57 protein-coding genes (2 of these 57 running past the window's edge) are annotated in these 55,252 nt (G+C 64.9%); 47 read left to right on the top strand and 10 right to left on the bottom strand.

Annotated features, from left to right (window positions below; translation table 11 throughout):
* The 33 genes from IVA79_RS19760 to IVA79_RS19600 form a co-directional block, all read left to right on the top strand.
* Positions 1 to 886 carry the 3' portion of a flagellar motor switch protein FliG gene (locus tag IVA79_RS19760; protein WP_247555711.1) on the top strand. It extends 155 nt beyond the left edge of the window, so the window shows 886 of its 1,041 coding nt (coding positions 156-1,041); the start codon falls outside the window, past its left edge; the stop codon is at positions 884 to 886.
* A 13-nt stretch (positions 887 to 899) separates the two neighbouring features.
* On the top strand, positions 900 to 1,985 hold the full coding sequence (flhB, locus tag IVA79_RS19755; RefSeq protein WP_247555709.1) for a flagellar biosynthesis protein FlhB: 1,086 nt from the start codon (positions 900 to 902) through the stop codon (positions 1,983 to 1,985).
* Positions 1,986 to 2,049: 64 nt separating this feature from the next.
* Positions 2,050 to 2,451: a flagellar basal body rod protein FlgB gene (gene flgB, locus IVA79_RS19750; protein ID WP_247555708.1), complete on the top strand. Its 402-nt coding sequence runs from the start codon at positions 2,050 to 2,052 to the stop codon at positions 2,449 to 2,451.
* A gap of 11 nt (positions 2,452 to 2,462) precedes the next feature.
* Positions 2,463 to 2,879 (top strand): flagellar basal body rod protein FlgC, encoded by a 417-nt coding sequence (flgC, locus tag IVA79_RS19745; protein ID WP_100174722.1) that lies wholly within the window; start codon positions 2,463 to 2,465, stop codon positions 2,877 to 2,879.
* 2 nt (positions 2,880 to 2,881) lie between these two features.
* Positions 2,882 to 3,211, top strand: coding sequence for a flagellar hook-basal body complex protein FliE (locus IVA79_RS19740; RefSeq protein ID WP_247555706.1), 330 nt, complete (start codon positions 2,882 to 2,884; stop codon positions 3,209 to 3,211).
* An 18-nt stretch (positions 3,212 to 3,229) separates the two neighbouring features.
* Positions 3,230 to 4,018 carry a flagellar basal-body rod protein FlgG gene (gene flgG, locus IVA79_RS19735; RefSeq protein ID WP_212088468.1) on the top strand — a complete coding sequence of 263 codons (789 nt, stop codon included), beginning with the start codon at positions 3,230 to 3,232 and terminating at the stop codon, positions 4,016 to 4,018.
* A gap of 37 nt (positions 4,019 to 4,055) precedes the next feature.
* Positions 4,056 to 4,508 carry a flagellar basal body P-ring formation chaperone FlgA gene (gene flgA, locus IVA79_RS19730; RefSeq protein WP_247555762.1) on the top strand — a complete coding sequence of 151 codons (453 nt, stop codon included), beginning with the start codon at positions 4,056 to 4,058 and terminating at the stop codon, positions 4,506 to 4,508.
* On the top strand, positions 4,505 to 5,635 hold the full coding sequence (gene flgI / locus IVA79_RS19725; protein WP_247555705.1) for a flagellar basal body P-ring protein FlgI: 1,131 nt from the start codon (positions 4,505 to 4,507) through the stop codon (positions 5,633 to 5,635). Before flgA ends, flgI begins: the two co-directional genes overlap by 4 nt.
* Before the next feature lie 67 nt (positions 5,636 to 5,702).
* On the top strand, positions 5,703 to 6,470 hold the full coding sequence (locus IVA79_RS19720; RefSeq protein ID WP_247555701.1) for a MotE family protein: 768 nt from the start codon (positions 5,703 to 5,705) through the stop codon (positions 6,468 to 6,470).
* Positions 6,471 to 7,172, top strand: a complete 702-nt coding sequence (flgH, locus tag IVA79_RS19715; protein ID WP_247555699.1) for a flagellar basal body L-ring protein FlgH — start codon at positions 6,471 to 6,473, stop codon at positions 7,170 to 7,172.
* Between the two features lie 39 nt (positions 7,173 to 7,211).
* Positions 7,212 to 7,655, top strand: coding sequence for a flagellar basal body-associated FliL family protein (locus IVA79_RS19710; RefSeq protein ID WP_247555696.1), 444 nt, complete (start codon positions 7,212 to 7,214; stop codon positions 7,653 to 7,655).
* Entirely contained in the window at positions 7,652 to 8,392 is a 741-nt protein-coding gene (fliP, locus tag IVA79_RS19705) for a flagellar type III secretion system pore protein FliP (RefSeq protein ID WP_247555694.1), read from the top strand. Before IVA79_RS19710 ends, fliP begins: the two co-directional genes overlap by 4 nt.
* A 232-nt stretch (positions 8,393 to 8,624) precedes the next feature.
* Complete coding sequence (locus IVA79_RS19700; RefSeq protein WP_247555693.1) at positions 8,625 to 9,530, top strand: flagellin; 906 nt, start codon at positions 8,625 to 8,627, stop codon at positions 9,528 to 9,530.
* 268 nt (positions 9,531 to 9,798) lie between these two features.
* The gene (locus IVA79_RS19695; RefSeq protein WP_247555692.1) at positions 9,799 to 10,710 is read left to right on the top strand and encodes a flagellin; all 912 of its coding nucleotides are present in this window, start codon (positions 9,799 to 9,801) and stop codon (positions 10,708 to 10,710) included.
* A 303-nt stretch (positions 10,711 to 11,013) separates the two neighbouring features.
* Complete coding sequence (fliF, locus tag IVA79_RS19690) at positions 11,014 to 12,639, top strand: flagellar basal-body MS-ring/collar protein FliF (RefSeq protein ID WP_247555690.1); 1,626 nt, start codon at positions 11,014 to 11,016, stop codon at positions 12,637 to 12,639.
* Positions 12,636 to 13,328 (top strand): hypothetical protein, encoded by a 693-nt coding sequence (locus tag IVA79_RS19685; protein ID WP_247555688.1) that lies wholly within the window; start codon positions 12,636 to 12,638, stop codon positions 13,326 to 13,328. Before fliF ends, IVA79_RS19685 begins: the two co-directional genes overlap by 4 nt.
* A 6-nt stretch (positions 13,329 to 13,334) precedes the next feature.
* Entirely contained in the window at positions 13,335 to 14,648 is a 1,314-nt protein-coding gene (locus tag IVA79_RS19680) for a MotB family protein (protein ID WP_247555686.1), read from the top strand.
* Positions 14,645 to 15,817, top strand: coding sequence for a chemotaxis protein (locus IVA79_RS19675; protein ID WP_247555684.1), 1,173 nt, complete (start codon positions 14,645 to 14,647; stop codon positions 15,815 to 15,817). The genes IVA79_RS19680 and IVA79_RS19675 overlap by 4 nt, the downstream gene beginning before the upstream one ends.
* A complete protein-coding gene (locus IVA79_RS19670; RefSeq protein ID WP_247555682.1) occupies positions 15,814 to 17,142 on the top strand; it encodes a flagellar hook-length control protein FliK in 1,329 nt (442 codons plus the stop codon). Before IVA79_RS19675 ends, IVA79_RS19670 begins: the two co-directional genes overlap by 4 nt.
* On the top strand, positions 17,093 to 17,674 hold the full coding sequence (locus IVA79_RS19665) for a transglycosylase SLT domain-containing protein (RefSeq protein ID WP_247555679.1): 582 nt from the start codon (positions 17,093 to 17,095) through the stop codon (positions 17,672 to 17,674). The genes IVA79_RS19670 and IVA79_RS19665 overlap by 50 nt, the downstream gene beginning before the upstream one ends.
* Before the next feature lie 106 nt (positions 17,675 to 17,780).
* On the top strand, positions 17,781 to 19,013 hold the full coding sequence (locus IVA79_RS19660) for a flagellar hook protein FlgE (protein WP_247555676.1): 1,233 nt from the start codon (positions 17,781 to 17,783) through the stop codon (positions 19,011 to 19,013).
* Between the two features lie 34 nt (positions 19,014 to 19,047).
* A complete protein-coding gene (gene flgK / locus IVA79_RS19655; RefSeq protein WP_247555674.1) occupies positions 19,048 to 20,526 on the top strand; it encodes a flagellar hook-associated protein FlgK in 1,479 nt (492 codons plus the stop codon).
* A 3-nt stretch (positions 20,527 to 20,529) separates the two neighbouring features.
* Positions 20,530 to 21,576, top strand: coding sequence for a flagellar hook-associated family protein (locus tag IVA79_RS19650; protein WP_247555672.1), 1,047 nt, complete (start codon positions 20,530 to 20,532; stop codon positions 21,574 to 21,576).
* A 56-nt stretch (positions 21,577 to 21,632) separates the two neighbouring features.
* Positions 21,633 to 21,977, top strand: coding sequence for a flagellar biosynthesis regulator FlaF (gene flaF / locus IVA79_RS19645; RefSeq protein ID WP_247555670.1), 345 nt, complete (start codon positions 21,633 to 21,635; stop codon positions 21,975 to 21,977).
* Positions 21,977 to 22,387 (top strand): flagellar biosynthesis repressor FlbT, encoded by a 411-nt coding sequence (gene flbT / locus IVA79_RS19640; protein ID WP_247555668.1) that lies wholly within the window; start codon positions 21,977 to 21,979, stop codon positions 22,385 to 22,387. Before flaF ends, flbT begins: the two co-directional genes overlap by 1 nt.
* A gap of 16 nt (positions 22,388 to 22,403) precedes the next feature.
* Positions 22,404 to 22,814 (top strand): flagellar hook assembly protein FlgD, encoded by a 411-nt coding sequence (gene flgD, locus IVA79_RS19635; protein ID WP_247555666.1) that lies wholly within the window; start codon positions 22,404 to 22,406, stop codon positions 22,812 to 22,814.
* The gene (gene fliQ, locus IVA79_RS19630; protein WP_027572776.1) at positions 22,811 to 23,077 is read left to right on the top strand and encodes a flagellar biosynthesis protein FliQ; all 267 of its coding nucleotides are present in this window, start codon (positions 22,811 to 22,813) and stop codon (positions 23,075 to 23,077) included. Before flgD ends, fliQ begins: the two co-directional genes overlap by 4 nt.
* A 78-nt stretch (positions 23,078 to 23,155) precedes the next feature.
* Positions 23,156 to 25,237, top strand: a complete 2,082-nt coding sequence (gene flhA, locus IVA79_RS19625; RefSeq protein ID WP_247555665.1) for a flagellar biosynthesis protein FlhA — start codon at positions 23,156 to 23,158, stop codon at positions 25,235 to 25,237.
* The gene (gene fliR, locus IVA79_RS19620) at positions 25,234 to 25,986 is read left to right on the top strand and encodes a flagellar biosynthesis protein FliR (RefSeq protein ID WP_247555662.1); all 753 of its coding nucleotides are present in this window, start codon (positions 25,234 to 25,236) and stop codon (positions 25,984 to 25,986) included. The genes flhA and fliR overlap by 4 nt, the downstream gene beginning before the upstream one ends.
* Positions 25,987 to 25,992: 6 nt before the next feature.
* Positions 25,993 to 26,412 carry a hypothetical protein gene (locus IVA79_RS19615; RefSeq protein ID WP_247555659.1) on the top strand — a complete coding sequence of 140 codons (420 nt, stop codon included), beginning with the start codon at positions 25,993 to 25,995 and terminating at the stop codon, positions 26,410 to 26,412.
* Positions 26,409 to 26,882, top strand: coding sequence for a rod-binding protein (locus tag IVA79_RS19610; RefSeq protein WP_247555656.1), 474 nt, complete (start codon positions 26,409 to 26,411; stop codon positions 26,880 to 26,882). The genes IVA79_RS19615 and IVA79_RS19610 overlap by 4 nt, the downstream gene beginning before the upstream one ends.
* A gap of 44 nt (positions 26,883 to 26,926) precedes the next feature.
* The gene (locus tag IVA79_RS19605) at positions 26,927 to 27,439 is read left to right on the top strand and encodes a flagellar biosynthesis protein FlgN (protein WP_247555654.1); all 513 of its coding nucleotides are present in this window, start codon (positions 26,927 to 26,929) and stop codon (positions 27,437 to 27,439) included.
* The gene (locus tag IVA79_RS19600) at positions 27,436 to 27,894 is read left to right on the top strand and encodes a hypothetical protein (RefSeq protein WP_247555653.1); all 459 of its coding nucleotides are present in this window, start codon (positions 27,436 to 27,438) and stop codon (positions 27,892 to 27,894) included. Before IVA79_RS19605 ends, IVA79_RS19600 begins: the two co-directional genes overlap by 4 nt.
* A 285-nt stretch (positions 27,895 to 28,179) precedes the next feature.
* Here the strand turns inward: IVA79_RS19600 and IVA79_RS19595 are convergent, their stop codons facing one another.
* A complete protein-coding gene (locus IVA79_RS19595) occupies positions 28,180 to 28,950 on the bottom strand; it encodes a response regulator transcription factor (protein ID WP_247555759.1) in 771 nt (256 codons plus the stop codon).
* A gap of 821 nt (positions 28,951 to 29,771) precedes the next feature.
* On the opposite strand from IVA79_RS19595, the gene IVA79_RS19590 reads away from it, so the two are divergent.
* Positions 29,772 to 30,728, top strand: a complete 957-nt coding sequence (locus IVA79_RS19590) for a hypothetical protein (protein WP_247555651.1) — start codon at positions 29,772 to 29,774, stop codon at positions 30,726 to 30,728.
* A 10-nt stretch (positions 30,729 to 30,738) separates the two neighbouring features.
* Here IVA79_RS19590 and IVA79_RS19585 read toward each other — a convergent pair whose 3' ends face one another.
* A complete protein-coding gene (locus IVA79_RS19585; protein WP_247555650.1) occupies positions 30,739 to 31,317 on the bottom strand; it encodes a MarR family transcriptional regulator in 579 nt (192 codons plus the stop codon).
* Positions 31,318 to 31,907: 590 nt separating this feature from the next.
* Here IVA79_RS19585 and IVA79_RS19580 point away from each other — a divergent pair.
* Positions 31,908 to 32,795 carry a dienelactone hydrolase family protein gene (locus IVA79_RS19580; protein ID WP_247555648.1) on the top strand — a complete coding sequence of 296 codons (888 nt, stop codon included), beginning with the start codon at positions 31,908 to 31,910 and terminating at the stop codon, positions 32,793 to 32,795.
* A gap of 64 nt (positions 32,796 to 32,859) precedes the next feature.
* Here the strand turns inward: IVA79_RS19580 and IVA79_RS19575 are convergent, their stop codons facing one another.
* Both IVA79_RS19575 and IVA79_RS19570 read right to left on the bottom strand, forming a co-directional pair.
* Positions 32,860 to 34,128 carry a serine hydrolase domain-containing protein gene (locus IVA79_RS19575; RefSeq protein WP_247555646.1) on the bottom strand — a complete coding sequence of 423 codons (1,269 nt, stop codon included), beginning with the start codon at positions 34,126 to 34,128 and terminating at the stop codon, positions 32,860 to 32,862.
* Positions 34,129 to 34,255: 127 nt separating this feature from the next.
* Positions 34,256 to 35,104, bottom strand: a complete 849-nt coding sequence (locus IVA79_RS19570) for an SDR family oxidoreductase (RefSeq protein ID WP_247555644.1) — start codon at positions 35,102 to 35,104, stop codon at positions 34,256 to 34,258.
* Positions 35,105 to 35,248: 144 nt separating this feature from the next.
* Between IVA79_RS19570 and IVA79_RS19565 the strand changes: the two genes are divergently transcribed.
* A complete protein-coding gene (locus IVA79_RS19565; protein ID WP_247555641.1) occupies positions 35,249 to 36,049 on the top strand; it encodes an HAD family hydrolase in 801 nt (266 codons plus the stop codon).
* An 82-nt stretch (positions 36,050 to 36,131) separates the two neighbouring features.
* Positions 36,132 to 37,160 carry a transglycosylase gene (locus IVA79_RS19560; protein ID WP_247555639.1) on the top strand — a complete coding sequence of 343 codons (1,029 nt, stop codon included), beginning with the start codon at positions 36,132 to 36,134 and terminating at the stop codon, positions 37,158 to 37,160.
* A 659-nt stretch (positions 37,161 to 37,819) separates the two neighbouring features.
* Here the strand turns inward: IVA79_RS19560 and IVA79_RS19555 are convergent.
* Entirely contained in the window at positions 37,820 to 38,227 is a 408-nt protein-coding gene (locus tag IVA79_RS19555) for a nuclear transport factor 2 family protein (protein ID WP_247555757.1), read from the bottom strand.
* Between the two features lie 78 nt (positions 38,228 to 38,305).
* Positions 38,306 to 39,790, bottom strand: a complete 1,485-nt coding sequence (locus tag IVA79_RS19550; RefSeq protein WP_247555636.1) for a mannitol dehydrogenase family protein — start codon at positions 39,788 to 39,790, stop codon at positions 38,306 to 38,308.
* Between the two features lie 140 nt (positions 39,791 to 39,930).
* On the opposite strand from IVA79_RS19550, the gene IVA79_RS19545 reads away from it, so the two are divergent.
* From IVA79_RS19545 to uxuA, 6 genes are all read left to right on the top strand, one after another.
* Positions 39,931 to 40,737, top strand: a complete 807-nt coding sequence (locus tag IVA79_RS19545) for a FadR/GntR family transcriptional regulator (RefSeq protein ID WP_247555634.1) — start codon at positions 39,931 to 39,933, stop codon at positions 40,735 to 40,737.
* A gap of 70 nt (positions 40,738 to 40,807) precedes the next feature.
* Positions 40,808 to 41,785 carry a sialic acid TRAP transporter substrate-binding protein SiaP gene (locus IVA79_RS19540; RefSeq protein WP_247555632.1) on the top strand — a complete coding sequence of 326 codons (978 nt, stop codon included), beginning with the start codon at positions 40,808 to 40,810 and terminating at the stop codon, positions 41,783 to 41,785.
* Between the two features lie 207 nt (positions 41,786 to 41,992).
* Positions 41,993 to 42,571 (top strand): TRAP transporter small permease, encoded by a 579-nt coding sequence (locus IVA79_RS19535; RefSeq protein ID WP_247555631.1) that lies wholly within the window; start codon positions 41,993 to 41,995, stop codon positions 42,569 to 42,571.
* 4 nt (positions 42,572 to 42,575) lie between these two features.
* On the top strand, positions 42,576 to 43,982 hold the full coding sequence (locus IVA79_RS19530; protein WP_247555629.1) for a TRAP transporter large permease: 1,407 nt from the start codon (positions 42,576 to 42,578) through the stop codon (positions 43,980 to 43,982).
* Positions 43,979 to 45,028: an L-idonate 5-dehydrogenase gene (locus IVA79_RS19525; RefSeq protein ID WP_247555627.1), complete on the top strand. Its 1,050-nt coding sequence runs from the start codon at positions 43,979 to 43,981 to the stop codon at positions 45,026 to 45,028. The genes IVA79_RS19530 and IVA79_RS19525 overlap by 4 nt, the downstream gene beginning before the upstream one ends.
* 14 nt (positions 45,029 to 45,042) lie before the next feature.
* Positions 45,043 to 46,233, top strand: coding sequence for a mannonate dehydratase (gene uxuA / locus IVA79_RS19520; protein WP_247555625.1), 1,191 nt, complete (start codon positions 45,043 to 45,045; stop codon positions 46,231 to 46,233).
* Between the two features lie 164 nt (positions 46,234 to 46,397).
* On the opposite strand, the gene IVA79_RS19515 is transcribed toward uxuA, so the two are convergent.
* A complete protein-coding gene (locus tag IVA79_RS19515) occupies positions 46,398 to 47,093 on the bottom strand; it encodes an aspartate/glutamate racemase family protein (RefSeq protein WP_247555623.1) in 696 nt (231 codons plus the stop codon).
* Between the two features lie 1,034 nt (positions 47,094 to 48,127).
* Between IVA79_RS19515 and IVA79_RS19510 the strand changes: the two genes are divergently transcribed.
* The 4 genes from IVA79_RS19510 to IVA79_RS19495 are packed head-to-tail and all read left to right on the top strand — an operon-like array spanning position 48,128 to position 52,631.
* The gene (locus IVA79_RS19510; protein ID WP_247555621.1) at positions 48,128 to 49,789 is read left to right on the top strand and encodes a thiamine pyrophosphate-binding protein; all 1,662 of its coding nucleotides are present in this window, start codon (positions 48,128 to 48,130) and stop codon (positions 49,787 to 49,789) included.
* Positions 49,790 to 49,793: 4 nt separating this feature from the next.
* Complete coding sequence (locus tag IVA79_RS19505) at positions 49,794 to 51,059, top strand: FAD-binding oxidoreductase (RefSeq protein ID WP_247555619.1); 1,266 nt, start codon at positions 49,794 to 49,796, stop codon at positions 51,057 to 51,059.
* Positions 51,060 to 51,068: 9 nt separating this feature from the next.
* Positions 51,069 to 51,812: an aspartate/glutamate racemase family protein gene (locus IVA79_RS19500; RefSeq protein ID WP_247555618.1), complete on the top strand. Its 744-nt coding sequence runs from the start codon at positions 51,069 to 51,071 to the stop codon at positions 51,810 to 51,812.
* Positions 51,813 to 51,851: 39 nt separating this feature from the next.
* Positions 51,852 to 52,631, top strand: a complete 780-nt coding sequence (locus tag IVA79_RS19495) for an SDR family oxidoreductase (RefSeq protein WP_247555616.1) — start codon at positions 51,852 to 51,854, stop codon at positions 52,629 to 52,631.
* 6 nt (positions 52,632 to 52,637) lie between these two features.
* On the opposite strand, the gene IVA79_RS19490 is transcribed toward IVA79_RS19495, so the two are convergent.
* The 3 genes in view from IVA79_RS19490 to IVA79_RS19480 are tightly spaced (at most 15 nt apart) and all read right to left on the bottom strand, a layout consistent with a single transcriptional unit that may run on beyond the window.
* Entirely contained in the window at positions 52,638 to 53,432 is a 795-nt protein-coding gene (locus IVA79_RS19490) for an IclR family transcriptional regulator (RefSeq protein ID WP_247555614.1), read from the bottom strand.
* 15 nt (positions 53,433 to 53,447) lie between these two features.
* Positions 53,448 to 55,181: an FAD-dependent oxidoreductase gene (locus tag IVA79_RS19485; RefSeq protein ID WP_247555612.1), complete on the bottom strand. Its 1,734-nt coding sequence runs from the start codon at positions 55,179 to 55,181 to the stop codon at positions 53,448 to 53,450.
* 6 nt (positions 55,182 to 55,187) lie between these two features.
* A protein-coding gene (locus IVA79_RS19480) for an ABC transporter substrate-binding protein (RefSeq protein ID WP_247555610.1) crosses the window boundary here: on the bottom strand, positions 55,188 to 55,252 show its 3' portion. Its footprint extends 1,150 nt past the window's final position; the window shows 65 of its 1,215 coding nt (coding positions 1,151-1,215); the start codon falls outside the window, past its right edge — the gene reads right to left on this strand; it ends in the stop codon at positions 55,188 to 55,190.

Here is a 55,252-nt window from a genome sequence, read left to right as displayed (position 1 = left end):
CAAGGCCGCGGCCGAGTTGCGGCCGATCACGGCGCAGGAGCTCGAATCCATCGTCGAGGAGTTCGCCCAGCAATTCTCGATGGGCGCGAACATCCTGGGGACTCTCGGTGGCCTCGAAGCCGTGCTCGGCGACGTGCTTCCCGCCGACCAGGTGTCGGCGATCATGTCGGATCTGCTCGGCAATTCGAGCCGGTCGGTGTGGGATCGCGTCTCGTCGGTGTCGGAAAATTCGCTGGCGACCTACCTCTCCAAGGAGCATCCGCAGACCGCGGCGCTGATCCTGTCCAAGGTCAAGCCGTCCTGTGCCGCCAAGGTGATGAGTCAGCTGCCCTCGAGCCTGCGCAACGAATTGATGCGGCGCGTGCTCAGCCTCAAGCCGATCGTCGACGACGCGATGAAGGTGCTCGAGAAAACGCTGCACGAAGACCTGACGCTCAATTTCGCCCGCAATCTCGGCGCCGACACCTATGCGCGCGTCGCCGATATCATCAACAAGATGGAGCGCGGCCACATCGAGGACATGCTCAAGAGCCTGTCGGAGAAGCGGCCGAAGTCGGCCGAGGTGCTGAAGGAGCTGCTGTTCACCTTCGACGACGTGACCAATTTGACGCCGAAGGCGCGCACCATGATCTTCGACCAGGTGCCGACCGATCGCATCGTGGTCGCGCTGAAGGGGACCGACAAGCATTTCCGCGAGCTGATCCTGTCCTCCGTCGCCTCGCGCGTCCGCCGCGTCGTCGAGCACGAGCTCGCCATCGGCGAGCCTTCAAACCAGCGCGACGTGCTGGAGGCGCGGCGCGTGATCACCGATCTCGCGCTCGAGCTGGCGGAGAAGGGCGAAATCGAGCTCAACCCCGAGCAGGAGGATGAGCTGGTCTTCCGCTGACCGCTGAACGGGCATGGCAGAATCATCCGATCAGGAGAGCAAGACAGAAGAGCCGACCGAGAAGAAAGTCCGTGATGCGCTCGAACAGGGCAAGATCCCGGTCTCTCGGGAGGCCTCTATTTTCGCCTCGATGGCCGCGCTGCTGGTCATTCAGGCGTTCCTGATCGGTCAGGGCGTGCAGCAATTGACGCCGACCTTGACGAACCTGCTGGACGATCCCGGAGGCTTCCCGCTCGCAACCGGCGCCGACGCGCAGAACCTGCTCACCGTGGTCGGCCTTCAGTCGCTGCGTTTCCTTGTGCCGCTGGTCGTCATCCTCTCGGTATTCGGGCTCGCTGCCTCGCTGCTGCAGAATGCGCCGCGCCTGGTGCTGCAGCGGATCACGCCGGACCTGTCGCGAATCTCTCCGATCGGCGGCTGGAGCCGGATCTTCGGAACGCAGGGGCTGGTCGAGTTCGCCAAGTCGCTGTTCAAGCTCGCCGCAGTGACGTCCGTGGTCGTCTTCGTGCTGCGCGCATCGGAGGCGAAGGCGTTCGAGGCGATGTACACCGATCCGGTCGCGTTGCCGGAGATGATTCTCAACATCGCGATGCGGATCGTCTCGGCGATCTGCATCGCGACCATCGTCCTGGTGGCGATTGATCTGGCCTGGGCGCGCTTCCACTGGCGGCGCGAGCTGCGCATGACCAAGCAGGAGATCAAGGACGAGCACAAGCAGGCCGAGGGCGATCCGCTGATCAAGGCGCGCCTGCGCTCGCTGGCGCGCGATCGCTCGCGGCAACGGATGATCGCCTCTGCAGCGCGCGCGACGCTGGTGATCGCCAACCCGACGCATTTCGCGATCGCGCTACGTTACAATCGCGAGGAAAACCCCGCGCCGCTCGTGGTGGCCAAGGGCATGGACGTGATCGCGCTGAAGATCCGCGAGGTCGCCGAGAAGAACCGGATTCCCGTCATCGAGAACAAGGCGCTGGCGCGCGCACTGTACGAGGCGGTGCAGGTCGATCAGGTGATTCCGGCTGAATTCTTCCGCCCCGTCGCCGAGATCATCTACTTCCTCCAGTCGAAACAGACACCGCGCACCGAGAAGGTCCAGTAGATTTCCGAGGACGACGTCCGGCCCAACAGCTTGACGAAAGCTTAACGCCCTAGGCTTCTCCCGAATGGACCAGAACGGGGCTGTCGTGGGACCGCTTTATCTCTTCGAACTCGCATCGTCGCAGGCGCGCCACCTCGAGCTCCGCCAGTCGACCATCGCCACCAACGTCGCCAACGCCAACACGCCCGGCTTCAGGGCGCGCGACGTCGAGCCTTTCAACAAGGTGCTCGACGGCATGCCGGTGAGGCTCGCCACGACGTCGCCCTCGCACCTGCAGTTGTCCGCCGCCGAGACCGACACGCGCGCGACGGCGAAGAAGGACAGCTGGGAAGTGGTTCACTCCGGCAACTCGGTCAGCCTCGAACAGGAAATGATCAAGGGCAGCGACGTCAGCCGCGACTATTCGATGAACTCGGCGATCGTGCGGTCGTTCCACCGCATGGTCCTGGCCGGTGCCAAGGCTTGAGGTGAACTGACATGCTGGACTCACTGAGCGCCTCCCTGACGGTTGCGAGCTCCGGGCTCGAAGCGCAGTCGACGCGCATGCGCATCGTCTCGGAAAACCTCGCCAACGCGACCTCGACGGGACGCACCGCCGGCGCCGATCCCTATCAGCGCAAGACCATCACCTTCGATGCCGCGATGGACCGTGCCTCGGGCTCGCAGCTCGCGAAGGTCAAGGAGATCGGCGTCGACACCACGCCGTACCGCGTCGAGTACGATCCCGGCCATCCCGCCGCCGACAAGGCCGGCTACGTCAAGCTGCCGAACGTCAACATGATGATCGAGATGGCCGACATGCGCGAAGTCAACCGGTCCTATGAAGCCAATCTCCAGGTCGTGAAACAGGTCAGATCGATGCTCGGCATGACCATCGACCTCTTAAGGAGCTGACAATGCTTGAGGCGATTTCATCCACGGCGATCTCCGCAGGACAAGCGGCGAGCCGCGCGACCGAGACGCAGGCCATCGCGCCCGCGGCGCCGACCGCGATCCAGTCCACCGACGATGTCGGCTTCGAATCGGTGATGAAGCAGGTGACGACGGACGCGATCGGGACGCTGAAGGCGGGCGAAGCGGCGTCGATCTCGGCGATGCAGGGCAAGGAATCGACCCGGCGCGTCGTGGAGGCGCTGATGTCGGCCGAGCAGGCTCTGCAGACGGCGGTCGCGGTTCGCGACAAGGTCGTGCAGGCCTACCAGGAAGTCGTTCGGATGTCGATTTGATCTGAAGGAGTGGGATAAGTGAAATCGCTCGCCATTGCGGCCACGGGCATGAACGCCCAGCAGACCAACATCGAAGTCATCGCGAACAACATCGCCAACATCAACTCGACGTCGTACAAGCGGGCGCGGGCGGAATTCACCGATCTGTTCTACCAGATGGACCGCATGCAGGGCGTTGCGAACGTCAACGGTTCCTCGCCGGTCCCGGAAGGCGCCAATCTCGGTCTCGGCGTCAAGTCGGCGGCGATCCGCAAGCTGCACATCCAGGGCGCGCTGACGCAGACCGGCAACCCTTATGACCTCGCGATCAACGGCCGCGGCTGGTTTCAGGTGCTCGGCCCCAACAACGAGGTGCAATACACCCGCGCGGGTTCGTTCACCCCCAACGCCAACGGCCAGCTCGTCACGACCGACGGCTATCTGCTGGATCCCGCGATCACGATACCGCAGGGAACCGTCGAGGTCACCGTCAACCAGACCGGACAGGTGTTCGCCAAGCTGGACACGGAAATCAATCCGCGCCAGATCGGCCAGCTCAATCTCGCCAATTTCGCCAACGAGGCGGGCCTCGAGCCGCTCGGCAGCAATCTCTACAAGGAGACCACGGCGTCCGGCACGCCGGTGGTCGGCCTGCCGGGCGATTCCGGTTATGGCAAGATCAACCAGAAATGGCTCGAAGCCTCGAACGTCGATCCGGTCAAGGAAATCACGGAGTTGATCTCGGCGCAGCGCGCCTACGAAATGAATGCCAAGGTCATCCAGGCCTCGGACGAAATGGCCCAGACGGTCTCGAAGGGCATGCGCTAGTTCCGGTGTCTCGATGTTGAACAGGGTGGGCCTGATCATGCGCGCGTTGGCCGCCGTGCTGCTGATTCTGGCCACGGCGCGCTTTGCCGCGGCCGAGGAGAAGCGGCTTCCGGTGCCGGCGGCTTCGATCCGCGCCGGCGAGCTGATCCGGGACGACATGATCACCGAACGCGCCTTCGCGCCGAGCCTGCTCGGCGTTGCCATGTTCATCGAAGGCCGCCAGGTCCTGGTCGGCCGCATGGCGCGGCGCGCGCTGTTGCCGGGCCAGCCCATTCCGAGCAATGCGGTGGAGGATCCCTGGACCGTCGCCCGCGGCGCCCAGGTCAAGGTCGTGGTGGAAGACAGCGGCCTGTCCATCGTCACCTACGGCTCGGCGATGCAATCGGGTGCAGCCGGCGCGCTCATCCCGGTGCGCAATACCGATACCGGGGTGATCATCAGAGGCATCGTTCAGCCGGACGGCACCGTCAAGGTCGTGGACGGGTCATGACCAGGATCCTGCTTGCGCTCGTCCTGCTGCTTTCGGCCGCCGGCGCTGAGGCTGCCGTCCGCATCAAGGACATCGCGGACATCAAGGGTTTGCGCGAAAACCAGATCGTCGGTTACGGCCTCGTCATCGGCCTGAACGGTACCGGCGACACGCTTCGCAACGCTCCGTTCACGGAGCAGTCCCTGCAATCGATGCTCGAGAACATGGGCATCAATGTCAGGAACGAGACCACGAGCACCAACAATCCCACGCGTCCGACCACGCTGCGCACGCGCAACGTCGCGGCCGTGATGGTGACGGCGGACCTGCCGCCCTCGATCGGGCCCGGCGAGCGCATGGATGTCACCGTGTCGTCGCTCGGCGACGCGACCTCGCTGCTCGGCGGCACGCTGGTCATGACGTCGCTGCGCGCGGCGGACGGCGCCGTTTATGCGGTGGCGCAGGGCGCGATCACGGTCGCCGGTTTCAGCGTCGGAGGCCAGGCGCAGAACGTCAGCCAGGGCACGCCGACGGCCGGGCGCATCCCGAACGGTGCGCTGGTCGAGCGCGAGGTGCAGGGAAGTCTCCATCAGATGGAATTCCTGGTGCTGGAGCTGAAGAACCCCGATTTCGTCACCGCAACGCGCATCCTCGACGCCATCAACCGCTACGCCGGCGGACGCTACCGCGCCCAGATCGCCTTCGAGCGCGACTACCGCAACATCGTGCTGTCGAAGCCGCGCCATATCGGCCCGGTCCGATTCCTTGCCGAGATCGGCGAACTGACGGTCGATCCCGATACCCCGGCGCGGGTGGTGATCAACGAGCGCACCGGCACGGTGGTGATCGGGCGCGACGTGCGGATATCGACCGTTGCCGTGACACACGGCAATCTGACGGTCCGTGTCACGGAGATGCCCGTGGTGTCGCAGCCGGCGCCGTTCTCGCGGGGCCAGACGGTGGTGGTCCCGCAGACCGTGGTCGAGGCCAACGAGGCCGGAGCGCAGGTGGCGATCCTCAGCGGGGTCGATCTCCAGCGCCTGGTGCGCGGGCTGAACCAGATCGGCCTGAAACCGTCGGGCATCATCGCGATCCTTCAGGCGATCAAGACGGCCGGCGCGCTCCAGGCCGATGTCATCGTGCAATGACGCATAAGCGTCGTGCAAGCTTGGTCGCTCAATGCTCAGGTCTGAAGCGAGAATCGCGCGCGGCCCGATGCTGAAGCTGGATCACAAAGCCAAACTCCTCCTGCTGGTCGCGGCCGCGGCGCTCGCGGGCGCCTCGCCCGTGCTGGCGCTGGACGAAGCCAGGCCGACCAAGCCGCTCAACCTGCTCTCCTTCGCGCGCGCCCGCGCGCCCGGACCGCAGAAGCCGCAGCCGGTCATGGCCATACCAGGCGACAACGCGCCGGTCCGGGCGACGGCATGGGCCGCCGAAGACTCGGGACCCGCAACCACCGGCGCAGTGCCAGCTTCCGAGACGCCTGCGCCAGCGGCTGCGCCCGCACCCACACGTCCGGCCAAGCCCGGCAGCGTCCCGGTGCCGCCGAAGCCCGCGCCACCGCAGGCTGCAGTATCCACCGACAACGACGTCGCCCTGTTCTGCAGCAACGTGGCCGATAACGCCGTCGATGCGCGGCTGGCGTGGCAGCTCAAGGAGCTCGAGAAGGCCGAGAGCCTGCTCCGCGAGCGGATCGCCGAGGTCGAGGCCAAGCGCGCCGAGTACGAAAGGTGGATGGCGCTGCGCGACGACTTCCTGAAGAAGGCCGAAGCCAGCGTCGTCGAGATCTATTCGCGCATGAAGCCCGAGGCTGCGGCGACCCAGATCGCCGGCATGGCCGACGAGACCGCCGCCGCCGTGCTCGCCAAGCTCAGCCCGAGGAGCTCGAGCGCGATCTTCAACGAGATGGATACGGCACGCGCGGCGCACCTCGCCGACCTCCTGGGCGGAATGCGCCGCGTGGACGACGGAAAGACCAAATAGATGAAGAAGCCGATCCTCATCCTCCCGCTGGCGTCCGTGCTCCTGGCCGGATGCTTCCATGATCCGGCCGAGATCCTGACCGGCCCGCAAATGTCGCCGGTCGGCAGCGGCCTGCGGACCCAGGCCGATCCGATCCCGGTGACGCCGCGCATGCGCACGCCGGTCAGCTATCGCTCGACCTGGGACGACGGCACCGATCTCTACCGCGATCCCCGCGCCCGCCGCACCGGCGACGTCGTGACCGTGATCATCTCGATGCAGGACAAGGCCAAGCTCGACAATAAGACCGGCCGCTCGCGGGATTCGCAGGTCAAGTTCGGGCTCGACTGGCTGATGGACGTCGCAGGCTGGAACGACAAGGGTTCGGCCAACGCCAATCTCAGCACCAACACCCAGATCAAGGGCAACGGCCAGATCGACCGCACCGAGGACATCAAGCTCTCGATCGCCGCCATCGTCACCGACGTGCTGCCGAACGGCAACATGATGATCAGCGGCTCGCAGGAATTTCGCGTCAACACCGAGATGCGCGTGCTCAACGTCGGCGGCATCGTGCGTCCGCGCGACATCTCGCGGGCCAACACGATCACCTACGACAAGATCGCCGAGGCGCGCGTATCCTATGGCGGTCGCGGAAATCTGTCCGACGTGCAGCAGCCTGGATGGGGACATCGGATCTATGATGCCGTGGCACCATTCTGAGATCTGCGCTGGCGAAGCCGCGCGAGGGCAGGGGATTTCATGCGCCTGATTGCGGCCATCGTGGTGCTGACCCTTGTCGCGATCGGCGCGGGCGCGCTCGCCGGCCTGCATCTGTTTGCGGCCGCCGAGCGTGTCGCCGACGCGAAGAAGACCGCGACCCCGCCGCCGCTCGCGTCGAGCTACGCCGGCAGCGCGCGGCTCAGGAAATTGTCGCCAATCGTGACCAATCTCGGCGCGCCAGCCAACAATTGGGCCCGCATCGAGGCCTCCATGGTGACCGACAGCATGAACGACGAGGAGGCCGGCATCCTGGCCGCGCATATCAGCGAGGACATCGTCACTTATTTGCGGTCCGCCTCGGTCGCGCAGTTCGAGGGATCGCGCGGTCTGCAGCATCTGCGCGACGACCTGACCGAGCGCGCCAGCATCCGCTCGTCCGGCAAGGTCCGCGAATTGATCATTGAGACGTTGGTGATCCAGTGAGAGTGAAAGTCCTGCTGCTCGCGTTGATCCTGGCGGTGCTGCCCGAGATGGCGCTCGCCCAGATTCCGGACCTCAACTCGCTGCTGCCGCCCGGAAACGGTTCGACCAGCGGCCGGATCATCCAGCTGATGGCGCTGATCACGGTGCTGTCGGTGGCGCCGGGACTGCTCATCATGGTGACGAGCTTCACGCGCTTTGCGGTGGCGCTGTCGTTCCTGCGCGCCGGTCTCGGCCTGCAGACCGCGCCGGCCAATCTGGTACTGATTAGCCTTGCGCTGTTCATGACCTTCTACGTGATGGCGCCGACCTTCGACCGCGCCTGGGAGACCGGCGTCCAGCCGCTGATGAAGAACGAGATCTCGGAAGAGCAGGCTTATCTGAAGATCACGGATCCGTTCCGCGAGTTCATGCTGGCCCATGTCCGCGACAAGGATCTGCAGACCTTCGAGTCGCTCGCCGCGGAGAGCTTTCGCAAGAAGTTCGACGACAAGCGCGTCGATTTGCGCGTCATCATCCCGGCCTTCATGATCTCGGAGCTGAGGCGTTCGTTCGAGATCGGATTCCTCATCATCCTGCCGTTCCTGGTGATCGACATGATCGTGGCGACGCTGACCATGTCGATGGGCATGATGATGATGCCGCCGACGATCCTCGCGCTCCCATTCAAGATGCTGTTCTTCGTGCTGATCGACGGCTGGAATCTGCTCGCCTCCGGGCTGGTGCGCTCGTTCTCGTAAACGGCCGCCCGGCCTGTTATGGTTAGCGGAGGGTAATATTAACCATATGATATTGCTATGGAATTCAAGCCGATCTTAATCCAGCGGCAAGATTCGGCGTGCTAGCAAAGCGTCACGGCGGGTTGGACCTCACACAGATCGGTCCAAAGGCATGATGCCGCCCCTCCGTACCGGTGCAAGCCCGGTATGTCCCCTGATGAAAATGTAACGCGTACATAAAGGGACATTCGCAATGTCAAGCCTGCTCACGAACTCGTCCGCCATGACTGCGCTCCAGACCCTGCGGTCTGTCAGCTCGCAACTCTCCACCACGCAGAGCCGGATCTCCACCGGCCAGCGCGTCGCCACGGCCTCGGACAACGCCGCCTATTGGTCGATCGCGACCTCGATGCGCGCCGACAACGCCGCGCTCTCCGCCGTCTCCGACTCGCTCGGTCTGTCGGCCGCGACCGTCGACACCGAGTACACCGCTCTCAACAAGGTCATCGGCGACAGCAACTCCGGCCTGACCAAGCTGCAGTCGTTGCTGGTGCAAGCCAAGACCGCCGGTGTCGATCGCAGCAAGATCCAGTCGGAAATCACCCAGATCCAGCAGGACATGAAGAACGTGGCCGGCGCGGCAACGTTCAACGGCGTCAACTGGCTGAGCACCAACGCCTCCACGCCGGCGACCGTCAATCTGGTGTCGTCGTTCTCGCGCGTCGGCTCCACGCCGACCACCAGCTCGATCACCGTGACCGTGGCCAACTACTCGCTCTACACCTCGACCACGAGCGGCATCCTCGACACGGTGAGCGGCAGCGCGTCGGTCGACACCATCAACATCGGTGCGCTGACCGACTCGGCCGCTGACCAGACCACGCTCGATGGCTACATCGCGCAGGTCACCGCGGCGATCGGCACGGTCGCTTCGGGCGCCGCCAACCTCGGCGCCATCAAGAACCGTATCTCGAACAACTCGGAGTTCGTGAAGTCGCTGATGGACTCGGTGGATCGCGGTATCGGCCAGCTCGTCGACGCCGACATGAACCAGGAGTCCACCCGCCTGGCGGCCCTCCAGGTTCAGCAGCAGCTCGGCGTTCAGGCGCTCTCGATCGCCAACAACAACAGCCAGAGCATCCTGTCGCTGTTCCGCTAAGTCCAGGACGATCTTGGGAGGGCCGCGCTTCTCGCGAAGCGCGGCCCTTTCGTTTGGTGCGATGCCGCCGCCATGATTCCGGCTGCCCTGTTGCAGCGGGATCACGGCGCCACAAGCCCCGCACAAGCTTCGCTGGCTATCCTCACCGCTACGACGGGTTGGGCTCACGCGCATTTCCGCAGCCCAAAGGCATGATGCCGCCCTGTCGTACCGGTGCAAGCCCGGTATGTCCCCAAAATCCAATCTGCTTTCAAAAGGGACATCAAAGATGGCTTCCAGCCTGCTTACCAACTCCGCTGCAATGACTGCGCTCCAGACCCTCCGGAATGTCAGCGCCAACCTGCAGACGACCGAAAACCGCATCTCGACCGGCCAGCGCGTTGCGACCGCTTCGGACAACTCGGCCTATTGGTCGATCGCGACCTCGATGCGCGCCGACAACGCCGCGCTCTCCGCCGTTTCCGACTCGCTCGGTCTGTCGGCTGCGACCGTCGATACCGAATACACCGCCCTGAACAAGGTCATCGGCGACCAGAACTCCGGCCTGACCAAGCTCCAGGCGCTGCTGGTCGAAGCCAAGACCGCCGGCATCGACCGCACCAAGATCCAGGCTGAAATCACCCAGATCCAGCAGGACATGAAGAACGTGGCCAACGCGGCGACGTTCAACGGCGTGAACTGGCTGAGCACCAACGCATCCACCCCGGCGACGGTCAATTTGGTGTCGTCGTTCTCGCGCGTCGGCGGCACGCCCACGATCAACACCATCACGGTGACGGTCGCCAACTACTCGCTCTACACCTCGACCACGGCCGGCATCCTCGACACGGTGAGCGGCAGCGCGTCGGTCGACACCATCAACATCGGTGCGCTGACCGACTCCGCGGCCGACCAGACCACGATCGACGGCTACATCGCGCAGGTCACCGGCGCGATCAACACGGTCAGCCAGTCCGCCGCCAACCTCGGCGCCATCAAGAACCGCATCTCGAACAACACGGAATTCGTGAAGTCGCTGATGGACTCGGTGGATCGCGGTATCGGTCAGCTCGTCGACGCCGACATGAACGCGGAATCGACCCGGCTCCAGGCGCTGCAGACCCAGCAGCAGCTCGGCGTTCAGGCGCTCTCGATCGCCAACCAGAACAGCCAGAGCATCCTGTCGCTGTTCCGCGGCTAAGCGACGGCCTCGAAAACGACCGTGCTCCCCTAAGGGAGCACGGTCCCCGCCATGATCGGCGGACGCGACGGCACGAACGTGCCGCAATCAACCTCCCGACGCCAGACTTCGTGCAACACGGCGCAGCCGATCGCGCTGCCATGCGCGAGCGTCCGCTTGCGGCTGCCAAATTGAATGCGTCGCCCGGCCGTCTTGTAAAATTGCAACGCCTCGCCAGCGAACCGCCACCTTCGTAGCCTCGCGCAACCTTCAGACAAGGTTGGCAGCCGAGTGTCCTCACCGTTCGCATTGGTACGAGGTCATATGCTCAGTCGTGCGCAGGTACAGCAACTGCTCAACAATCTGCTGGAGCTTGGGCCGCGACGCCTGATGGCCTTGGGATTGATCGGCTTTGCCGTTCTCGTCACCGTCGTCGGCGGCGCGTACTATCTGAGCCGGCCTGAATTCGAGACGCTCTATACCGGCCTCACCCGCGAAGACGTGACGCGCATGGGCGCGGCGCTGCGCGAGCAGAACATCACCTTCGACGTCAATACGGCCGGAGATGCGCTCTCGGTGCGTCCGAGCCAGACCATGCAGGCGCGGATGCTGCTCGCCGAGAAAGGGCTGCCGACCAGCGCCAATTCCGGCTACGAGCTGTTCGACAAGATCGGCTCGCTCGGCCTGACCTCCTTCATGCAGGAGGTCACCAAGCTCCGGGCGCTGGAAGGCGAGATCGCGCGCACGGTGCAGTTGATGAAGGGCGTCAAGGCGGCGCGGGTGCATATCGTGCTGCCGGTGCGCGGCTCGTTCCGCGCGACGCAGCAGCCGCCTTCGGCCTCGGTCGTGCTGCGCACCGACGGCGCCATCGAGGCGCGCACGGCGCAGTCGATCCGTCATCTCGTCGCCGCCGCCATTCCCGGCATGAGCCGCGACAAGGTGACTGTGCTGGACGCCGACGGCTCGACGCTGCTCGCCGAGGAGGACGAGGCCACCGCCGCCCCGACCAAGATGGCGAGCCTGCAGAAAACGGTCGGCGGCATGGTGCAGGAGAACATCCGAAAGGCGCTGACGCCGTATCTCGGCCTCGACAATTTCGAGGTCAGCGTCGCGCCGCAGCTCTCCACCGACAAGCGGCAGATCAACGAGACCGTCTACGATCCGGAGGGCCGCGCCGAGCGGTCGGTACGGAACGTGCGCGAGAAGGAATCGTCGCAGAACGCCGACCGTTCGACGCCGACGACGGTGCAACAGAATCTTCCCGATCAGCAGGTGAATGCCGGCGGCGGCAAGAACTCCAACGAGGACAAGACCCGCCGCGAGGACGTCACCAATTTCGAGGTCTCGTCCAAGACCACGACGACGGTGAGCGACGGCTATTCGGTGAAGAAGCTCTTCATCGCCGTCCTCGTCAATCGTGCGCGGCTGGTCGCCGATCTCGGCGACAAGACCAACCAGGCCATCGTCGACAGCAAGCTCGCCGAGATCAGCCAGCTCGCGGCGACGGCCGGCGGACTGGACAAGCAGCGCGGCGACCAGATCCAGGTGACGGCCGTCGACTTCATCGAGGGCTCGCGCGAACTGGCGCCGGTGCCGCCGATCAGCTTCGTCGAGATGATCAACAAGCAGCTCGGCAGCGTCATCAACGCGGTGACGATCCTGGCCGTTGCTTCGATGCTGGTCTGGTTCGGATTGCGGCCGGCCGTCAACGGCATTCTGACCCATCGCGCGGAGCAGGAGCAGGCCGAGGCTGCCGAGGTTGCCGAGCTCGAAGCTGCGACCGCCCTTGCACTGGCCGAGAGCCAGGATCCCGAGCTCAATCTCGTCGAAGACCTCGAAGGCAAGATGCAGCGAACGCCGCAGAAGCGGCTGGAGCAGATCGTTCGGCTCGATCAGGCGCAGGCGGCGGCGATCCTTAAAGACTGGATGCGACGCGAGGAGGCGGCATGAACGCGGCAATCGGAAAGCTCCTGACGCAGTTCGATGCGAACGGCAGGACCAAGTCACCACCGCCTCCGCCGCCCAGGATCCAGGACGTGCTGACAAGGCCGAAGGAGGTCGTGCGCGAGCCTCAGCCGCAGCTTCAGGCTCACCCGCAGCCTCTGCCGCAGTCGCCGTCTCCGGCGCCGAAGGCGGAAGAGCCGCCGGTCAATCTCCTGGATGACGCTTACCGGCGCGGCCATGCGGCCGGCGTCGCGGAGGGCGATGCCAGGCTTGCCGAGGAGCGCGTCCGCAGCGCGATCCGGCTCGGCGAGGAGCGCGCCAAATGGTCCGACCAGCAGGCGGTCGCGATCGTCAGCGGATTCGAGGCGGCGTGCCGCGAGATCGAGACCAACATCGCAAGCTCGGTTGCGCGGATATTGCTGCCGTTCCTCGCCGATGCGGTCCGCGACAAGGCGATCGGATCGCTGGTCGAGCAGATTGCGGCGCTGACCGGCAACTCCTCGGTGCCGGCGTTCAAGGTCACCGGCCCGAGCGAGCTGCTCGACCTCGTCAAGACACAGCTCGAGGCGTCGAGGCGAATCGGCATCGAATACGAGGCCGCCGAGGCGCTGGAGGTTCGTGTCGTGGCCGACCAGACCGTGATCGAGACGCAGATCTCGGCATGGAGCGAACGCCTGAAGGAAGCGCGCCGGTAACCCGCCATGGAAGAGGTCAAGCATGAGATCGTGATCGTCCGCCGGCGCAGCGCCTTCGCTGAGGAGGCGCATCACGGTGGCGTCTGGAAGATCGCCTATGCGGACTTCATGACCGCGATGATGGCGTTTTTCCTGGTCATGTGGCTGCTCAACGCGCTCAACCAGGACCAGAAGCAGGTGGTCGCGAGCTATTTCAACCCGATCAAGCTCGCGGAGAACGCGCCTGCCCCGAAGGGCCTCAAGGATCTCTCCAAGAAGGAGCCGTCGTCGTTCGAAGGTCAGGACGGCAGGCGTCAGCCGGCCGGCCCGAATGAGGAACGCCGCGGCGATTCCCCGACGGCCGAGAAGCCGCCCTTTTATGAAGAGAAGGTGCTGTTCCGCGATCCCTACGCGACGCTCGCCGAGATCGCGAGCAGCGCGAACCAGGCCTCCGGCCAACGGCGGGCCGGCGCGCTGACGTCCGCCGAAGAGGACGGCCTCAAGGGTGGCGACGCCTACCGCGATCCCTTCGACCCCGGCTATTGGAAGCTGGCGCCGCAAGCGTCCAAGGACGCGGATCGCATGATCGAGAGCGAGTCCAAGCCAAATGCCTCCGCGCGCGACGCGGCGCCCGCCACAAATCAAGGCGAGCAGCAGGCGCGTCGGGTCAAGGCGGACGATGTCGGCGGAAGCGCAGCTCCCAGCACGGATGCGTCGTCTGCGAGCCTGTCGCCCTTGCTGCCGCCGGGACCCGCGTCGGCGCAATCGCCACGCGAGGCCAGCGCCCAAGCGAGCGTTCAAGCCAACGCCGCCGCACAGGCGCGTCCGAGCGACACGGCGAAGGAGAGCGAACCGCGCGATGCGGCGCAAACCCAGCAGCCGACCGTCAAGCAGCTTCAGGCCGCGATCGCGGACGCGCTGTCGGACATCAAGGCGGGCGCAGGGCCGGCGGCCGAAGTGCGTCAGGTCGAGGAGGGTCTCCTGATCAGCCTGACCGACGATGCGAGCTTCGGCATGTTCGCGGTCGGCTCGGCCGAGCCGCGGCCCGAACTCATCCGCGTGATCGACAAGATCGGGCCGCTGCTGACGAAACGCCAGGGCATGATCATCGTCCGTGGCCATACCGACAATCGGCCGTATCGCTCGGAGACTTACGACAATTGGCGGCTGTCGACCGCTCGCGCCCAGATGGCCTATTACATGCTGGTTCGCTCCGGCGTCGACGCGCAGCGGATCGAGCATGTCGAAGGCTACGCGGATAGGCGGCCGAAGCTTCCGAACGATCCCGCTGCCGCGCAGAACCGCCGGATCGAGATCCTGGTCCGTGAGAAGCGCCCTTGATCAGACCGCTGCTCTGCATCGCCCTGCTGTTCCTGCCGTTCACGGCGGCGAACGTGCTTGCCGAGCCCGCCCGCCAGGGCGGCGAGCCTTATGAGCTCGTCCGCGCGCTGCAGGCGGTGCAGGACGGCATCGCCAGCGGCGACACCGCCGCGCATGGTAGCCACGTCGCGCTGAACCGGCAGATCGGAGAAAAGTTTCTCGCCGCCGATCCCACTGTGTGGAGCAATCCGCAGAACAGCCAGGCCGTGGTCATCTATCTGCTCAGCGGCGGCGCGCCGCAAATCGTCCGCAAGCTGCCGCGCGACAAGATGAATGTGGACGAGCGGCTGTTCAACGGCGCGCTCGCCTATGTCGAGGGGCGTCAGGAGGAAGCGCGCGAGCAGCTCAAGGACGTCAAGCCGCGAACGCTTCCCTCGGGCCTTGGCGGTCAGGTCGCGCTGGTCCAGGGCGCGTTGTTCGCGCGGGTCGAGGCATCATTCGCGATCGAGCGCCTGGACGACGCGCGCCTGCTGCTGCCCGGCACGCTGGTGGAGGAAGCGGCGCTGCGGCGTGAGATCCTGCTGGTCGGGCAGGCGGAGGATTTCGACAAGTTCGAGTTCCTGACGCTGGCCTATCTCCGCCACTACCGCAACTCGATCTATGCCGGCGATTTCTGGCAGCGCTTTTCCACCGGCCTGACGCAATCGAGCCTGGCGCTCGACGGGCGCCGCTTTGCGCGGATCGCCGCCCTGCTGGAGCAGATCGATCGCGCGAGCCGCCTCAAGCTCTATCTCGTGATCGCGCGGGCGGCGATGCTGCGGGGACAGCTGGCCGTGACGCGCCTTGCCAGTGAGCGGGCGTTAACGCTCAGCACCGACGCCTCCGCGGATCGCGAACGGGCGCATTTCTTCCGCGGTGCCTCGCGCGCGCTCACCGACGAATATGACGGCGGTCTTGCCGAGCTGAAGGCGGTCGACCGGTCGAAGCTGCCCGAGCGTGACGTCCCCCTTCTGAATGCCACGATGCAGCTCGCGCTCGACGTTCGCAAGCCGCTCCCGGGCGGATCCACCGCCGACAAGCCTCCGGCAACGCCGGCGCGTCTCGATCTGTCGTCATCGACCATGACGCTCGCGCGCGCGCAGAAGCAGCTCGGCGAACTCGAACTCCTCACCAGGGACCGCCGTCCATGACCAAGCTCAGTGGAACATCCGGACAGCTTTTTTCGGGCCTCGCCGAGAGCCTCAACATGCGCGGGACATCGCGCGCGGCAAAGAGCGCCGGGGCCAAATCGCAGGCAAGCTCGTCGTTCAACGATCTGCTTCGCACCGTCTCGAACCTCGCCAAGCAGGCCCTGAAGGACGATGGCAGCGAGACGACCGCGGCGGCCGAGCCCCTGCGCACGCGTTTGGCTCATCCGGCCGAAAAAGAGAAAAAGGACGCGACGGGGCACGAGCGCATCGCGGTGTCCGAGCGAGCAAAGTCCTTGGAGGAGTCTTCCGACACCAAGGCCGACAAGTCGTCGGAGAAACAACGTGCGGCCGATCATGCCGCCCAGACGCAGGTTCAGGACCAGACGGGCATGGCCGTGGTGATTGGGCAGGAGATCGCAGCGGCGCCTGCCCTGAAGCCGCAGATGCAAACGCAGCCCGCCGAGCGCGACGAGCGGTCCTCCACGACGAAGCGCGAAGGTCAGGGCGCGGCGAAGGCAGCGATGGCCGACACGGCCCCATCCGGTGTCGCTCCGACCGCCGCACGCTCGCAAATTGCGGCTTCGCAAGCGATGGCCGCGCCGCAATCGACAGCGCCGCAACGCGGTGAGTCATCGAACCCAATGCCCGCGACATCAGGCTTCGAGGCGGTCACGGCCAACGTCGAGCGCGCTGCCAAGGCCGCGGGGCGTGACGCACTGCCCGAGACCACGAAAGTCACCGTGATCCAGCAGGAGACCCATCTGCCGCCGGCGCAATTCAACGCTCCGCAACAGGTCGCCAATGCGGTCGTCGGCGAGTTGAAGGAGACCGCAAGCCCTGCTGCGGCCGCAGCACCCGATCTCTCGGCGTCCCAGACCAATGCGCCGGATCAGCCGCTCAAGATCCTGACCATCAATCTCGAGCCGCCCGCGCTCGGCAACGTCACCCTGCGCCTTCGTCTCGTCGGCACCGAAGTGTCGATCCATCTTGCGGCCGAGCGCAAGGACACCAGCCAGATGCTGGACCAGCAGCGCGACCAGATCCGCGATCTCGTGCAGTCGGCGGGCTACGTTGCCGACGTCGCGCCGGTGCAGCACGGCTCGCTGGACGGATTCCAGAGTGGCTCCGGTCAGTCGCAGCCGCAGCTCTCGGGCCAGCAACATCCCTCGTCGCAGTCGCAAGGCACGTTCGACGGCGCCGGCACGTCGTCGGGGCAGTCCGACGGCGGAGCGAAGCAGGCTCGCCAGGAGCGCCAGTCCAATCAGGAGAAGCGTCATGACCAGGACGTGGCGCCGCATCATCGTCGCGGCCCTGTTTATCTGTAACGCCGGCGCTGCGGCAGCGGCGCCTGACAACGCGCGCCCCTGCGAGCGCGAGATGGCGCGCGCGGCGCAGCAGCACGGGATTCCGCTCGGCATTCTCTATGCGGTCGGCCTCACCGAGACCGGGCGGCGCGGCGCGCTCCATCCCTATGCCCTCGGCGCCGACGGCCAGACCGTGTTCGCCAAGGGCATCGACGACGCTATGGCGAGTTTCGAGGCGATGCGGGCCAAGGGGATCAAGTTGATCGACCTCGGTTGCATGCAGATCAATCACTATTATCACGGCGACAAGTTCGCCTCGGTGCGGTCGATGTTCGATCCCGCCAGAAACGTCGACTATGCCGCGCGCTTCCTGAAAGAGCTGAAGCAGCGCGAAGGCAGCTGGACCATGGCAGTCGCGCGCTACAATGCCGGCCCCAACAACCAGCCGGCGCAGAAGCGCTACGTCTGTCACATCGTCGCTCATCTCGTCTCGAGCGGCTTCGGCGCCTGGACCGACAAGGCGCGTTCGCTCTGTCAGCCGAAAGCAACCTGAAGCAACAACTGAGGGACGACGACAAGTTGTGCATCGCTCCCAATCATCAGCCCCGCGCAAGCAAGAACCCCCATTGTAGCTGCAACCTACCAAAGGAGCCCAATTCATGAGCCTGTATGGTGTTATGCGCACCGGCGTTTCCGGAATGAACGCGCAGTCCAACAAGCTATCGACGGTTTCGGACAACATCGCCAACGTCAACACCACAGGCTATAAGCGGGCTTCCACCGAATTCTCCTCGCTGATCCTGAAGAGCGGCTCCGGCAACTATGATTCCGGCGCGGTCGAGACCAAGGTTCGCTATGCCATCAGCGACGCGGGCAACACACAGTATACCACATCGACCACGGACCTTCGCGTCCAGGGCAATGGCTTCTTCGTGGTGTCGAACGCCAACAACACGCAGCAATATCTGACGCGCGCCGGCTCGTTCGTGCCTGACAGCCAGGGCAATCTGGTCAACGGGGCCGGTTTCTATCTTCTGGGCCAGCCCGGCCTCGTGAGCAACTTCTCGCAAAACAGCCTGTCCGGCATGCAGATCGTCAACATTGCCCAGGTTTCGCAGGTGCCGGTGCCGTCGACGGCGGGGACGCTCACGACCGGCAATCTGGATCCGAAGGCGGCTGTCATTGCTGGCCCGCCCGGCCCGGCGTCATATTCATCGAAGAGCTCGATCGTGGCCTACAACAATATCGGCCAGGCCGTGACGCTCGACGTCTATATGTCCCACACGGCGACGGCTGTCGGCTCGGACACCTGGCAGGTTCAAGTCTATGATTCCGCGACGGGCACCTCGCTCGCCGCTGCCACCACTTTCACCTTCGACACGACGGCGGCCGGCAAGGGCGCGCTCGCCGCGGCGAGCCCGACCGGCCTCAGCTTCACCGTTCCCGGGGGCGCGGCGATGACCCTGGACCTGTCGAACTTGACCCAGGTCGGCACCGACTTCAGCTTCAAGGCCACCGTCAATGGCAGCGTTCCCTCAGCCATCGACAAGGTTGATATCGACGATGCCGGCCACGTGACGGCGATCCTCAAGAACGGGCAGCAGCTGGCGCTCTACACCATCATGCTCGCCGACGTCGCGAGCCCCGACAATCTGACGCCGGAGCCGGGCAACGTCTATTCGACCAACATGAATTCCGGCAACGCGCAGGTCGGAAATGCCGGCACGGGTGGGCTCGGCACGGTCCAGTCCAGCGCCCTGGAGGACTCCAATGTCGACCTTGCGGACGAACTCACCGGCATGATCGAGGCGCAGCGCGGCTTCACCGCGAACTCGAAATCATTCCAGACCGGCTCTGACCTGCTCGACGTCGTCGTCAACCTGAAGCGCTAAGTCCCAAAGCGCCCATCCCGGGCAAGAGCAGATCATGTCCCTTACCGCCGCCCTCAACTCGGCCCGCTCCTCGCTCATGGCGTCGAGCATCCAGTCGTCGACGATCTCGCGCAATATCGCCGGTGCCAGCTCCACCGGCTATTCGCGCAAGATCGCCGTGCTGGACAACCTTCCCGGCGCCGGCGTCTATGTTGCGGCGATCCAGCGCGCCGCGAGCTCCGGCCTCTATTCCAACGTCCTGACCGCGACGTCGTCGTCGGCCAAGCAGGGCGTGATCTACGACGGTCTGCAGAAGATCGCGGCCGCAACCGTGGACGATCCCGAGCTCGAACAGTCGCCGACCGCCCAGCTCAACAAACTCAAGCAGGCGCTGCAGCAATTCGCCAACTCCACCGACAATGCGACCCTGGCGAAGGGCGCCGTGACGTCCGCCAAGGACATGGTGACGACGCTCAACCAGGCTACAAAGACCGTGCAGTCGGTCCGCGAGGGCGCGGACGCCGACATGGCGACGTCGGTCGCCAACATCAACCAGCTGCTGACCCAGTTCGAGACCGTCAACACCGCGATCGTGAAGGGCACGGTTACCGGCGACGACGTCACCGACTATCTCGACCAGCGCGACAGCATCGTCTCGAGGCTGTCGCAGGAAGTCGGCGTCACCATGTCGCTGCGTCCCAACGGCGATGCGGCGCTCTATGCCGACAGCGGCGTCGTGCTGTTCGACAAGATCGCGCGGACAGTGAGCTTCGCGCCGACCAATGCCTACACCGCCGGCACCACGGGCAATGCCGTCTTCATCGACGGCGTGCCGGTGACCGGGGCCAATTCCGTCATGCCGCTGAAGTCCGGCAAGCTTGCCGGCCTTGCCCAGCTGCGCGACAAGGACACGATCACGTATCAGAGCCAGCTCGACGAAATCGCACGCGGCCTGATCGATGCCTTCAAGGAAAGCGACCAGTCGGCGGTCCCGACGCTGCCGGACAGGCCCGGCCTGTTCACCTATCCCGGCGCGCCGGCGATGCCCGCCAGCGCCACGATCTCGGTCGGCCTCGCCGGCACGATCACGGTTGCCGCGTCGGTCGATCCGGCCCTGGGCGGAAACCCGAACCTGCTGCGCGACGGCGCCATCAGCGGCGTTCCCGCGTATAATTACAACACGACCGGCAATGCCGGCTTCTCGACGCGGCTCCAGCAACTCATCAACAACATGAATGCGCCGCAACCGTTCGACGTCACGGCCCAAGGCAAGCCGAGCGGCAGCGTGATCGAGTTCGCCTCGTCCTCGGCGAGCTGGATCGAAAGCCAGCGCAAGACCGCTGACGACAACGTCCAGTACCAGAACACGCTGCTCGACCGCAGCACCGCGGCGCTGTCCAACGTCGCCGGCGTCAACATGGACGACGAGATGTCGCTGATGCTCCAGGTCGAGCGCACCTATTCGGCGTCGTCGAAGATCATCTCGACCGTCGACGAGATGTTGCAGAGCCTGCTGGCTGCCGTGGGGAATTAAGTCATGATGAGCGCCAACTACATCTCGACCCTGATGATGTCGTCGTCGTTGAGGTCGTCGATCCCGAACAACCAGGCCGCGCTGACCAAGGCCTCGAAAGAAGCGACCACCGGCCGGTTCGCCGATGTCGGCCTCGAGCTCGGCACGGGGACGGGCCGCGACGTGGCGCTGCGCGCCGATTTCAACTTCGCCGATCAGCTGGTCGACACCAATGAGCTGGTTTCGGGGCGCCTCGACGTGACCCAGAACCGGATCACGCAGCTCGGCAAGACCGCCTCGGAATTCCTCAAGAACCTGATCGCGGCCCGCGACGCCGACAGCGGTGCGAAGATCATCCTGCCGAGCGCCTCCGCCAACCTTCAGGATCTCATCGGCGCGCTCAACGTCTCCTACAACGGCTCGTTCTTGTTCGGCGGCATCAATACGCAGACCGTGCCGGTCACGGACTACACGGCCGGCTCGGCCAGCAAGAACCAGGTCGATGCGGACTTCCTGGCGACGTTCGGCTTCTCGCAGTCCGCGGCGGGCGTCGGCACGATCACCCCGGCGCAGATGCAGAATTTCCTCGACAACACCCTCGATCCCGAGTTCGCGAGCCCGGCCTGGAACACCAATTGGTCGGCGGCCACGGATCAGACGCTGTCGAGCCGCATCTCCACGACCGAGGTCGTCGACAGCTCGGTCAGCGCCAACCAGCTCGGCTTCCGCAAGCTGGCCGAGGCCTACACGATGCTGACCGACCTCGGCAACACCAGCCTGAGCAAGGACACGTTTCAGGTCGTCGTCGACAAGGCCATCGGTCTCGTCAGCGGCGCGATCAACGATCTCGCCGTGCTCGGCGGTACCGTCGGCTCGATCCAGCAACGGGTCACCGGCGCATCCGAGAAGCTGAAGATCCAGAAGGACATCCTCAACAACCAGATCGTCAAGATGGAGGCGGTCGATCCGACCGAGGCCTCGGTCCGCGTCAATACCTTGCAGACCCAGATCAAGACGGCCCTCGCGCTGACCTCGCAGCTCCAGCAGATCAGCCTCATCAACTATCTCTAAGGTCGAAGCTCGCAACCTTTGTCCTGTTATTCGGTCTCCTGCGCAGAGTGGTTCTGATGACGTTTGAAGCCTATGAAGCGGTCGTCGACGAGAGCGGTTTTGAGGCGCGGGGCCGCGAGCGGCAGGCGCTCAGCCTCGGCATCGACCGGCTCGAGCGTCTCCAGAAGGGCCGCTTCAGCCTCGAGGATCTCATCGAGAGTCTGCTCTATGTGCGGCGGCTGTGGACCATCTTCATCGAGGATCTCTCGCACCCGGAAAACGGGCTGCCGGACAAGCTGCGCGCCGACATCATCTCGATCGGCCTGTGGGTCGTCAAGGAAGCCGACCGCCTTCGCGAGGAGAGATCGAACGACGTGATGCAACTCATCGAAATCAACCGCCTGATCCGAGACGCCCTTTGATGAAAGTCTCCTTGCGGGCGGGCGAACGGATCTACATCAATGGCGCGGTGCTCCGCGTGGACCGCAAGGTCTCCGTCGAGCTCGTCAACGACGTGATGTTCCTGCTCGAAGGGCAGGTCATGCAGGCCTCAGACGCCACAACGGCGCTGCGGCAGCTCTACTTCATCGTCCAGCTCATGCTGATGAACCCGACCGACATCCGCGATGCCGCGGCGCTCTACGCGCAGCATCACGCGGCGCTGTGTGCCGTGTGCGAGAGCCGCGAGATGCTGGACGGACTTGGCGCGGTCGACGAATTGGTCGAGGCGACCCGCTATTTCGAGGCGCTCAAGCGGATCCGGGCCCTGTTCCCGGTGGAGCAGGCGATCCTGGCCGGCGCCGCCCCCATGTCCCCCGTCGAGGCTGCCTGACAGCGGAGAGAGCTACATGAACGTCACCAGCGCGACCGACAAGTCCAATTCGGCCGGCCCCACCACGACGACGTCGAGCAGCGGCGTCGACTACAATACGTTTCTTCAGCTCCTCATCGCCCAGATGAAGAACCAGGATCCGACCAATCCGATGGAAACCTCGGAATATATGAGCCAGTTCGCGCAGCTCTCGACGGTGGAGCAGGCGATGCAGACCAATGCGAAGCTCGACGCGCTGCTGTCCTCGCAGTCGCTGTCGCAGGCCAACGGGCTGATCGGCAAGACCGTCAGCTTCACCGATTCGACCGGCGCGACCTTCAGCGGCAAGGTGGTCTCGGTCTCCATCAACAGCGACGGCTCCATCGCGACGCTGCAGGACGGCACCAAGGTCGCGGTCGGGCCCGGGCTCACGATCAGCCAGTCATGAACGAGCGCGACGCCCTCGACATCGTCCAGGCGGCGATCTGGACCATCATCGTCGCCTCCGGGCCCGCGGTCGGCGCCGCGATGCTGGTCGGCACCGTCATCGCGCTGATCCAGGCGCTGACCCAGATCCAGGAGGTGACGCTGACCTTCGTTCCGAAGATCATCGTCATTCTGCTGGTCGTCGCCGTCTCCGGCTCCTTCATCGGGGCGCATCTCTCCACCTTCACCGAGATGGTCTATTCGCGGATCGAGCACGGCTTCTGATCCGGACGGCGGCCTGCCACCACCCTCGCGTAAGCTTTGCGCGGCAAATTGCGCACCGGACCCCTCTGCCGGTGACCCATGGCCGATACGTTAGTTGCTAGCCTGCCGACCCCACGTCGATTGGGGGCCGACGCTTTTTTTGCCGGCGGTATCGTGGCCATGCTCACGATCCTGTTCCTGCCGATCCCGCCGATCCTGATCGATCTCGGCCTTGCGTTCTCGATCGCGCTGTCGGCGCTGATCCTGATGGTCGCGCTGTGGATCCAGCGACCGCTCGACTTCTCGGCCTTCCCGACCGTGCTGCTGATCGCGACGATCCTGCGCCTGGCGCTGAACGTCGCGACCACCCGCCTGATCCTGTCGCGCGGCGGGGAGGGCGAGCAGGCCGCCGGCCACGTCGTCGCCGGCTTCTCCAAGTTCGTCATGGGCGGCGACTTCGTCATCGGCCTGATCATCTTCGCCATCCTGGTCACGGTGAACTTCGTCGTGATCACCAAGGGTGCGACGCGTATCGCCGAAGTCGGAGCCCGTTTTACCCTGGACGCCATCCCCGGCAAGCAGATGGCGATCGACGCGGACCTGTCCGCCGGCCTGATCGACGACAAGGAAGCCCAGCGCCGGCGCCGCGAGCTCGAAGAGGAGAGCGCGTTCTTCGGCGCCATGGACGGTGCCTCGAAGTTCGTCCGGGGCGATGCCATCGCCGGCCTGCTCATCACCGCGATCAACATTTTCGGTGGCATCATCATCGGCGTCACCCATCACGGGCTGACCCTGTCGCGCGCCGCCGACGTCTACACAAAGCTCTCCGTCGGCGACGGTCTGGTGTCGCAGATGCCGGCGCTGATCGTGTCGCTGTCGGCGGGCCTTCTGGTCTCCAAGGGCGGCACCAGGGGGTCGGCGGAGCAGGCGGTGCTGCGGCAGCTCGGCGGCTATCCGCGCGCGGTGTCGGCGGCCGCGCTGATGATGTTCGTGCTGGCCCTGATGCCGGGCCTGCCGCTGGCGCCCTTCGTGCTGCTCGGCGGCGTCATGGCCTTCGTCGGTTACTCGCTGCCGAGGCAGCAGGCCGCCCGGGAGCGCAAGGAGGCGGCGCTCAAGGCCGACGAGCGTGCCCAGATCGAGGCCAAGGAATCCGTCAAGGAGCAGCTCAAGACCGCCGAGATCGAGCTGGCGCTCGGCGGCCACCTCTCGGTCCATCTCCTGGGCTCGCGCACGGAGCTCGCGCACCGCGTCGCCAAGATCCGCAAGAAGTTCGCCAAGCAATACGGCTTCGTCGTTCCCGAGATCAAGCTCACCGACAATCTGTCGATCGACCCCAAGGGCTACCAGATCCGGATCCACGACACCCGCGTCGCCCATGGCGAGCTCAGGCTCGGCGAGGTGCTCGTGCTGGTCGACAAGGACGGCAAGCCCGACGTGCCCGGCGAAGAGGTGATCGAGCCCGCTTTCGGCATGAAGGCACTGTGGGTGACGGAAGCCTTCACGGACGAGGTCAAGCGGCAGGGCTGCAAGCCGGTCGACAATTTGTCGGTGCTGCTCACGCATTTGAGCGAAGTGATCAGGGCGAACCTCGCCCAGCTCCTGTCCTACAAGGACATGCGGGCGCTGCTCGATCGGCTCGATCCCGAGTACAAGCGCCTGGTCGAGGATCTCTGCCCGTCGCAGATCTCCTATTCCGGCCTGCTGGCGATCCTGAAGATCCTGCTGGCCGAGCGGGTCTCCATTCGCAACCTCCATCTGGTCCTCGAGGCGATCGCCGAGATCGCGCCCCATGTGCGGCGCTCCGAGCAGGTCGCCGAGCACGTGCGGACGCGGCTCGCGCAGCAGATCTGCGGCGACCTCTCCGACAATGGCGTGCTCAACGTTATCAGGCTCGGCAACCGCTGGGACCTCGCGTTCCACCAGAGCCTGAAGCGCGACGCCAAGGGCGACGTCGTCGAGTTCGACGCCGATCCGCGCCTGATCGAGCAGTTCGCGACCGAAGCCAGCGCCGCGATCCGCAAGTTCACCGAGAGCGGCACCAGCGTGGTGCTGGCGGTGACCCCCGAAGCGCGGCCCTACGTCCGGATGATCCTGGAGCGGGTGTTCCCGACATTGCCGGTGCTGTCGCATGTCGAGGTCGCGCGCTGTGCCGAGATCAGAGCGCTCGGAGCCATATCGTGATCGCTGGCCTTGCCGACAGCGTGCTGGTGACGTTCATCGTGTTCTGTCGCATCGGCGCCTGCCTGATGCTGGTGCCCGGCTATTCCAGCGTCAACGTTCCGGCCCAGGTCCGCCTGTTCGTCGCGCTGGTCACGACGTTCGCGCTGGCGCCGATCCTCATCACGGTTCTGAAACCTCTCACGGACAATGCGGCGCCGCTGACGCTGGCACTTCTGATCAGCTCCGAGCTCCTGGTCGGCAGCGTCATCGGGCTCGGCGGGCGGGTGTTCTTTCTCGCGCTGCAGACCATGGCGACCGTGATGGCGAGCGCGATCGGGTTGAGCAACATCCCGGGAACGCCGGTCGCCGACAGCGATCCGGCGCCGGCGCTGGTGCCGCTGATCATGGTGTCCGTCACCACGCTGTTTTTCATGACCGACCAGCATTGGCAGGTCCTGCGCGGGCTGATGAACTCCTACGACGTCTGGCATCCCGGCAACAGGCTCGGCGGCAGCATGGCGCTCGACCAGCTGGTCGGCCGCCTGTCCGAAGCATTCGTGCTGACGCTGCGGATCACCAGCCCCTTCATCGTCTATTCGGTGATCGTCAACCTGGCGGTCGGCCTGATCAACAAGCTGACGCCGGCGATTCCGGTCTATTTCATCTCGGTGCCCTTCGTGCTGTTCGGCGGCTTCCTGCTGCTCTATCTCACCAGCGACGAACTGCTGACGCAATTCATGCTCGGCGTCTCGTCGTGGCTGGCGGAGTGATCGGTCATGGCCTCGCGCGCGGACAAGCTCGGCCGGATGGTCTCGCTCGTGAAGCTGCAGCTCCGGCTGTCCGAATGGCAGCTCGCGCAGCTGCGGCAGCAGGAGAGAAGCCTGCAGGACGAGCAGGAATGGCTGGTGGGAGCCCTGAACGATGGCAAGCCGCCGGCGGGCTCGTCGAGCGAGTCGATCGCGCGGCGCCTGAACCGGACCAGCGTCGGCGCGCGCGAGGTTCAGGCGCAGGCCGCGCAGCAGCTCGACCGGGTTCGCAGCGAGAACCGCCGCGTGAAGCAGCTCGAGGAGGTCGCGAAGGCGGCGCTGGCCGACAAGCTCCGCGACGCGGAGAAGCGGGCCCTCGAGGAGATGACGGGACTAAGCCCTGCCGTGCGCGCATGGACGCCACCGCCAGCCAACCGGAACAAGCCATGATCGTGACAGCGACACCCGACCTCGTTCTCGACGTCCTCGAGGCCGCCGATCCCGTGACGCAGCGCGCAGCGACCGCGAAGCTCGATGCGCTGAAATCCTCCGATGCCGACTTCGCCGCCACGATGGATGCGGAGGCGGGCAAGGCCGCGGCGACTGAGCAGTCTGCGACGAAAGTGTCCGAAGCGCAGTCGGATGCGGTGAACGGGGCGCCGGTGCGGGTGATCAAGGCGCCGGCATCGGGCGAGGTGTACCGGAAGTTCGAGGCTTTCATCCTCCAGACCTTCGTCGAGACGATGTTGCCGAAGGACTCGGAGGAGGTTTTCGGCAAGGGCACGGCCGGCGGCGTCTGGAAGTCGATGCTGGCGGAGCAGCTTGGCAACCAGTTGGCAAAGGGCAAAGGCATCGGCATCGCCGAGCGGCTCGCCGCCGCGCATCCGCCGGCACCGAACATCGCAGACAAGGCCGGATGACGAACCGAGCAATGAGTGACAGACGTTGAGGGGGTGAATTTCCTATGCAGGCACAAGACAGCGCGGCGGCCATGGTGATCGAACAGCCGGCCGCGGACATCGAGGCGATCACGACGGAAGCTGCGGCAGGCGATGCGCTGCTGCCCGTGCTGCTGCCGATCATGGGCAGCGAAGCCGTGTCCGACGGCACGGATGATGCGAGATCGGACGAGGTGCGCGGCCTGCTGGCGGCAATTCGCCGGCTCGAGGGCATCGTCGAGGAGGAGACGGCCGCGCTCGCGACGGGTCAGAAGATCGACTTCGACGAGTTCAGCGCGCGCAAGAGCCGGAGCATGCTGGAATTCGTCCGCCTGATGCGGGCAGGGATGCATCTCGGCGCCGAAGTCGAGGTCACTGAACAGATTCAGCGGCTGCGCGAAAAACTCGAGCGCAATCGCTCGATCCTCGAAATGCACTACGACGCGGTGCGCGAGGTCGCCGGCATCATCGTCAAGGCGATCAAGGAGGCCGAGTCGGACGGCACCTATACCGGTCGCGCAGCGCAGGACGGAAAATGATCAGACTGGTGCTGGCCGGGCTCTGGGTATGCATCCTCACCGCGGGCACGAGCTATGGCGTGGCCTATTGGAAGGAGAACGGCAGCCTGCTGCCGGCAAAGGACGAATATCTCGAGGGGCTGCAATACCAGAAGACGCGGGCCCTGAGCGTGCCCATGGTCGAGAACGGCAATGTGCAGGGCTACATCGTCGCGCGCTTCGTCTACACCGTGGAGGCGCGGACCATGCACCAGCTCAACGTCCCGCCGGAGCCGTTCGTCGTCGACGAGGCCTTCCGCAGGATCTATGCCGACGACCGTCTCGACTTCAGGAAGCTCGCCCGTTACGACCTCTCCATCCTGACCACCGCCATCAAGCAGCGCGTCAACGAGCGGATGCAGGCTGACATCGTCCAGGACGTCCTGGTCGAGGACTTCAACTACGTGTCCAAGGAAGAATTCCAATCGAAGCCGTAGCGCGTGACGCAGCGTGATCGCGCTTGAGAGCATTCCCTGCGGCCATCCTTCGAGACGCCCGCTTGAGGCGGGCTCCTCAGGATGAGGGACTGAATGCGTGGCAGTGGCCTCAAGCCGCACAGTGCTGCTTAGCCTCATCCTGAGGAGACCGCTGGAAGCGGTCGTCTCGAAGGACGAGGCGCGCGCTCGAACGGCTGCCTGCCGCCTCTCCGCTGAAAGTGCAACGGCCTCCGCGAAGGTGTTTCGCGGAGGCCGTTGTCGGTTTCACGGCAGGCGTCTGCCGCCTCAGTTTCCGACCGGATACGCGGCCGGGACGGCATGCGCCCTGTTGAGGAGGATGCCGATCTCGTCGAGCTCCTGCATCGGCTCGTCGAGAGTCTCGCCGGCGGGGATGTCGAGGCGGTACCCGACGTAGCGCCGGGCCACGATCGCGTCGAAGCCGAGGCGGTCGCGGAGCTTCTTGCGCAGCTTGCTGACGTGGCTCTCGATCACGCTCTCGTCGAAAGTGGACTCGAAGATGCCGTAGACCGCGTTGAAGATCTGCGTCTTGGTGATCCACTTGCCGTGATTGCTGACCATATATTCGAGAATGCGCAGTTCGCGGCGGGGCAGGGTGAGGGCGTGGCCCGCAATTTCGGGGTCACGGCCGTTGAAGAAGACCTGGATCCTGGTCTCGCAGGGCCTTGGCAGCTCGCCCACCCGGCGGCGCGCGATCGCGGCCGTTCGGGCGAGGATCTCGCGGAGGTGGATCGGCACATGCACGACGTCGTCGACACCGGATTCGAACAGTTCGAGCGTGTTCTTGAGCATTTTCTGGCCGCTCACCGCGATGATGGGAGCCGAGGAACGCTTGCGCATTGCCCGCGGCAGGCTTCCGCGGGCATCGCAGTCCCCGAGGAGGAAGGCGTCGACCGCTGCCAGATCCGATTCACTTGCGGATTGCAGCCAGTCCCAGAATTCTCCGGAGGAGAATCCGATCGACGATACGCCTTCGCGAACGAGCCCTCCGACGTAGCTGTTCGCGACGCTCTCGCGATCATCAACGATAATATACATCAGTCTTTCGCCCCTGTTTCGCAACTGTTGCGGCCGGTTGGTTGTTGTGATGCCACGGCTCGGCAACGATGCTGTTTGACGACATTCCTTCCCGCGAACCGTTGTTATGGTTTCGATATTCGCGGGCAGCCCTACGCATTCAGTGCCTGCGTCTCGCAGGCCTGATACTTCAACTCGATACTGAACGCTTACTGCGTGAGGCTCGGCGGGTGTCTTACGGATCACCTCGCGGAGCGGATTGAGAAACGACCTAGATCAGTTGCGCCAAGTTGCTCATCGCGTCCGAACACTACTGAAAACTGTGTCGATCTCCTCGCCAACTGGCGAGAATCACTTGACTACGACCGTAACGATTGCCGATTCCCGATCAAGCGTGCGCCACAAAGCGTTTGCTAATTGTGCTTGATGCTGTTGGTTTGTTTCGGGTTGTTTCTTGATATATTCAATCGCATCAGTTGATTTGGAAACTAAACTAGTTCTGCGCCGCGACGGTTCTATGGTTCGGCATCCCCGTAGAATTACAGCTCTTTTGGGTGGTGCTCGGAGTCACGCATATTGAGAGGTTTTCAACCCGCGATTGACTCTCTCTTGCGTGTTTTCTCGTGCGACAATTCGACTCACGTGTGGTGGCGAGACTCCAGCTTGGCGAAATCTTGGCGAGTGTGTGTCTTTCGAGTCGCACTCTCGCCACGTGCATGGCGCGTTTAGGCCATGGAGCGTCGCGTCGCGCGTGATGAAAATCCTTCGATGCGCACGTTTCAGGCAAGCTTCGGCAAATAACGTCACCGTTCGACAGATCGAACCGAACGGAGCATTTTCACATGTTGTCCGATGGACAAGCTCGTCCCAGCGCGACCGCTGATGTTTCCGCAACGGCCAAGCCGGCACCCGAGCCACGCGATACAAAGGACAATGCGGCGCAGGCGACCAAGCCTGCTGCGGGCGCAAAGCGTGTGTCGGCCGCGGCGAGCGACGAAGTCCTCGCGAAGGAGGCGCTCGAGGGGCTGAAACGTATTCGCGCCAAGGCACGTCTCGACAAGATGGCGATACCCAAGCCTGCGCCGACCGTGATCAAACCGGCCGTGATCGTGGCCAAGCCTCCGCCGCCTCGACCGACATGGGTCGCGCCGCTCGCAACATTGGCGGTCGCCGCCATGCTCGTGGTGTGCGCCTGCACCGGCGTGATCGCCTATCTCGCCACGCAGCCCGCCCAGAGCAACGTTGCGGCCAATGCGGAGATCAGAAATCTGCGCGAGACCGTCGCGCAATTGCGCAAGCAAATGTCGGGCGTGTCCGAAAATCTCGACGGCCTGCGCACCGCGGTCGATCAATCCAGCAAGGCGACCAATGACCGCTTCGGCAGGTTCGCCGAGAACCTGGACCGCATCGAGCGGGTGAGCTCGTCCTCGACGGTGAAGCTCGACAAGCTCGCCCAGGCTCAGACCCAGGTCCAGGCTCCGGCGCCGGCAATGGTGCAATCGCAGCCCGCCTCGCAGCAAGGGCCGATGATGGCCTCGGTCGCAGCGCCCGAGGTCACCGGCTCGGTGTCTCCGTCCGAGCGCGCGTCGGCGCCGCGGAAGGTGATCAAGGGGTGGTCGGTCCGCCAAGCCTATGAAGGAATTGCGATCCTGCAGAGTCCGAATGGCGTCATCGAGGCCGTGCTGGGACAGCAGGTGCCCGGCCTTGGCCGCATCGAAGAGATCAGGAACGAGAACGGGCGTCTCGTGGTGGAGACGAGCGGGGGCGTCATCTATTCGTCACGCAAGGCGACGCCCTGATCGCCGCCTTCTATTGGCGGTGATGCTCGAAGCTGGTGCATAACAGATCGACCTCCGCCTCCGCGATCGGCGAGCGGAACAGGCGGCAGCTGAATTCGGCCGTCGCCTTGCTGTCGGTGGTGGTGCGCTCTTCCCGGAGGAAGATGCATCGCTTGCAAACGTCGGTATGGTGCCGCTGCTCGGCCGCGTCGGACTGATCCAGCACGTGCCGGAAGGTGTCGCGGAAGCGGATCTTGACCTGGTCGTCGAGCACGGCAATCGCCTCGACGAGAACGCTCGCGGGATCGCGCACCAGGAACTTCTTGCCCTGCTGCGTCACGCTCAGCATCACCGAGCGCTTGTCGGTGGCCGAGCGTTTTCGCTCGAGATAACCGAGCCGCTCGAGCTCGCCGATGATGAACGAGGCGGTGCCGCGCGTGGTGCCGACGTAACTGGCGAGCGCCGAAGGCGTCCGGGAAAAACGGTTGGCGCGGGAGAGGAAGCGCAGCGCCATCCACTCACGGTCGCGCAAGCCGTGCTTGGTGCCTTCGAACCACAGGATTCGTGCGACCTGCTCCAACAGTTCAATCGATTCGCGAGCCAAATTCATTTCGGTTCCGGTCGGATAAAGCTTTATTCAATTGAGCTCTGGGGAAGCGCAATCTCAGTGGCGAGAGTGAAGAGTGAAGTCCGCAGGCGGCCTTCGTCCGTTGCCGGACGGCGACCGTGCGTGGGGGGAAGACGATCTCCGTGGCTGGAGATGGAACTTCCGGATGTGGAACTAGGGCGCCGCGAAGAAAGGCCGAGTAAATCGCGCGGCTCGAATCCTCTGAAAATTTCAATCAAATGACCGCGGTTCGCGGCCTGGATTACGATCGCGCGCAGCAGCCGGGCAACATGATGCATCGTTGCGGCCGCCATCGAGCCCCTTTGTTGCGGGCGACCGTTGCGATTGCGCGCGGGAGCGAAGTGTCCGCAACATCTGACCATGCGGAGCGCGGCGGAAGAACCCCCATTCTCGGTTAATGGATGTTGCGTTGCAGCGCGACCGCGCGGTTAAATCGGGCACACGATCAAATCCGGGAAGCCGCTGCTTGGCCTAGAGCCTCCTGCTCGCAGGCTGGTGACTTGCGTTTCCCCGGCAACTATTGGCGAATGCGTCGCCCTCGGGGCACGATAGGCAGCAGCAAGGGACTACCGATGAGCTTCGAAACCACCATGACGTCCGACGTCGTCGGATTGACAAAAGTCGCCCCGGTCTCGCGCCGTGGATTCATGAGCGCCACCGCGGCGCTTGCCGCCGGGTACACGCTTGCGGCCGGGCCGGTGCGCGCCGAGGTGATCACGACCGACACCAATGGTCTCCAGGCTGGCGACGCCAGGATCAAGGTCGGCTCCGAAGAAATGCCCGCCTACTTCGCCCGTCCTGCCGGCAGCACCAAGGCGCCGGTGATCATCGTGGCGATGGAGATTTTCGGCCTGCATGAATACATCAAGGACGTGACGCGGCGCCTCGCCAAGCTCGGCGCCTTCGCAATCGCGCCCGACTATTATTTCCGCAAGGGCGTCGATCTCACCAAGGTCACCGAGACCAAGGACCTGTTGCCGGTCGTCAACGCCAAGCCGGACGCCGAGCTATTGTCCGATCTCGACGTGGCGGTGGCGTGGGCGGGATCGCAAGGCGGTGACGCCGCCAAGCTCGGCATCGTCGGCTTCTGCCGCGGCGGCCGCACGGTCTGGGAATATGCCGCCCACAGCGGCACCCTCAAGGCCGGCGTTGCCTTCTACGGGTCTGTGGTCGATCCCGCCAATCCGCTGTGGCCGAAGAGCCCGATGCAGCTCGCGCCCGAGATGAAGGCGCCGGTTCTCGGCCTCTATGGCGGCGCCGACACCGGCATTTCCGTCGCGCAGGTCGAGCAGATGAAGGCCGCGCTCGAGCAGAACAAGAAAACGGCCGAATTCAAGGTCTACCCCGAAGCGCCGCACGGCTTCCATGCCGATTATCGCGGCAGCTACCGCAAGGACGCGGCGGAAGATGCCTGGAAGCAGGCGGAAGCCTGGTTCAAGAAGTATGGCGTGTTGAGCTGACGCTGGATCCTCTACCTATTGGGCGGCCCAATCGGCCGCCCTTTTCATTTTCAGTGCAACGATCTCACTTCGTTATCGCGCCATAGACGATGTCCTGAACCTGCTCGCGATAATATTTCCTGAGCTCGCCCGGCGCCGCCGTCCCCACGACGACGACGAGACGCTCCTTCGGATCGCAGAAGAATTGCGTTCCGTAGGCACCGTTCCAGGTGAACTCGCCGGGATTGCCGGGGACCGATGACAGCCCCTCGCTGGTGCGGACCGCGACCGAAAGGCCAAAGCCGAAGCCGCCGCGATGCGGCTCGACGTTCGCCACGTTGTTCTTGATCTCGGGGCCAAGGTGGTTGGTCGTCATATGATGCACGGTCTTCGGACCGAGGATGCGCTGGCCGTCGAGCTCGCCGCCGTTGAGCAGCATCTGCCCGAAGCGGAGGTAGTCGCCGATCGTCGCGAACGAGCAGGCGCCGCCACAATCGAACTTGGTCGGCGTGTCCAAGAGCTTGATCGCCTGCGGCTTGCCGGTCAGCGGATCGTTGGCAAAGGGACGGGCGAGGCGAGGGCGCTGCGCCTCGGTCGGATGGAAGGTTGCATCCTTCATGCCGAGCGGCTGCCAGACATTGGCGGCGAGATAATCGCCGAGCTTCTGCTCGCTCACTTTCTCGACCACGGCACCAAGCACGTCGATCGAAAAGCCGTATTCGAACTCGGTCGAGGGCTGGTGCGCCAGCGGCAGTTTGGCGATGCGATCGATGAAGGCCTGGGTGTCGCCTTCGATCGCCGGCGCGACGCCGTCAGGGTATTGCCGCGCCACCGGGCTCGATGAGTCGGGGCGGCCGCCATACATCAATCCGGACGTGTGCCGGTAGAGATCGTGGATGAAGATCGGTGAGGCCTGCGGCGCGAGCTTGAGCGAGCCGTCGCTCTGGGGCACGCCGACCTTCATGTCGGCAAAGCCGGGATAGTAGTCGGACAGCTTGGCCTGAAGCGGCAACTGGCCTTTTTCCATCAGCGTCAGGCCCGCGACCGCCGCCATCGGCTTGGTCATCGAGGCCAGCGCGAAGATCGCGTCGATCGGCATCGGCGTGCCCTTGTCCGGATCGAGCTGGCCGTAAGCCTTGTAGTGCACCAGCTTGCCGTCGCGCGCGACGGCGACGACCGCGCCGGGCACGCGCTTGGCGGCGATCTCGCGCGCGAAGAAACTGTCGAGGCGCCCAAGGCCCTGACTGGAGAAGCCGACATCATCAGGATTGGCTTCGGGCAGCGGTGCGGCGCGCGCTGCACCGAGCGTGATGACGGCAGCCGCCGTCGCGATCATGGCGATCGTCTTGTTCATTGCGTCCTCCCAAGGCGCGCGGGCTCGTTGTGTGAGTGGCCCGCTCGATGCCTAGATCACGTCCGCACTGATGCGAAGTCAAGCGCGGGCGGGGCATGACTGGGACGCGCCGGGGATTTCCGGAACCCTATCGTCCCTCGCCTGCGCGCCACAGCGCATCGAGGCCGTGCCGATAGGCCGGGTGGACAAGCGTGACGCCGAGCTCGCGCTTCAATTTCGCGTTGGAGACGCGGGCACTGCTGGCATAGAAGCTGCGGGCCATCGCCGACATCTCGGCCGTCGCGAACGCCTCTTCGGGCGGCGGCGCAACGCCCATGAGCTCAGCCGCATAAGCGATCACGTCCTGCGGCGGCGCGGGCTCGTCATCGCAGACGTTCCAGGTGCCGCCGCTTCCGTGGTGAATGGCGGCCATGATCGCGCTTGCGATGTCGTCGACATGGATGCGGTTGAAGACCTGGCGGGGCTTGATGATGCGCCTCGCCGTGCCCGCCCGCAGCGTCGCCAGCGCGTTGCGGCCGGGGCCGTAGATGCCCGCAAGCCGCAGGATCGCGGCATCGCCGCGCGCCGCGTCCATCCAGGCCTGCTCGGCGGCCACCCGCATGCGCGCGCGCTCGAGGGTGGCCTGCGGCGGGGTGCTCTCGTCGACCCAGCCACCGCCGTGATCGCCGTAGACGCCGATGGTGGAGAGATAGACGATCTTGCGGCGGCGCGCCGCCAGCACGTCGCCGAACGCGGCGATGGCGGGATCGCCGGTGCTGCCGGGCGGGATCGACACCAGAACGACATCGGCCTCGCCAATGCGTTCGGCCACCGTGCGATCCGGATCGCTGCCGGAAAAAGCATGCACCTCGATGCCGGCGATATCACCCCGCTGCGCAGGATCCCGCAGCGTGCCGGCGACGTGCGAGAAGGCGCCGCCGAATTTGCCGACGAAATGCCTTGCGCTGTAGCCCAAGCCGAGAATGAAGAGCCGCATGCCTCTGCCGTGCCGGTCGGAGTTCCCTTCGCGCTTGCTGCGCGTCCCCGCTCATAAGAGATTTTTGGGTCCGGCAAAAGATATTGCGATTTGTCTCGCCTCCTGTCTCGGGCGATCTTCGCCCGTTACAGGGAGGCACCGATCATGCAGGCAGACGCGCTCGCTTTCGCACCGGCGGACGCAGCCGAACTGATCCGGCGCGCGGCCGCGCTGATCTTCGACGTCGACGGCACCCTCGCCGAGACCGAGGAGCTGCATCGGCAGGCCTTCAACCATGCCTTCGCCCGCCACGGTCTCGACTGGCAGTGGGACCGCGCTGTCTACAAGGACCTGCTGCGGGTGACCGGCGGCAAGGAGCGTGTGCGCGCCTACCATGCAAGGCTGCCGATCGCTCGGCCATTGCCGGATGCGGACATCGCCGCGCTTCACCGCATCAAGACCGCGCATTACGCCGAGCTGATTGAGACCGGCTGCTGTCCGTTAAGGCCGGGCGTGATCGAGCTGCTCGCCGCGGCGAAGTCACGCGGCCAGCGGCTTGCGATCGCGACCACGACCTCGCACGGCAACATCGATGCGCTGCTGTCGCAGGCGCTGGGAACGAACTGGGCCGCAGAGTTCGAGGTGATCGTCGCCGGTGACGACGTCAGGCACAAGAAACCCGCGCCGGACGTCTATCTCGAAACGCTGGCACGGCTGAAGCTGGACGCGGCCGACTGCGTCGCGATCGAGGATTCCGCCAACGGGCTGATCGCGGCCTCGCGCGCCGGCATTCCGGTTCTGATCACCCGGAGCATGTTCTTTGCGGATGATGATTTTGCCGCGGCGCAGTGCGTGCTGGACGATCTGTCGAAACTCGTCGCCGGGCAAAGAACGGGGAACCAAAAGGAGGATACATCGAGCTGCGAGGCAGAGAGCCTGCTCTCGTTCACCACATTTAAACCTTAAGATTCTACGAAGAGTACTCAGCCACAGGCCGCAGGAACATGCCGACAGCCTTCGTACAGAAGCCATCCCTGGACTTCGGGCAATGAAGGTTTGGCAGACCAGCTGCATCGTGGCTGTTATCGCATCCGTGGGACTTTATCTGGCTGCCGGCAACAGGCCAGCCGCGACGGCGCCGGATGTCATGCCCGAAGCGGCAGCGAGCATGGCGTCGCCTGCGAACATGGTGACACCTGCCTTGTACGCAGAGGCATCCGCCAGACTTGCGGCAGCGCTTTGGTCAGAAAGAGCGGCGCCTGGCTCGGAGACGTCAGCAGGTTCCGGGCCGTTGAGGCCCGAAGCCGAGATCGTCGATGAATCCGCCGCGCCAAAATTGGCGTCGTTGGGACAGGATGTCGTCCAACCGCTGCCGCCAGAACGCGACGCGTCTGGCGAGGCTCCGAAAGCGGCGTCGGCCCAGGATTTTCGTTATCTGGTCTACTATGTCTGGTCCGAACTGCCGCCCGTCGAGAAACCGGCGGAGATCGTCTTGCGTGCGTTCAAGGACATTCCGGTCGGAACGCCGGCCGAAGAGATCAAGCGCGCCTCCGACGCGTTTGGTCTCGATTTCAATTTCATGATGGCGGTCGCCAAGATCGAGTCCGGCTTCAACCCCAATCAACGCACCGGGTCGTATATCGGGCTTTTTCAGCTCAGCCACTATGAGTTCGGGAAGTTCGGCTTCGGGCAGATTCGCAGTCCGCGGGATAACGCCGTCGCGGCCGCCTACAAGATCATCACCGAAGGCGTCCAGTTCGGGTGGATCACGCACCGGACGCCGGACATGAGCGATCTTTACCTGATCCACCAGCAGGGCTGGGAAGGCGCCGCTGAGCACATCAGCAAGCCCGCTCGCCTCGCCTGGAAATCCATGTGCGCCAGCAGCGAAGGCAAGGAGAAGGGCGAGCGGTGGTGCAAGCGCGCAATTTGGGGCAATGCACTTCCGGCCTTCAAGCGCACCTGGAAATCGGTCGAGAACGTGACGTCAGAGGCGTTCGTCGGCATGTGGCGCGGCCGGGTCGCTGAATTCTACACGAAGTACGTGGCGACTGCTGCCGCTGCGGCAAGCCAATAATTCCGTTGTCGGCGGGGGTTAGCTGAAAAGGATAAGCCGATCTGGACGCCTGCTGTCGGCAGTAGACCGGACGCGGTGCCGCGGCGGCCCGGACCGCTGCTTGTGACCCATGGCGGACAAGGCGCTCTACAATTCCGTGCTGAGCTGACATGCAACTCGCCACGTCCTAATTTTCAGGGTGAGGGCCTTCGACCGTCCATCGCAGTCTCGTCTTCAAGCGGAGAAAGCAGTCTTCACAGACCCAGTTGTCGCTCGGATAGGCGCCAGCCGTATAGCCTTTCCTTAACCTCCCCGGGACGCCGTCGGAGAATTTATCCCAACAGGCAGCGCAGTGATCGTGATCCCATCGGGGATTGTCGCAAGGGCGCGTCCAATTGGAACGACGCCAAGTCATTCCTTCAAGGCTGCGTAGATAATCAAGCTTATCGTCATCCGTCAAAGAACGCCGCCCTGAATTGATGGCCGCATCATACACCAATTTAAGGTGCCATGCGCGCCTTTGACCTTCGGTTGCACTTAGCGAATGCAAGCGCCAAATCCGCTTGTGGCCCTTAGCGGTCATCGGTCGACAACGCTTCGAAGCCTGCCTTCAAAGGTGTAACAGACTCGTGCTGAATTGTGAGCACGCGACTTAGACCGCGCCCGCCCGCTTGCCGCGTTCAGTGGACGCGGTGGCTCGCTCTATCGTCTTCAGCCTGCTCCACAATCTGCGCGATCGGGCTCGACTGGTGATGCACCAGGCGCCAGTCGTCCCCGACGCGGCGAAAATGGTTGGCGGCGGCCAAAGCGGTGCCGTCGACGATCTCGATGCAGAGCACGCGGGCGCTGTCGCCGTCGATGATCGCCTGCGGTTCGGCGCAGACGATCTGCGGCCGCTCCGGATTCTGCAGGATGTCGCGCCAGCTTCCGATCACGGTGGCGCGACCGATGATGGCCGGCCAGCCCGGATGGATGCAGGAAATGGTATCGTCATCCGCCCACATCCGTTCCATGCCGGCGAAGTCGCCGGTCGAAAACGCGGCGTAGAAGGCCGCGTTGGCGGCGATGATCTTGCTGTCCTTTGCCATCGCTTCCGGGTGGAGCAAGGCCAAGCAAAAATCAAGCGCGACTTCCGTCGATTTTGGCCGCAGTGCAGCATTGCCCGGTCATGCCGAGACGAGCGCCGCCACCGCCTGCCGCGCGCCGCCCTGATAGAGTTGGCCGAGCGCCGTGGTCACGGCCTCGCGCAGGCGCGGCTCGGAACCGAGCGGCCCAAACACCTTCTCGATCCCGAGCAATGCGGGCGCGAGCCGCTCGGCAACAGGTCCCGCCTCACGCGCCAGCGCGGCGAATTCGGCGACGAGCGGATCGCGAACGTCGATGGCGCGGCCCTGCTCGTCTGTTGCGGTGACGTAGCGCATCCAGCCGGCCACCGCGAGCGCATGGGTGGCGATCGGCAAGTCCTTGCGCAGGCGATCCTGCATGGCGCCGAGCAGGCGTTGCGGCAGCTTTTGCGAGCCGTCCATTGCGATCTGCCAGGTGCGGTGATGCAGCGCCGGATTGGCGAACCGCTTGAGCAGCGAGGCGCGATAGGCGGCGAGATCCGTGCCCGACGGCATCGTCAGCGTCACCGCGGCCTCCTCCATCACCTGCGCGGCGAGGCGCGCGAAATGCGGATCCTGCATGGTGTCGGCGATGGTCTCATAGCCGGAGAGATAGCCGAGATAGGCCAGCGCCGAATGGCTGGCGTTGAGCAGCCGCAGCTTCATCAGCTCGAACGGCTTGACGTCGCTGACGAGCTCGACGCCGGCGGCGGCGAGATCCGGCCGGCCCGCCGTGAAGCGGTCCTCGACCACCCATTGCGTGAAAGGCTCGGTCATCACGGGCCAGGCGTCGCGCATGCCGAGCGCATTGGCGACTGCATCGCGGTCGCTACCCGTCGTCTCCGGCACGATGCGGTCGACCATGGTGGAGGGGAACGCGACATTTTCCGCGATCCATTTGCCGAGATCCTTCGACCGCAGCGCGGCAAACTGCGTGACGATGCGCTGCACGGTGTGGCCGTTGGCGGCGAGATTGTCGCAGCACAGCACGGTGAAGGGTGAAAGCCCCTGTGCCCGCCGGCGTGCCAGCGCCGCCACGATGAAGCCCGGCGCCGAGCGCGGCGCATCGAAATTGTTGAGATCGTGCACGACGTCGGGATGCTGTTCGTCGAGATCGCCGGTCTGCGGCGTGTGGCAATAACCCTTCTCGGTGACCGTCAGCGAGACGATGCGAATGGCGGGATCGGCCATCCGCTCGACCAGGGCTGCCGGGTTTTCGCGCGCGACGACGCTGTCGAGCAGCGCGCCGATGACGCGGTGCTCGGTGCCTTCGGCGGCTCGTGTGGCGACGGTGTAAAGATGATCCTGCGGGGCGAGGGCGTCGCGCGTATCCGGGCTGCGCAGGCTGGCGCCGATGATGCCCCAGGACGTGGCGCCGCCAGCAAGGCAATCGTCGATGATGACCGCCTGATGCGCGCGATGAAAGGCGCCGAGACCGAGATGCACGATGCCGGGCGTGATGCGCGAACGGTCGTAGGCCGGGCGGCGGACGCCATCTGGCAGCCGGTCGAGATTGGCGCGGCCAAGGCGCGTTGAACCTGGGCGCATGGACGTCTCCCTTTGCTTTGCCGCTGCTTGACATGGCGCCCGTATCAGGTCAATGCTCCGGTCAATTGGTAAGACCAATTTTCCAAAATTGGCAGGCCGCGGGCTGGAATGTCCCGCGCGACCCATTCGGGAGGACCAGCGTGCCGCTGGAAGCTGTGGAGGCGAGACGGCTTTATCGCCAGGTCGCCGATCAATTGCGAAGCCTGATCGACAGCGGCGAGTACGCGGTCGGCAGCCGCTTGCCGACCGAGCGTGAGCTCGCCGAGCAGCTCAAGGTGTCCAGGCCGACCGTGCGCGAAGCCCTGATCGCGCTCGAGGTCGAGGGGCGCCTGCGCATCCGCGTCGGCTCCGGCATCTACGTGATCGAGCCCGCTTCAGTTGCCGCGCCCGCAGCCGCATCCGTCATCGAGGGGCCGTTCGAGCTGCTACGCGCCCGTGAATTCCTCGAAAGCGCCATCGCCGAACAGGCCGCGCGCGTCGCGACCAGGGACGATATCGCCCGCATCGATGCCTCGCTGCTCGCGATGGAGAAGGTCGAGCATCCCGGCGAGGCCTCGATGGTGCACGACCGCGCGTTCCACGTCGCGATCGCCGGAAGCCTCGGCAATGCCGTGCTGGTGCGCGTGGTCGGCGAGCTGTTCGACCAGCGCCTCAATCCCTATTTCGCGCAGCTTGCGCATTATTTCGAGAGCCCGGGCACCTGGCGCACCGCGCTCGACGAGCATCGCGCCGTGCGCGAGGCGATCGCAGCGCACGATCCGGACGCCGCACGCGAGGCGATGCGAAAACATCTGGCGCGCTCGCAAGAGCGCTTCGCGCAGAATTTTGGCGCCGAGACCGCGGCGGGATCGTCGTCCGGCCGCGCCGCGCGACCCGCGGCAAAACCGCCAAAACCGAAACATGCGCCGAAGAAGCGGGCTGCCGGCAGCAGCGCGCGGCGAGGATGAGATTGGACGGCCCGCATCCGTGCCGGGGCGGGTGAACAAGAAGCAGACTTGAACGATGGAGGAAAAGTCGATGTTGAAGAAGATGACGATTGCAGCCATGATCTCCGCCGCCACGCTGTTGGCGGCCACCCAGGCCAGCATGGCGCAGACCAAGCTCAAATGGGCCCATGTCTACGAGACCTCGGAGCCGTTCCACACCGCTTCGGTCTGGGCCGCGCAGGAGATCGGCAAGCGCACCAACGGGCGCTATGCGATCGACGTCTATCCGGCCTCGCAGCTCGGCAAGGAGGCCGACATCAACCAGGGCCTCTCGCTCGGCTCGGTCGATATCATCATCTCCGGTTCGAGCTTCGCGGCCAAGAGCTTCCCGCCGATCGGCGTGACCTACTATCCCTACACCTTCCGCGATGCCGATCATTTGCTCGCCTACACCAAGAGCGACATCTTCAAGGAGCTCGCCAAGGGCTATGAGGACAAGAGCGGCCACCACATCGTCGCGGTGACCTATTACGGCGTGCGCCAGACCTCGTCGAACAAGCCGATCAAGACCTGCGCCGACATGAAGGGCCTGAAGATGCGCGTGCCCGACGTGCCGGCCTATCTCGCCATGCCGCGCGCCTGCGGCGCCAACACCGCGCCGATCGCATTCGCCGAAGTCTATCTCGCGCTCCAGAACGGCACCGTCGAGGCGCAGGAGAACCCGCTGACCACGATCGAGGCCAAGAAGTTCTACGAGGTGCAGAAGCACATCGTGCTGACCGGCCACATCGTCGATCACCTCAACACCGTGATCGCCGGCGCGCTGTGGAAGAAGCTCTCTGACGAGGACAAGAAGATCTTCACCGACGTGGCGCAGGAAGCCGCCGCCAAGGCCACCGGCGAGATCAAGCAGAACGAGGCCAAGCTGGTCGCCTTCTTCAAGGACAAGGGCTTGAGCGTCACCGAGGTCGACAAGAACGAGTTCCGCGACACCGTGCTGAAGAACGTCGCGTTCGAGACCTTCGGCTATCGCAAGGCCGACTGGGAAAAGATCCAGGCGGTGAAATAAGCAAGACCTCATGGTGAGGAGCGCGAAGCGCGTCTCGAACCATGATGGCTCCGATCTCGCCCGGGGCCATCCTTCGAGACGCTTGCTTCGCAAGCTCTTCAGGATGAGGAGCGGAGCGAGCGTGAGACAGTAGAACAAAGACGTCATTCCGGGTTCGACGCTGACGCGTCGCCCCGGAACGACGTGAGCGAGTTTGAGGAGCAATCCATGTCGACCGCCGAAATCCACCGGCAGATCACCGCGGACGAGATCGCCCATACGTTCGAGGAGGAGGCGACGCCGAAAGTCGATCTCGGCGTCTACGCGTTCGAGGACTGGGTGGCGCTCGCGATCTTCTGGGTGATGGCGCTCGCCGTCTTCCTCCAGTTCTTCACCCGTTACGTGCTCAACGACAGCTACGCCTGGACCGAGGAGATCGCGACCTATTGCCTGATCGGGGTGGTCTTCATCGGCGCCTCGATGTGCGTGCGGTTGTCGCGGCACATCCAGGTCGATCTCGTCTACCGCTATCTGCCCCATGCCGTGGCGCGGGTGCTGTCGACACTGATCGACCTGATCCGGATCGCCTTCTTCGGCTACGCCACCAAGCTGGTCTGGGTCTACATCCAGATCATCGGCGACGAACAGATGACCACGATCAACTTTGCCAAGAACTACGTCTATTACGCCGTGCTGCTCGGCTTCGTGCTGATGTTCGCACGCTCCGTGCAGGTGGCCATCCAGAACTGGCGGCAGGGCTACTCGGTCCTCGAACGTCCCGGGGCCTACGACGGATCGGAAGGATAAGACCATGCTGCTGTTGCTCGGAGGTTTTCTCGTCCTGATGCTGCTCGGCGTTCCCGTGGCGATTGCCATGGCCGCGTCGTCGCTGCTCTACATCCTCGTCAGCGGCGTGACGCCCGACGTTACGCTGGCGCAGCGCATGATCGCCGGCGTCGAGAGCTTTCCGCTGCTCGCCGTGCCGTTCTTCATCCTGGCTGGCAATCTCATGAACATCGCCGGCGTCACCGGGCGCATCTACAAATTCGCCGTCGCACTGGTGGGCTGGATGCGCGGCGGCCTCGGCCACGTCAACATCATCGGCTCGGTGATCTTCTCCGGCATGTCCGGCACCGCGATCGCGGACGCCGCCGGTCTCGGCACCATCGAGATCAAGGCGATGAAGGACCATGGCTACTCCACCGAGTTCTCGGTCGGTGTCACCGCGGCCTCGGCGACGCTCGGCCCCATCATCCCGCCGTCGCTGCCCTTCGTGATCTACGGCATGATGGCGAACGTCTCGATCGGCGCGCTGTTCCTCGGCGGCGTCGTTCCGGGCGTCGTGCTGACGCTGTTCATGATGGCGACGGTCACCTACTTCGCGCATAAGAACAAATGGGGCAGCGACACGCCGTTCTCCTGGCCGCAGCTCGGCTCGGCCGGGCTCGAGATCCTGATCGTGCTGTCGTTCCCGATGGCGATCTGGCTGATGGTGATGGCCGGCCTCTCGGTCAACGTCGCGGTCGTCATCGGGCTCGGCACGCTGCTGGTGATCGACTGGTATTTCGACTTCTCGGCGGTGATGGCGCTGATGGCGCCGGTGATCCTGATCGGCGGCATGACGCTCGGCTGGTTCACGCCGACGGAAGCCGCCGTCGCCGCGGTGATCTGGTCGCTGTTCCTCGGCCTCGTGCGCTACCGCACCATGACATTCAAGACGGTTGCCAAGGCGACGTTCGACACCATCGAGACCACGGCCTCGGTACTGTTCATCGTCACCGCCGCCTCGATCTTCGCCTGGCTGCTGACGGTGTCGCAGGCAGCCCAGATGCTGTCGGACTGGATGCTCAGCATCACCCACAACAAATGGGTGTTCCTGGCGCTCGCCAACGTGCTGATCCTGTTCGTCGGCTGCTTCATCGACACCACGGCGGCGATCACCATTCTGGTGCCGATCCTGCTGCCGATCGTGCTCAAGCTCGGCATCGATCCCATTCATTTCGGCCTGATCATGACGCTGAATCTGATGATCGGCCTGTTGCATCCGCCGCTCGGCATGGTGCTGTTCGTGCTCGCCCGCGTGGCAAAGCTCTCGGTCGAGCGCACGACGGTGGCGATCCTGCCCTGGCTGGTGCCGCTGATGCTCGCGCTGATCGCGATCACCTTCATTCCCGACCTCACCCTCTGGCTGCCGAAATATATGGGACTCTCCAAATGACCTCCAAAACTCTCGCCGCAACCCTGTTCGGCCCCGAAGATCTGCGCATGGTCGAGCATCCGCTCGATAAGCTCGCAGACGGCATGGTGCGCCTCCGCTTCGGTGCCGGCGGCATCTGCGGCTCGGACATGCACTATTTCCGCCATGCCCGCACCGGCGATTTCGTGGTGAAGTCGCCATTGGTGCTCGGCCACGAGATCTCGGGCGAGGTCGTGGAGATCGCAGGGGCGGCGGCGAACCTGAAGGTCGGCGACCGCGTCGCCGTCAACCCGTCGCGCTGGTGCGGCCGTTGCGTCGCCTGCGGCGAGGGCCGGCCGAACCTGTGCGAGAACATCTACTTCATGGGCTCGGCTTCGAAGACGCCGCACATGCAGGGCGGCTTCGCCAATTACTTCGACGCGATCCCGGCGCAGTGTGTGAAGATCCCGGATCACGTCTCCTATCAGGCCGCGGCGCTGGCCGAGCCGCTCGCGGTTTGTCTGCACGCGGTCGCGCGTGCCGGCAATATCGAAGGCAAGCGCGGCATTATCTTCGGCGCCGGTCCGATCGGGCTTCTGACCATGCTGGCTGCGCACCGCGCCGGCATGGCCGACATCACCGTCGCCGATATCGCCCCGGCGCCGCTGGCTTTTGCGACCAAGCTCGGCGCCTCGCATGTCGAGAACGTCTCGGGTGGCGAAGGAGGCTTGAAGGCGCAAGCAGCGTCGCGACCCTACGACGTCGCCTTTGAAGTCTCGGGCACGGCCGCGGGCCTTGCCAGCGCCATTGGCATCGTCAGGCGCGGTGGCATCGTGGTGCAGATCGGCAATCTGCCGGGCGGCCAGATCCCGACGCCGTCGAATGCGGTGATGGCCAAGGAGATCGACCTGCGTGGCTCGTTCCGCTTCGGCTTCGAATTCGCAACTGCGGTGGAACTGATCTCCAACGGCAGCGTCGACGTGCTGTCGCTGGTCACCGCCGAGCGTCCGCTCTCGACCGCGCCGGACGCGCTCAGGCTGGCACTCGACCGCTCGCAGAGCGTCAAGGTCGTGCTGACCGCGAACTGATTGGGAGAATGGGCATGATGCTGGAGGGATGGCGCTGGTACGGGCCCGATGATCCCGTCTCGCTCGATGACGTCAGGCAGGCCGGGGCGAGCGACATCGTCTCGGCGCTGCACCAGGTGCCGATCGGGGAGGCCTGGACGCGCAAGGCGGTCGAGGAACGCAAGAATTTCATCGAGAACGGCCAGCCCGGCCGCTCGCAGCTGACATGGTCGGTGGTGGAATCGATTCCGATCCCCGACGACGTCAAGCGTCTGGGTGGCAAAGCGACGAAGTCGATCGAGGCGTGGATCGCCAGCCTGGAGGCGGTCGCCGCGTCCGGCATCAAGATCATCTGCTACAATTTCATGCCGGTTGTGGATTGGTGCCGCACCGATCTCGAATGGGAGCTGCCGAACGGCGCTCGTGCCATGCGCTTCGACCAGGACCGCTTTGCCGCGTTTGAGCTGCATATCCTGAAGCGTCCGGCGGCCGCTCTGGAATATTCGCCCGAACAACAAGCCCGCGCGAAAAAACTGTTCGAGCAGATGAGCCAGGCCGATATCGACTATCTCGTCATGGTCATCGCCAGCGCGCTGCCGGGCTCGACCACCGAGCCGATGACCATTCCGCAATTCCGCGACCGGCTGGAAACCTATCGCGACATCACGCCAAAAATCCTGCGGCAGCATCTCGCCGAATTCCTGGCGCGCGTGACGCCGGTCGCCGAGCAGCTCGGGGTGTCGCTGACGCTCCATCCGGACGATCCGCCACGCCCGCTGTTCGGTCTGCCGCGTATTGCCTCCTCCGCCGACGATTATCAGGCGCTGTTCGACGCCGTCCCGTCCAAGGCCAACGGCATCTGCCTGTGCACAGGCTCGCTCGGCGTGCGCGCGGAGAACAACCTGCCCGAAATGGCCGAGCGCTTCGGCCCGCGCATCGCCTTTGCGCATCTGCGCGCGACCAAGCGCGAGTCCGACGGACTGTCGTTCTACGAGTCCGATCATCTCGATGGCGACGTCGACATGGTCGCGGTGCTGAAGGCGCTGCTGAAGGAGAATGCGCGACGCTCGCCCGACAGGAGAATCGTGTTCCGTCCCGATCACGGCCACCGCATGCTGGATGATCTCGCCGCCACCAAGCGCACCAACCCCGGCTACACCGCGATCGGCCGCCTGCGCGGCCTCGCCGAGCTCCGCGGCGCGATCAGGGCAATCGAGCATCGGTAAGGCCAAAGCTCTCTCCACACCGTCATTGCGAGGAGCCCTTGCGACGAAGCAATCCAGAGTCTTTCCGCGGAGGGATTCTGGATTGCTTCGCTACGCTCGCAATGACGTTGAGGGACGGGGACCTTCATCCCAACACCGCTTGCTCAGTGACACGCCTCCTCGATTCAGAGGTGCCCGATCGCAAAATCCGCCGCCGTCTCGGCGTGAATGGCCGTGGTGTCGAACGTCTCCACCGAAATGTCGTCAGGGCCGACCAGCATCGTAATCTCGGTGCAGCCGAGGATGATGCACTCCGCGCCGGCGGCGACCAGCGCTGCCATCACGTCCTGGTAGCGCCGGCGCGAGGGATCGGCGACGATCCCAAGGCACAACTCGTCGTAGATGATCCGGTTCACATCGGCGCGCCCCTCAGTGGGTGGAACCAGCACGTCGAGATCATGCGCGCGCAGCCGGTCGACGTAAAAGTCCTCCTCCATCGTGAACTTGGTGCCGAGCAGTCCGACCCGGCGGTATCCTTTCGCCCGGATCCGCTGCGCCGTCGCGTCGCCAAGATGAATGAATGGAACGGTCACGTTCGACATGATGGCGGGCGCCAGCTTGTGCATCGTGTTCGTGCACAGCACGATCGCTCGCGCGCCGGCGTCTTCAAGACGCCGCGCGACCTCCGCCAGGCTGGCCGCCGCCTCAGCCCAGCGGCCCGCATACTGCATCTGCTTGATCGCCTCGAAATCGTAGGAATACATCAAAATCGGGGCGGAATGCAGCTTGCCCATGCGATCACGCACCCGCTCATTGATCAGCCTGTAGTAAAGCGCCGTGCTCTCCCAGCTCATGCCCCCGATCAGGCCGATGGTCTGCATTCCGGTATCCTCGATGATGTGGTCCGGCCGGACCGTAAACGAAAACGTCGAAGCGCGGTAGCCGTCGCAAGCGCATGCTCACCCGGGGCTTGCGCAATCGTGCCTGTGTTGGCCTCTGTCAACCCATGTGCGCAAAAATATTCCGCTTTACCGAAATTCGGTTTCGGCGTATGTGTCGGCCATCCTGATCCGGCGAAAGGGGCGGTCGTACGTCGTTTCGAACCGCGGATCGGGGAGCGGTGGACGCGGCAGCGTCGTGCACGAATGGCGGGAGCAGGGCGGGATCACCCCCGTGAGGTCCTGATCGCGTGCGGACGAGCGGCGCTGAAGCGTACGGCCAAATCGCGTGGTCCTGGCTGTCGATGCTACAGCCAAGCCTTGCGGAGGTGCGCTGAGCCCAACCGGGCGACGCGCGCCGTCAATTCGCGAGGTGACGGAGGCAAGCAGGAACTCGTCTCCGGGGAGAGCGCGCCATACGCCGTCAAACATCGCGCAGGGAAGGCCGGACGTTCTCGGCTTCACCTGTCCATCCGTTGTGCATGGCGTGTGCATTCTCATCGCACGACGGACAGCGGGTGCCAGCCGGCGCCCGGCCTTCCCTGCGCCCTTTCGCAATGAGGGCATGATGCGAAGAGCAAAACTCGGGCGCAAGGCGCCGCGAGGATGTGAAGGCACGTCTGCGCATCACAACCGCCGACATCGTAGGGTGGGCAAAGCGCAAGCGTGCCCACGCATCTCGTGTCGCGATTGAATTTTGGTGGGCACGGCGCTGTGCGCCTTTGCCCACCCTACGGTACTGTGTCTATTGAACAGAGGTCTCGTGCCCGGACGCAGCGCAGCGACCCTTCGACGATGCGCTGCAGAGCCGGGGCCCATCCTGCCGCGTGCCGTGCGAGCCGGCGGTCGTGCAAACGGCAGGGATCGGCATGACGCCTGTGCAGGCTATGGGGGGCTTTCGACCTTGCGCGCTCCATTAGGCTGTCTTACGCAGGTCCCGAATAGTAGCGCATCGCCAAAGCCCTGAGGGAGCCGACATGACCATCCGCAACACCCGCACCGGGGGCCAGATCCTGATCGATCAGCTCGTCGCGCAAGGCGTCGAGCGCGTCACCTGCGTGCCGGGCGAGAGCTATCTGGCCGCGCTCGATGCGCTGCATGACAGCCCGATCGACGTCATGATCTGCCGCGCCGAGGGCGGCGCGGCGATGATGGCGGAGGCTTATGGCAAGCTCACCGGGCGGCCCGGAATCTGCTTCGTCACCCGCGGCCCCGGCGCCACCAATGCCAGCCACGGCGTCCACATCGCGATGCAGGATTCGACGCCGATGATCCTGTTCGTCGGCCAGGTCGACACCGGCATGCGCGAGCGCGAGGCGTTCCAGGAGCTCGACTACAAGGCGGTGTTCGGCACCATGGTGAAATGGGCGGTCGAGATCGATCGTCCCGATCGGATTCCGGAGCTGGTGGCGCGCGCCTTCCGCGTCGCCATGCAGGGCCGCCCCGGTCCCGTGGTGATCTCGCTGCCGGAGAACATACTGACCGAGACCGCGGCCGTTGCCGACGCCATGCGCATCGAGCCGGCGGTGAGCTGGCCCGCACCATCGGATATCGAGCGTGTCGGTGCGATGCTGGCGAGCGCCAAGGCACCGCTGGTCATCCTCGGTGGCTCGCGCTGGACCGAAGAGGCGACCAGGAGCATCGCGCGCTTTGCCGAGCGGTACGACCTGCCGGTCACGACCTCGTTCCGCCGCGCCTCGCTGATCGATGCCGATCATTCGCACTATGCCGGTGATCTCGGCATCGGGCCGAGCCCGGGCCTGAAGGCGCGCATCGACAATGCCGACGTCGTTCTTCTGATCGGCGGCCGCATGTCGGAAATGCCGTCCTCGTCCTACACGCTGCTCGACATTCCCAATCCGAAGCAGAAGCTGATTCACGTGCATCCGGGCTCCGAGGAGCTCGGCCGCGTCTATCAGCCTGACCTCGCGATCCAGGCGACACCGGCTGCGTTCGCCGCGGCGGTCGAGACGCTGAAGCCTTCAGGCGCGGTGGCCTGGAAGGGCGAAGCCGCCAAGGCGCATGCCGATTACCTCGCCTGGACCGAGAAGGCGCGCGAGCTGCCGGGCACGTTCCAATACGGCCAGGTCATGACCTGGTTGCGGGACCGCCTGCCCAAGGACGCCATCCTCTGCAACGGCGCCGGCAATTACGCCGGCTGGATCCATCGCCATCACCGCTTCCACAGCTTTGCCGCCCAGCTCGCGCCGACCTCGGGCTCGATGGGTTATGGCGTGCCGGCGGCGGTGCTGGCGAAGCGGCAATATCCGGATCGTACCGTCGTCGCCTTTGCCGGTGACGGCTGCTTCCTGATGAACGGTCAGGAGTTCGCGACGGCCGTGCAATATGATGCGCCGCTGGTCGTCATCATCGTCGACAATTCGCAATATGGCACCATCCGCATGCATCAGGAGCGCGACTATCCCGGCCGCGTCGTCGGCACCCAGCTCAAGAACCCGGATTTTGCGATGTACGCGAAGGCGTTCGGCGGCCATGGCGAGCGCGTCGAGCGTACCGAGGAATTCGCGCCGGCGTTCGAGCGTGCGCTGGCCTCCGGCAAGCCGTCGATCCTCCACTGCATCATCGATCCCAGAGCAATCTCGGTCGGCAAGGATTTTGCGCCCGCGGTGAAGGCGTAAAGCGATGGCGACCGGCCGCCACGTCGCCATCATCGGTGCCGGCGCGGTCGGGGTGATCAGCGCTATCGAGGCGCTGCGCGAGGGCCATCGCGTCACGCTGATCGATCCGGGCGAGCCCGGCGGCGAACAGGCGGCGAGCTATGGCAATGCCGGCTGGCTGTCGTCGCATTCGGTGATCCCGCCGGCCGAGCCGGGCATCTGGAAGAAGGTGCCGGGCTATCTGATGGATCCGCTCGGCCCGCTCGCGATCCGCTGGTCGTATTTGCCGAAGGCGCTGCCGTGGCTGATCAAGTACCTGCTCTCGGGCTGGACCGAGGCGCGGGTCGAGACGACGGCGTTCGCGTTGCGCGATCTGCTGAAGGACGCGCCGCTGCTGCACAGGAAGCTGGCGGAAGAGGCGGGCGTCCCCGAACTGATCGAGCGCAACGGCGTGATGCATGTCTTCACCTCACGCGGCAATTTCGACAACGATCTCGGCTGGCGCCTGCGCAAGAAGGTCGGCGTCGAATGGCTGGAGCTCTCCGCCGACGAGATGCGTCAGCGCGAGCCTGATCTGCATCCGCGCTACACCTTCGGCGTGGTGGTGGAAGGGGCCGGCCGCTGCCGCGATCCCGGCGCTTATGTCGCAGCCCTCGCCAATCATGCGATCGCCAGCGGTGCCAAGCACGTGCGGGCCAAGGCGACCGGCTTGAGGCTCAACGGCGATAAGCTCGTGGCAGTTCTCACCGAGACCGGCGAGATCGCCTGCGATGCCGCGGTGATTGCCGCCGGCGCGCGCTCGAAGCAGCTCACGGCCTCGATCGGCGATCCCCTGCCGCTGGAGACCGAGCGCGGCTATCACGTCATGATCGAGAACCCGGAATCGGGGCCGCGCAGCTCGATGATGGCGTCGGATGCCAAGATGGTGGTGAACTGGACCAACAAGGGCCTGCGCGCCGCCGGCACCGTCGAGATCGCCGGCCTCGAGGCCGCCCCGAACTGGAAGCGCGCGGAGATCCTGCGCAATCACCTCGTCAGCATGTTCCCCAAACTGCCAAAGGACATCCCGACGTCGCGCATCAAAACCTGGTTCGGGCATCGGCCGAGCATGCCCGACGGACGTCCCTGCATCGGCTATGCGCGCGCTTCGCGCGATGTCGTGTATGCTTTCGGGCATGGCCATGTCGGCCTGGTCGGTTCGGCCCGCACCGGCCGGCTCGTCGCCCAACTCGTCAGCGGCAAGACGCCCGAGATTCCGCTTGCGCCCTTCGCCCCCGATCGTTTCCTCTGAGATCGCACCATGACCGCTTCAGCCCATTCATCCTCGCGTATCGCCCGTGGCGGCAAGGCCATCTATGGCGCGCCGCTCGGCATTTTGATGCTGGAAGCGCGCTTCCCCCGCATTCCCGGCGACATGGGCAACGGCACGACCTGGCCGTTCCCGGTGCTCTATCGCGTGGTGAGCGGGGCATCGCCGGAGAAAGTGGTGCTGAAGGGTGCGGCCGGTCTGCTGCCTGATTTCATCGATGCGGCGAAGGATCTGGTGCGGCTGGGCGCCGAGGCCATCACCACCAATTGCGGCTTTCTCTCGCTGTTCCAGAAGGAGATCGCGGCCGCCGTCGGCGTTCCCGTTGCGACCTCGTCGCTGATGCAGGTGCCGTGGGTGCAGGCGACGCTGCCGCCGGGTAAGCGTGTCGGCCTCGTCACGGTGTCGGGCTCGACCTTGACGCCGGCCCATCTCGAAGGCGCCGGCGTGCCGCTCGACACCCCAATGGTCGGCACCGAGAACGGCAAGGAGTTCTTCCGCGTGCTGATCAAGGCCGAGAAGGACGACATGGACATCGCGCAGGCCGAGCGCGACGTGGTCGAGGCCGGCAAGGAACTGGTCGCCAAAAACCCCGACGTCGGCGCCATCGTGCTCGAATGCACCAACATGCCGCCCTATGCGGCAGCGCTTCAGGCCGAAGTCGGGTTGCCGGTCTACGACATCTATTCCATGATCACCTGGTTTCATACTGGACTACGCCCGCGCGTCTTTGCGTGAACACGTCCAAGAGATCGTCACAAGTCCTGGAGTGAGCCCATGAAACTATCCGGCAAGGTCGCCGCCATCACCGGCGCAGCGCGCGGCATCGGCAAGGCCTGCGCGAAGAGATTTTTGGACGACGGCGTCAAGGTCGTGATTTCGGATGTCGATGCCGATGGGCTAGCGGCGACCGCTGCCGAACTCGGTCGTCCCGATGCCTTGCGCACTGTCGTCGGCAATGTCGCCAGGCGCGCGGACGTGGATCAGCTCGTCGCCACCGCCGTGAAGGAATTCGGCCGGCTCGACATCATGGTCAACAATGCCGGCGTCGCCCGCAACCGGGACATCCTCGACATCACCGAAGGGGAATTCGACGAGATCATCGGCATCAATCTCAAAGGCGCGTTCTTCGGCGTGCAGTCGGCGGCGAGGCAGATGATCGCGCAAGGGGGCGGCGGCGTCATCATCAACATGTCCTCGGTGAATGCGCTGCTGGCGATCCCGGCGCTTGCGACCTACGCGATGTCCAAGGGCGGCATGAAGCAGCTGACGTCAGTTGCCGCCGTCGCGCTCGCCCCGCACAACATCCGCGTCGTCGCGGTCGGGCCGGGCACGATCCTCACCGACATGGTGGCGTCGTCGATCTACACCTCCGAAGACGCCCGCAAGACAGTGATGTCGCGGACGCCCGCGGGGCGCGGCGGCGAGCCGAGCGAGGTGGCGTCCGTCGTGGCGTTCCTGGCGAGTGATGATGCGTCCTACATCACGGGACAGACGATCTATCCCGATGGCGGAAGGCTGATCCTGAACTACACGGTGCCGGTGAAGGAGAAGTAGCGGCCATCACTCCGCAGCGACCGTCATCCCGTACCCCAGCCGCTTCGAGATGCTGCCGGCGCAGTCGCGCAGCGCGTGCGCGATCGGGCTGTCCCAGCGCGCATCGAACGTGCCTTCGGGCCCCATCGCGGTGATGACCAGCGCGACGTGACCGGAATGATCGAATACGGGCGCCGAGAACGCGTTGACGCCGGGCAGGGGATCGCCGAGCGCGCGGGCGAGGCCGTGCTTGCGAACCTCGGTCAGCATCTCCGTGACCTTGGCGCCCTTCACGGCGCGCTTCGGATTGTAGCCGACGCCGTGACGATCGAGGCCGCTTTCAAGCGCGGCATTGATCGTCTTCTCCGGCAGGAAAGCCGCAAAGGCGCGGCCGGTGGCGGTCTCCAGCAGCGCCATCACAGAGCCGGCGCGCATGACGATGTGGACCGGCTGGGCCGGCTCCTCGAGCTGCACCACGGTCGGCCCGTGCGTGCCCCAGACCGCGAGCGAGACCGCATGTCCGATCTGGCTGGCGAGTGCGGCGATCTTCGGCCTGGCGATGCGCACGCCGGAGAGCCGGCGCAGGCTGATCAGGCCGAGCTCCAGCGCAAGCGCGCCGATCTCGTAGCGGCCGGTGGTCTCGTCCTGCTCGATCAGTCCGATGCGGGAGAAGCTGGCGAGATAAGGATGCGCCTTGGCCGGCGTCATGCCGGCCTCGCGCGCGAGATCGCGCAGCATCATCGGCTCGCCGCTTCTTGCGAGCGCGCGAAGCAGTTCTCCGCCGACCTCGATCGACTGGATGCCGCGGCTTTCCCTCTTCATGCGCCTCCGATCGCGCTACGCCGCGTCGCGCCTGGCGGCGCTGTCGGCAAGGTGTCGTCCGGCAATGTAGCCGAAGGTCAGCGCCGGCCCAAGCGTGATGCCGGCGCCGGGGTAATTGCCACCCATGATGCTCGCCATGTCGTTGCCGGCGGCATAGAGCCCGGGAATCACGCGGCCCTCGGCGTCGAGCGCCCGGGCATTCTCGTCGGTGACGATGCCGGCATAGGTGCCGAGATCGCCGACCACCATCTTGATCGCGTAGAACGGTCCGTTCTCGATCGGCGCAACGCAGGGGTTGGGGCCGTGCAGCGCGTCGCCCTGATAGCGGTTATAGGCCTTCGAGCCCTTGCCGAAGGCGGCGTCGTGCCCAAGCGGCGCGGTCGCATTGAACTGCCTGACGGTCTCGGCGAAGGCCTTGGCATCGATGCCGGCCTTCGCCGCCAGCGCCTCGAGCGTGTCGCCACGCATGAGATAACCAGTCTGCAAGTGATGACCCAGCGGCATCGGGAACGGCGGCACACAGCCGAGGCCGTATTTGCGCAGCGTCTTGTGATCGCAGACGAGATAGGCCGCGATCTCCTCGCCGGGTTTCGATACCTTGACCATGGCCTGGACGAAGTCGTGATAGGAATTGCCCTCATTGGCGAAGCGCCTGCCGTCGCGCATCACCGCGATCACGCCGGGCTTGGCGCGGTCGATGAAATGCGGCATCACGCCCTTGGAGCCGTCCTTGCGCGTCGTCAGCGACACCGGGACCCAGGCCGCCGCGTTCGGCAGGCGATCCTCGACATGCCCGCCGGCGCGCTCCGCAAGACGCAATCCGTCGCCGGTATTGCCGGTCGGGCCCGGCGAGAAATGCTCGTTGCCGGTCGGCGCATGCGGAAACATTTTTTTGCGCCGCTCGACATCGTGCGGGAAGCCGCCGCAAGCGAGCACGACGCCTTGCCTTGCGCGGACGCGGACCTCGCGTCCCTCGCGCACAACGATCGCGCCTGTCACCGCGCCGTTCTCGACCGTCAGCTCGCGCACCGGCGCGGACAGCCACATCGGAATCTTCAGGTCGAGCGCGGATTTGGCGAGCCGCCCGGCCAGCGCGTTGCCGTTGGTGAGCGTCATGCCGCGGCCATAGCGCAGCACGTCCATCAGGTGCCGGGACAGGCGCCTCGCGACATAGACCGCAGAGGTCAGCGACTTCGTCACCCGCATGAAATGGATGATCTCCTTGCCGCTTCCGAGCATCATGCCGAACACGGTGAGCTCGGGCAGCGGCATGCCGAGGGACTTGACGAGGTCGCCGAGCTCGCGGCCGTCGAACGGGCGCGTCACCATGGAGCGGCCGCCCTGTGCGCCGCCGGGGGCCTCGGCGTGATAGTCAGGGAAGACCAGCGGCATGTCGAAGCGCAGCGCCGTCTTGTTCGTGAAGAAATCGACCGCCTCGGGGCCAGCCGAGAGAAACGCATCGACACGCGCGGCGTCGTAATTGTTGCCGGCTTCGTGCCGCAGATAAATGCGGGCCTGCTCCGGTGTCTCCTCGATGCCGTAGGCTTTCGCCAGCGATGTGCCGGGGATCCAGAGCCAGCCGCCGGAGCGGGCGGTGGTGCCGCCGAAGCGCGGCTCCTTCTCGACGATCAGGACGTCGAGGCCGCGGTGGCGCGCGGTGATCGCGGCGGACATGCCGGAGCAACCCGACCCGGCCACGAGCACGTCGCACTCGTAAGTCTCAATTGCGCTATGCTCGTTGCCGGTCATCTGGCCTCACTTCTTCAAGAGCGGGCATTTGGACTCGGAGACCGGGCGGAAGGCGTCCTCGCCCTTCACGG

The organism is Bradyrhizobium sp. 138 (assembly GCF_023074075.1).
Classification (GTDB): Bacteria; Pseudomonadota; Alphaproteobacteria; order Rhizobiales; family Xanthobacteraceae; genus Bradyrhizobium.
Note: the sequence above shows the minus strand (reverse complement) of the source record. Positions and strands in the feature narration are given on the sequence as shown.

Bases quoted from the DNA above. Each gene is read 5' to 3' on its own strand.
- flhB (WP_247555709.1), top strand. From the start codon at position 900: ATGGCAGAATCATCCGATCAGGAGAGCAAGACAGAAGAGCCGACCGAG.
- flgB (WP_247555708.1), top strand. From the start codon at position 2,050: ATGGACCAGAACGGGGCTGTCGTGGGACCGCTTTATCTCTTCGAACTC.
- flgC (WP_100174722.1), top strand. From the start codon at position 2,463: ATGCTGGACTCACTGAGCGCCTCCCTGACGGTTGCGAGCTCCGGGCTC.
- IVA79_RS19740 (WP_247555706.1), top strand. From the start codon at position 2,882: ATGCTTGAGGCGATTTCATCCACGGCGATCTCCGCAGGACAAGCGGCG.
- flgA (WP_247555762.1), top strand. From the start codon at position 4,056: ATGCGCGCGTTGGCCGCCGTGCTGCTGATTCTGGCCACGGCGCGCTTT.
- flgI (WP_247555705.1), top strand. From the start codon at position 4,505: ATGACCAGGATCCTGCTTGCGCTCGTCCTGCTGCTTTCGGCCGCCGGC.
- IVA79_RS19720 (WP_247555701.1), top strand. From the start codon at position 5,703: ATGCTGAAGCTGGATCACAAAGCCAAACTCCTCCTGCTGGTCGCGGCC.
- flgH (WP_247555699.1), top strand. From the start codon at position 6,471: ATGAAGAAGCCGATCCTCATCCTCCCGCTGGCGTCCGTGCTCCTGGCC.
- IVA79_RS19710 (WP_247555696.1), top strand. From the start codon at position 7,212: ATGCGCCTGATTGCGGCCATCGTGGTGCTGACCCTTGTCGCGATCGGC.
- IVA79_RS19700 (WP_247555693.1), top strand. From the start codon at position 8,625: ATGTCAAGCCTGCTCACGAACTCGTCCGCCATGACTGCGCTCCAGACC.
- IVA79_RS19695 (WP_247555692.1), top strand. From the start codon at position 9,799: ATGGCTTCCAGCCTGCTTACCAACTCCGCTGCAATGACTGCGCTCCAG.
- fliF (WP_247555690.1), top strand. From the start codon at position 11,014: ATGCTCAGTCGTGCGCAGGTACAGCAACTGCTCAACAATCTGCTGGAG.
- IVA79_RS19685 (WP_247555688.1), top strand. From the start codon at position 12,636: ATGAACGCGGCAATCGGAAAGCTCCTGACGCAGTTCGATGCGAACGGC.
- IVA79_RS19680 (WP_247555686.1), top strand. From the start codon at position 13,335: ATGGAAGAGGTCAAGCATGAGATCGTGATCGTCCGCCGGCGCAGCGCC.
- IVA79_RS19670 (WP_247555682.1), top strand. From the start codon at position 15,814: ATGACCAAGCTCAGTGGAACATCCGGACAGCTTTTTTCGGGCCTCGCC.
- IVA79_RS19665 (WP_247555679.1), top strand. From the start codon at position 17,093: ATGACCAGGACGTGGCGCCGCATCATCGTCGCGGCCCTGTTTATCTGT.
- IVA79_RS19660 (WP_247555676.1), top strand. From the start codon at position 17,781: ATGAGCCTGTATGGTGTTATGCGCACCGGCGTTTCCGGAATGAACGCG.
- flgK (WP_247555674.1), top strand. From the start codon at position 19,048: ATGTCCCTTACCGCCGCCCTCAACTCGGCCCGCTCCTCGCTCATGGCG.
- IVA79_RS19650 (WP_247555672.1), top strand. From the start codon at position 20,530: ATGATGAGCGCCAACTACATCTCGACCCTGATGATGTCGTCGTCGTTG.
- flaF (WP_247555670.1), top strand. From the start codon at position 21,633: ATGACGTTTGAAGCCTATGAAGCGGTCGTCGACGAGAGCGGTTTTGAG.
- flbT (WP_247555668.1), top strand. From the start codon at position 21,977: ATGAAAGTCTCCTTGCGGGCGGGCGAACGGATCTACATCAATGGCGCG.
- flgD (WP_247555666.1), top strand. From the start codon at position 22,404: ATGAACGTCACCAGCGCGACCGACAAGTCCAATTCGGCCGGCCCCACC.
- fliQ (WP_027572776.1), top strand. From the start codon at position 22,811: ATGAACGAGCGCGACGCCCTCGACATCGTCCAGGCGGCGATCTGGACC.
- flhA (WP_247555665.1), top strand. From the start codon at position 23,156: ATGGCCGATACGTTAGTTGCTAGCCTGCCGACCCCACGTCGATTGGGG.
- IVA79_RS19615 (WP_247555659.1), top strand. From the start codon at position 25,993: ATGGCCTCGCGCGCGGACAAGCTCGGCCGGATGGTCTCGCTCGTGAAG.
- IVA79_RS19610 (WP_247555656.1), top strand. From the start codon at position 26,409: ATGATCGTGACAGCGACACCCGACCTCGTTCTCGACGTCCTCGAGGCC.
- IVA79_RS19605 (WP_247555654.1), top strand. From the start codon at position 26,927: ATGCAGGCACAAGACAGCGCGGCGGCCATGGTGATCGAACAGCCGGCC.
- IVA79_RS19600 (WP_247555653.1), top strand. From the start codon at position 27,436: ATGATCAGACTGGTGCTGGCCGGGCTCTGGGTATGCATCCTCACCGCG.
- IVA79_RS19595 (WP_247555759.1), bottom strand. From the start codon at position 28,950: ATGTATATTATCGTTGATGATCGCGAGAGCGTCGCGAACAGCTACGTC.
- IVA79_RS19590 (WP_247555651.1), top strand. From the start codon at position 29,772: ATGTTGTCCGATGGACAAGCTCGTCCCAGCGCGACCGCTGATGTTTCC.
- IVA79_RS19585 (WP_247555650.1), bottom strand. From the start codon at position 31,317: ATGAATTTGGCTCGCGAATCGATTGAACTGTTGGAGCAGGTCGCACGA.
- IVA79_RS19580 (WP_247555648.1), top strand. From the start codon at position 31,908: ATGAGCTTCGAAACCACCATGACGTCCGACGTCGTCGGATTGACAAAA.
- IVA79_RS19575 (WP_247555646.1), bottom strand. From the start codon at position 34,128: ATGAACAAGACGATCGCCATGATCGCGACGGCGGCTGCCGTCATCACG.
- IVA79_RS19570 (WP_247555644.1), bottom strand. From the start codon at position 35,104: ATGCGGCTCTTCATTCTCGGCTTGGGCTACAGCGCAAGGCATTTCGTC.
- IVA79_RS19565 (WP_247555641.1), top strand. From the start codon at position 35,249: ATGCAGGCAGACGCGCTCGCTTTCGCACCGGCGGACGCAGCCGAACTG.
- IVA79_RS19560 (WP_247555639.1), top strand. From the start codon at position 36,132: ATGAAGGTTTGGCAGACCAGCTGCATCGTGGCTGTTATCGCATCCGTG.
- IVA79_RS19555 (WP_247555757.1), bottom strand. From the start codon at position 38,227: ATGGCAAAGGACAGCAAGATCATCGCCGCCAACGCGGCCTTCTACGCC.
- IVA79_RS19550 (WP_247555636.1), bottom strand. From the start codon at position 39,790: ATGCGCCCAGGTTCAACGCGCCTTGGCCGCGCCAATCTCGACCGGCTG.
- IVA79_RS19540 (WP_247555632.1), top strand. From the start codon at position 40,808: ATGTTGAAGAAGATGACGATTGCAGCCATGATCTCCGCCGCCACGCTG.
- IVA79_RS19535 (WP_247555631.1), top strand. From the start codon at position 41,993: ATGTCGACCGCCGAAATCCACCGGCAGATCACCGCGGACGAGATCGCC.
- IVA79_RS19530 (WP_247555629.1), top strand. From the start codon at position 42,576: ATGCTGCTGTTGCTCGGAGGTTTTCTCGTCCTGATGCTGCTCGGCGTT.
- IVA79_RS19525 (WP_247555627.1), top strand. From the start codon at position 43,979: ATGACCTCCAAAACTCTCGCCGCAACCCTGTTCGGCCCCGAAGATCTG.
- uxuA (WP_247555625.1), top strand. From the start codon at position 45,043: ATGATGCTGGAGGGATGGCGCTGGTACGGGCCCGATGATCCCGTCTCG.
- IVA79_RS19515 (WP_247555623.1), bottom strand. From the start codon at position 47,093: ATGCAGACCATCGGCCTGATCGGGGGCATGAGCTGGGAGAGCACGGCG.
- IVA79_RS19510 (WP_247555621.1), top strand. From the start codon at position 48,128: ATGACCATCCGCAACACCCGCACCGGGGGCCAGATCCTGATCGATCAG.
- IVA79_RS19505 (WP_247555619.1), top strand. From the start codon at position 49,794: ATGGCGACCGGCCGCCACGTCGCCATCATCGGTGCCGGCGCGGTCGGG.
- IVA79_RS19500 (WP_247555618.1), top strand. From the start codon at position 51,069: ATGACCGCTTCAGCCCATTCATCCTCGCGTATCGCCCGTGGCGGCAAG.
- IVA79_RS19495 (WP_247555616.1), top strand. From the start codon at position 51,852: ATGAAACTATCCGGCAAGGTCGCCGCCATCACCGGCGCAGCGCGCGGC.
- IVA79_RS19490 (WP_247555614.1), bottom strand. From the start codon at position 53,432: ATGAAGAGGGAAAGCCGCGGCATCCAGTCGATCGAGGTCGGCGGAGAA.
- IVA79_RS19485 (WP_247555612.1), bottom strand. From the start codon at position 55,181: ATGACCGGCAACGAGCATAGCGCAATTGAGACTTACGAGTGCGACGTG.